We start from the raw sequence: 57,671 nt of genomic DNA, 5'->3' as shown, positions 1-57,671 counted from the left end.
CGCAGTTCGACCGGGAAGTCGTCCACACCGCGATGCGTCTGTGCCGCAAGGCGTCGTCGCCCGAGTCCTACATGGCGTTCCGCAGACTCCTGGTCGAGCGTCCGGTGCTCACCGGGGTGGAACGGTTCGAGACCGACACCGACCTGTTCCTCGCCCCCGTACTAGAACTTCTCGACCAGTGCTACGCGGCGGTCCCGGCCTCCTACGAACGCGAGGGAGCCTACGTGACCTGCGGACGCTGCCTGACCCTGCTGACTCCCGTCGCCGGAGGCGCCTGGTGGTGCGAGCGTGACCGGTGCCGCCGTCGGGGCTCGCCCCCGCACGGTCGGACCCTGGAGGGATCGGACGCGGCCGGACTGCTGCAACTAGTGCGGCCGCTCCGGCAGTTCGTCACAAGCCCGGGCCGTGCCGAGGTTGAACTGGAGGCCCGACTGAGCGCCCTCGGGCTCCAGGTCCAGCTCTGGCCCGGCTTCGACGCCTACGACCTGCGCATCACGTTCCCGGACGAACACGTCTGGGCCGTCGACGTCAAGGACTGGAAGCACCCCGGACTGCTCGGCCGATCCGCCCATCCTGTGCGCCCGGAGCCGCCCTACGACGAGTCGTGCTGGGTGATCCCCCGAGAACAGGCCGGAGCCCACCGCGACTACCTCGGCACGTACCGGCGCAATCGCCCCGCTGCTGCCGGGGGACTGCCCCTGTTCACCGACGACCAGCTCGTCGCGCTCGCCGCCGACCGGCTCGGCGGGGCGGGGGGCCCTCACCTGACGGAATCCACACCGAAGACGCCATCCACACCGCAGAACGGATCAGCCCGTGCGTGACAGCAGCGAGTGGTACCTGCCACTGGTCAAAGCCCTGGAGCCGGTCTGGCCCCAGGAGAACCAGGACGTGAAACCCTCCCTGCTCTGTCAGGTGGAACTCGGCCTCTATCTGATGGAGAGCCTCGATCCGTCCCGTGACGCCCGCGGGGTCTACACGCTGCTGGGGGGCTACCCCTTCGCCGTGGCCGCGGGCCTCGCGGCCTCGTCGGAGCAGCGCGCCCGGCTGGACGTGGCCCGCCACCTGTTGTGGAAGCTGCGTCGCCGCCGCATGTGGCACCAGTGCCTGGACGCGTACGTCCAGCTGCCCGAACGGCTCCGGGGATATCGGTTGCCCGAAGGGGGCGGTCCGGTGCGGCGAGTGGAGGCCACGGTCGCGGGCGACCGTTTCACCAGGTTCGAGCGTGCGCTGTCCCGCCTCCCGGACTTCGACCGGCGTCAGCTGGTGCTCGCCCCGGCAGGCCAGGCACGGTTCAGTGAGCGGCACGTTCCGGCCTCCGTGACCATCCCCGAGCAGTTGTGCTTTCCGCCGTCGACCGGCCACGACCTGAACCTCGTGCCGGGCACAGCCGGCCGTCCCCTGGACGTCCCGCTGGCCGAACTCGCGGACACCGCTCGCTGGATGGAGGAGGCCGAGGCCGCCCGAGGGGCTCCCTCCGGGAACTGGGTTCAGCGCCTGGCCGATCTGCAGCTCGACGTCCTGTCCGCCGACGGGGTGCGGTTCGAGGGGGCGACCGTGCTGCGCCTGGAAGGGCTGCTCCACCTCGTCGGCATGGTGGGGGCGGGGAAGAGCACCCTGATGAACCTCGTCGCAGCCTGGGGTGCGCGTCGGGGGTTGCGTACCACTCTGGTCGTCGGAGACGTCGCCGAACAACTCAACCTGGTCGGCATGTTCCAGGACCTCGGGTTGAAGGCGGCGCCAGTCATCGGCACCACCACCCGCGAGCAGCACGCCTCGCGGCTGCACCGACGGCTCGCCGCTCGCGGCCAGACCTCCCTGCTGCAGCACGACGATCCGGCCTTCGACCTACTGAGCACGGTGTGCGTCCTCGACGCGCAGCGCGGACTGGAAGCCGCCGAACCCCTTCGTTACGTCGACGCCCCGTGTACGGAGCTGCACCCGGTGAAGAAGTCCGGCGCGACGGCCGTCGGCGACATCGCGATGCCCGTGTACCGGCACGACGCGGCCTCGGGGCGGGTGGACGGCGGAACACGAGAAGAGGAGGCGGTGGCCGCCCGGCCCGACCACGGCTGCCCGGTGTGGAGCGCCTGCCCACGGCACGCCACCGACCGCGATCTGGTCGACGCACTGATCTGGGTGGCCAACCCGGCGAGCCTCCTGCAGAGCGCCGTGCCCAAGCACCTCAACGCCGAGCGACTGCGGCATCTCGAACTGGCCTGTCTGCGCAGCGATATCGTCATCATCGACGAGGCGGACCGCGTACAGATGCAGCTGGACACCGCCTTCGCTCCGTCCGCCACGCTGATCGTGCGCGGCCCGGAATCCTGGCTCGACCGGCTCGGCATTCACAAGATCGACGAACTGGCCCGGCAGGGCCGCCTTCCTCTCTCGGCGCGCGACGTCGAACGCTGGTCGGCCTCCTTGGACATCGTCCACATCGCGGCCAATCGCCTCTACCGCAGGCTGATCACCGAGGACGACATCCTCACGTGGGCGGACATTGAGTACTTCAGTGCCTGGACCCTCCAGGAGAAGCTCGTCAACGAGTGGTATCCCCGGCTGCGCGCCGACGGCACCCTTCCGGACGGTGTCTCCTCCGACTCCGAGGTTTATGAGGAAGAGGAGGAGTCTGCCGGTGTCGCCTCCATGCCGCGTACCGCGGGGACGGAGCCGTGGGACGTCCGCCGTAACGAGGTGGTCGAGGTCTTCGACGCCTTCCGCGACGACCCTCTCGGTGATCGCGGCCCGCACAGCGCTCTCACCGACACCCTGATCCACAGGGCTGGGGACCTCCTGCACAACCTCGACCAGACGACCACCAGGCAGCGTGTCCGCTCCGTACTCGACGCCCTGCTCGTCGGTTCTCCCCTCCTCGACGGCTCACTGCGTCAAGAAGACCCTGCCCCGGGAGAGCCCGACCGAGACCCCGTGGACACCTGGGGAAGCGAGTCCTGGCTGGAACGGGAGACACGGCGCCTTGAGTTCACTCTGGTGCTTGCCGCGCTGCACCAGCGCCTCGAACGGGTCACCTTCCTGTGGCCGCAGGCCGAGGCGGCCCTCCACCTGGACACCGCCGACAACGAACTGTCCCGCCGGCCTCCCCTGGACTACGCACCGGTCGTGCCCGAAGCTCCCATGGGCAACGTCCTCGGATTCCAGTACCTGCCCGAGGACCCGGAACGAGGACCGGACGGCGACGATCACCGCAGCGGCACCCTCCGCTTCTTCCGGTGCGCCGGCGTCGGCCGGGAGCTCCTGCTCAACCTCCCCGCGCTCGGAGCCGACCCCGCCGCAGGGCGGCCCGGACCGCACGTGCTGCTCATGTCAGGCACCAGCTGGGCCGGGACATCGACCCGCGCACACGTCATGGCGCCGGTCGGAGCGATCCTCAAACCCCACCGCGCCGCCGTCGACTCCATCCGGCAGACCCGCTTCAGCACCCTGTTCCTCTACGACGGCGAAGGAGCACCACTCACCCTGTCCGGAGCCAGACTCGACACGCGTGGACGGGTCCTGGCCCAGTTGGTCACCCAGCTCGGGAAGTCGTCACCCGGCTCCACCTCACTCCTCGACCGGGAACTGCGAAGGATCGAGGACGGCGAACGACGCCGGGCACTCCTCCTGGTCGGCAGCTACCACGACGCCAGAATCGCTGCCGACCTCCTGGAACGCATGCCGCGTTGGCGCGGAAAGGTCCGTGTCCTGGCCTCCGACAAGGCGGAGCTGGACCACACCGGTCCCGGTGACACCGCCACGGCCGATGGCACCAGCGCTTCTGCCGTACGCCGCGGCGATCTGGCCGCCTTCGCCAAGGACGAGGACGCCGAAGTCCTGGTCGCCCCGCTGATGGCCATCGAGCGGGGACACAACATCCTCAACCAGAGCCACAAGGCCGCCTTCGGGACCGTGCTCTTCCTCGCCCGGCCCCACCCGCGCCCCGATGATCTCTCGCTGGCCGTCTTCGCTGTCAACGACTGGGTCACCCGGTTCGTCCGCGACCAGCCTGGCCCCGAAGCGAGCACCTTCGGCAAACTGGTGGCCGACGCGACGGATCTGGACGCCGCCGGACTCGCCTTCCGCCTCGCGGCCCGCAAGGAATGGCGCCGGCTTCTGTCCCGGCGCTACATCTACTCCCGGCTCAGCGACGCGGAGAAGACCTCCTTCGCCTGGGACCAGCTCGTCACGATCTGGCAGGTCATCGGCCGTCTCGTGCGAGGCGGAGTACCCGCGCGCGTGGTGTTCGTCGACGCGGCCTTTGCCCCGGCGCTCGCCGAGGCCGGGGCCCCGCCCGCCGCGGCGACCAGAAGCGGTCGCCGACGCAACGACGACGGTCTGCTCATCAAGCTCCGTGACGTACTCGCCCCCTATTTCGACGACATGTCCGCCCCCGAATCGTTCGCCGGCCTCGCCGACCCCGCCCTGGTGCGCACGCTCTACCACCCGCTCTACGACGCTCTGTGCGGGCTGAGCGCCGAAAACTGATTCTCGATCAACAGAAGGAGACCGCGAACTCCCATGGCCACCAAGTACCGTGACACCAGCCGGGCCGCCTACCTGCTCAAGCCCGACGCCACCCCCTGGACCGCCCGATACCGGGCGCTGCCGGCTCCCGAGCAGTGGCACGCGAGCATCCTGGACCTCTGCAACATCGGCCGCGGCCCCGAGAGCGAGCCGTATCGCACAGCTCCCGTCGCCGGCTTCAACGGGGTCCTGCAGAGCCTCGCCCCAGATCTCGTCGTACGGGGACGCCCCCGCGACGCGCTCCAGCAGGCCGAGGACTTCTGGCTCTACGCCCCGCACGACCTCCCCCACCCCCTGCCCGACGACACCCTGGACCGGCTCACCGGCCCCTGGCTCCAGGATCTCCGCCCCGGGCCCGAACACCACCGTGCCGTCCTGGACACCCACAAGGCACTGCGTGCCTGCCCGCCGCAGTGGCGGGACGTCACCGTCGACCTGCTCGGCTGCCCCACGAGCGACGGCGGGACCGCCACCCCGCTCGACCGGCAGTACCAACTCGCGACCGATGCGATGGCCCGGCGCATCCTCGCCCTCGAACCCTACGAACACAGCGCCGGCAGCCTGCGCTTCCGCGCCGTCCCGCGCGGCCCACGCCAGCAGGGGGCGGAGCTGCTCTCTCAGCCACTCTCGCATCCGGTCAAGGGACGCGAATGGTGGTTCTCCATCGTGATCAACATCTCGCTGCACACCGTCCCCTTCGACCCCAGGCCACGTCTCCACCTCCACACCGGGGTACGTCGCTGGGCGACCCGCCTCGACGCGAAGCAGCGGCGCCTGCGGCTGCCCTACGGCCGCGACACCTCCGTCTGCCTGCTGCCCGGCATCCCCTGGCTTCCCGGCACGCCCACCAGCGACCGGTACGCGGTGGCGCGTCTGACCTGGGACCGCGAAACCCGAAGCCATGCCTGGAAGAACAACGGCCCCGCGCAGATCCTCGGCAGACTGGCTCTGGCCCGCCCCTTCCCCGACCCGGACGCCCTGCTCACCGCACCCGAGGAATGGATCGGCGACGGTCCCGGCACCAGAGCCTCGGTCGTTCACAGCACCCACATGGGTGCTCACGGCATCGGTACAGGCCTCATGTCGCACCAGCGCTCGCAGATCGTCGAGTGGGCCGAGCAGGCGCTACCCGAGTCGCTGCGCCGGGTTCCCTCCCTCAGCCGGACGAGCGCCGGAAGTACCGCCCCCGCCAATGCCCGGCCCAAGCCCAAAGCGTCGGAGAAGGCACTCGAAGCGGAACGCGAGGCCCTTGCCCGTCGGACGGCGCTCGCGGTATCGGCCCGGATCAATGAAGGGCAGGACCCTGCTGACGCGGTCGCGGGGGACACCATGCTCGTTGAGGCCCGACTGCTGTGGCAGTCCCCTTCCTTCCGGGAGGCGGCCGTCGACGCCCTCATTGAAGTCCTCGGGCTTGAGGGGGACGGCAGCCGACCGGACCCTGCCACCGCCGAGGAGCTGTACGAACTGGCCGCGCCCGGGAGCCCGGTCGTCCTCGAATGGAAGTCTCCGGAACTCATTCTCCGTCTCCGCTGCCTGCGCACCACCGGGGGCATCGCCGAAACCCTGGGTATCGATCCCGGGGCCCGGCCGAAGGGCAAGGCGCTCGAAGCAGGGATCAGCGGACGGCGGACGGCGGTCGAAGCGTTCCTCACCGACGACGGATCCGACGCGCTCCACCCCGGCTTCGCGCTCGTGGAGATCGACCGCCGACAGGACTTCGCCCACCGCCTGGACGACCCCAAGTACGCGCTCCGCCTCGGCTGCGCGGACGCGGGGGTGCTCACACAGTTCGCCCTCGTCCCCAAGAAGGCCAAGGGCCACAACTCCGAGAAGAACCTCGCCCACCGGGTCCGTTCGGGCTGGGAGGACGCACTGCGCCAGTTCGGCGTCCGCGTGCTGCCCGAACACACACTCGGCGACGCTCTTCCCGAGAACCTGCGCTACGTCGCCACGTACATGGTCAAACGACGCAAGGACGGTCCCACAGGGCTGCCCCGTCATACGCCGGTGTCCGTCATGGTCACGCCGCTCGCTCCCGGCAGTGGCCTGGCAGCCGTCACGGGCTGGGACGAGCAGACGGGACAGTGGATCCCCTACCCCCGGTTCCTGCTCGGTCTGGTCAAAACCGCCGAGATTCCGGAGGTGACCGAGTCCGTCGAAAGCGGCATGATCACGGGGACCGAACCCGTCGCCTTCCCCCGGCAGCGCTCGAAGTACCGCGTCTGGCACCAAAACATGGACGAGCAGCGCAAGGCCACGGCCCGCTATCTCCAGAAGATGGTCCGCTCCCTCAGGGGCCGGCCGACTGTCCTGCTGACCCATTCCCAGAACAGCCGGTTGCACTGGCCCTGGCTCCAGGACGGCCGGACCGAACAGGACCTGATCAAGCCAGGGCACGCGCAACCGGTGGGACTCGATCCGGACCTCCGGTTGATCCGCGTGCGTACCGCGGCGGGCCGGGAGACTCCCCAGTGGTGGGGCAACGCCGCTCCCGGCGAGGTCAACGGCCTGCCCCAAGGGCTCTGGGTGGAGAACGAGGACGCGGCCCGGTCCTCGGGCCGCGTCTTCTACAGCACCACACCCAAGGCAAGCACCTTCCGGGACTCCGCCGTCGAGGCCGACAAGATCGCTCCCCGCCCCCTGCGACAGGGACCGAACAAGGGCAAACCGACGATCGACACGCATATCCCCGCCTGGAACCCGGGCATGGTGGAGATCGCGGTCCTGGGCTGCCACCCGGACGACGGCGACTCACCCGAAGCCCTCGCCCTCGCGGTGCACCAGCTCCGCCAAGCCCCCGACTACCTGGACGCGCTCTCACTGCCTCTCCCACTGCATCTGGCCGGCCTCGCGCAGCACTACGTTCTGCCGACGGTCGGCGATAGCGAGGCCGAGAGCTCCTCCCTGGTCGAGACGGCCGACGTCGGAGCCAAGAGCAGCGCAGAGGGGCAACGTGTGGCGGCAGCGCTGGGCGTGATCGCGGAAACCACGGACACCGAACCGGCTGATGTGGACCCGGAGAGCGCGGAGGAGCCCGGCCTAAGTCAGGCACCGGAGGACGAGCAGCTTGCGCTGTTCCTCTGAGGGAACGGAAGAAAAGAGCAAAGGACGACCATATCCGCTCGACCTACCCAGGAGAGTCACTGAGAGTTGCTGCTTCCGCGGGGTGGGCCGAGGACCCCACAGAGTGCATAACTGGTCTTGGCAGGCATTAGCGGCCCTTCCGTCGGAGGTTCATCGGCTGAGTGCCAGGGGCCCGGTAGATCAGGAATTGCTTGGCCCCGCCGATCGGGCCCACAGACTTCACCGAACGGGTCTTCCAGCCGGTCCGGCAGAAGTCGCGGCTCCCGGTCTACGCAGAGCATGGAGAATTGCTTGGTGGCCAAACGGCACTACCCCGCGGCCTGCGCTGATGAGCTCCCTTGTGCGTGAGCGTTCCCGGCCCGAACAAGATCACTTCCCTGGCGCCTGCTGATGCCAGAAGGCGTGTACGACGATTCGGCCCGAAGACGTCCTGGGCCTGCTTGGCGACACCGAATGCCGAGGATGCTGACTGCCGCCTCCCGGCGGAGCGCACGACCGCCGGGGAACTGAACTGACCAAGGGCGTCGGCTCACCCATCGCCCGCTGACGACACGGACCCCGTAGCGCCGCCCTGGTCGGGGGCGGCCCAGTCAGGGGACGGCCTTCGGGTGAACATGAAGGTTTCCAGGCGGTCGACGAGCTCGGGGCGGCTTCGTGTGGTCCAGGTGCCGATGAACTCGCGGACGAATCGCCGCAGCCGCTGCGGGAGTGGACGGACAGCGGGCTGCTCCGCCGCACCTTCTGCCTCCGTACGGGAGAGACCGCGGCCTACTCCCCCGCCAAGGCCATCGACGGCTATGCCCGCCCGTACGCGGGACCGCACATGTGGGTCTCCGCACCACTGGCGGACGACCCGGCCCCCTGGCTGGAGCTGGCCTGGCCCGAACCGGTCACTGTGGGCCGGATCGAGGTCATCGCCGACGACGACGTCAACGAGGACCTGATCAACCTGCACCACCACCGCACGCCCTTCGACACGCTCCCCACCCTCCCTCGCGACTACCGCGTCGAGGCGCGGGAGCCCGACGGCACCTGGCGTGTCATCGCCCGTGCGACGGGGAACCGGCGGCGTCGCGAAACGCACACGCCGGCCGGGCCGGTCACCACAGCGGCGATCCGGCTCGTCGTCGAAGCCACCAACGGGGCGGCGGCGGCGCATGTCGTCGCCGTGCGCGCCCACCCGTAGAAGCACCGAATCAGGCAGTAGAAGCACCGACTCAGGAGAGTGACCGAATGGTCGCAAGAGCGATGGTCACCGGGGCCGCCGGGCGGATCGGGCGAGCGGTCCTCGCGCTGCTCGCCGAGCGCGGGATCGAGGCGAACGCCCTGGTCCTCGACGATCCCTGTGATCTCGCGGCACGCCTCGTCGTGACCGGTGACGCGACGGACGCGACGACGGTGCGGGCGGCTCTGGAGGGCGCCGACGCGGTCATCCACCTGGCGGCGATCCCGACCCCCGAGCGCAACACCGCGTACGAGGTCTTCGCGGGCAACAGCCTCGCCACCTTCACCGTCCTGGAGGAGGCCGGCCGGGCCGGGATCCGGCATGCGGCGGTGGCGAGCTCCTGGGGCGTCACGGGCCTGCCCTGGACGGATGCCGATGATCCGCACCCGCCGTACGCACCGGTCGACGAGGCGATGACCTCCCAGGTCGCCGACCCCTACGGCCTCTCCAAACAGGTCGACGAGCTGACCGCGCGGATGATGGCGCGGCGGTACGGGATGAGCGTGGTGTGCCTGCGCTATCCGTACGTGGGCGGCTTCGAGGAACGGCTGCGCGCGCACGCCGCCCGGCTCACGGCCGACCCGGCGGCGGGGGCGAGGGACCTGTGGACGTATCTGGAGGTCCGTGACGCGGCGAGGGCCGCGCTGCTGGCCCTGGACGTACCCGGCCGCTCGGCGCACGCGGTCCACCTCTGCGCCCCCGAGATCATCGTGCCGTACCCGACCGAGGAGCTGCTGCACCGCTACCACCCCACCACCGTGCTGCGGAGCCCGCTGCCGGGCCGAGCGGCGCCCGTCGACACCTCCGCCGCGCGCAGGCTGCTGGGGTTCGCGGCGGAGAACCTCCTCGATCATGAGGAGGTTCCGCCGAACTGAGACACAAAGAAGCCGGTCCCAGCGACAAGTGTCGCTGGGACCGGCTTCATTCGGTCGGTTGACCGTTGGTTTGGTGTCCGAGGGGGGACTTGAACCCCCACGCCCGATAAAGGGCACTAGCACCTCAAGCTAGCGCGTCTGCCATTCCGCCACCCGGACAAGGTGTCTGTCGTTCGCGGTGTGTTCCCCGCGGCGACATGGAAAACAATACCAGGGGTTCGGCGCGCCCTTCACCCGCATATCCGGTGGTCAGTGCGGTGCGGCGTGCCGGTGGGACCTCGGCCTCCCCGGTCCTCGGAGGTCCCGGGGCTACCTTCGCGTCCATGAGTGATCGCGGCTACCGCCGGCCCCGTCCGCTGTCCCCTCTGCGCGAGCATCTGCGCGACACGTTCTGGTCCGCCCCGATCATGGGGTTCGTCTGCGTGTTCGTGCTGTGGTTGATCGCCACCGAACTGGACGACGCGATCGTCACGCTGCTCCAGCGGGAGGAGGCGTACGACGAGCTGGGCGACCTGATGGCGTTCTCCCAGGACGCGAAGACGATCGTCACCACGATCAGCTCGGCGATGATGACCTTCATCGGCGTCGTGTTCAGCATCTCGCTGGTCGCGGTGCAGATGGCGAGCGGCCAGCTGACGCCCCGGGTGGTGCGGATCTTCGTCAGGAGCCGGATCAGCAAGCTCACGCTGACGGTGTTCCTGGCGACGTTCCTCTTCTCGCTGCTGGTGCTCTCCTCGTACGAGAGCGAGAGCGATCCGCGTCGGGCGGTCTCGGTCCCGTTGGTGCAGAGCCTCCTCGTCCTGGTGATGCTCGGGCTGAGCCTGCTGCTCTTCGTCGTCTACGTGAGCGCGACGCTGCGGCTGATGCAGGTGGGGCCGGTCGTGGACAGGATCGCGCGCGACTCGTTCCGGGTGCTGGGCCGGATGCCGAGGGGGCCGCGGGGCGAGGGCGAGCCGGGGCCGGAGACCGCGCGGGTGCTGCACGAGGGGCGGGCTGGGGTGCTGCGGGACGTGAACACGGCGCGGCTGGTCCGGGCCGCGCGGCGGCAGGACGTCGTGCTGCGGCTCATCCCGCGCATCGGGGACTTCGTGGTGCCGGGGACGCCGGTGCTCGCCGTCCACGGCGGGTCCGTGCCGCCGCCGCGCCGGCTGCGGTACGCGGTCTCCGTCTCGGTGGAGCGGACCCTGCACCAGGATCTGGCGTTCGGGCTGCGTCAGCTCGCGGACATCGCGCTGCGGGCCCTGTCGACGTCCGTGAACGATCCGACCACCGCCGTGCAGTGCCTGGACCGGATCGTGCAGTTCCTCGCGGCCGTGGCGCACCTGCCGCTCGGCGCCGTCCACCACCGGGACCGGGACGGGCGGGTACGCCTGGTGCAGGACGGTCCGGAGTGGGACGACCTGGTCGACCTCGCCTTCGAGGAGATCCGGTGGTGTGTCGCCGGCAGTCCCCAGGTGACGCGCCGGCTCATGGCGGGGCTGGACGACCTGCTGCTGCTCGTCCCGGAGGACCGGAAGAAGTCGCTGGTCAGGCATCGTGCGCTGCTCGTCCAGACCGTGGAGCGCACGGTGGCGGTGGCCGCCGACCGGGAGTTCGCCCTGCGGCCCGACCGGCAGGGCATCGGGTAGGGGCCGGATCGTGGTGAGCGGTGCGCCCTGCCCGCCGGAGGGACTCCGGCGGGCAGGGCTTCACTCGTCAGTCGCCGCAGCGGCCCTCGCGCAGGGAGTGCAGGTGCTCGCTCGACTTGCGGGCGAACGCGAGCGACGCGACCGGGTTGTCGTGCTCCGCCTGCCAGTGGTGGTAGCTCCGGCCGTGGTGGGTGCGCTTGGTGACCTTGGACAGGAACGTCTTGTAGTCGATGTCCCCGTCGCCCACGTCCGACATCCGGTAGCCGTCGCGGGTCGTCTCGTCGCGGACCCCGTCCTTGACATGGAAGAGCGGGTAGCGGTTCGGGTGCTTCAGGACGTACTTCAGCGGGTCGAGCGGGGCCGGGCTGCCGTCCACGCGCTTGCTGAACCGGAACTGGGCGCAGTAGGCCCAGTAGATGTCCAGCTCCAGGTAGACGAGGTCCGGGTCGGTCTCGGCGAGCAGGACGTCGTAGAGCCGGACGTTCGGCTTGTCGGTCGCGAAGGAGAACTCCTCGGCGTGGTTGTGCTGGTAGAACTTCATGCCGCGCTTGCGGGCGGCCGCCCCGTAGATGTTGAACTCCTCCGCGGCCCGCTTCCAGCCGTCGACCGTGGAGCCGTAGCGGAACGGGCCCGAGGCCGTGCCGATGTGCTTGAGGCCGAGCGCCTGGGCGTCGTCGAGGACCTTCTCCAGGTTCTGGGCGAAGGTGTACGCGCCGGGGTTGTTGTCGTCGTAGTAGCCGACGTGGCTGCCGATCGGGTTGAGTCCGTGGTCCCGGGCCAGGCGCTTGAGCTGGGCCAGGGTGATGGGACCGGCCGAGCCCTGGGTGTAGCCCGCGAGTTCGATCTCGTCGTAGCCGTACTTCTCCAGTTCGGCGAAGACCGGCGCGAAGCCCAGCGTGGAGATCTGGTCGCGGAGGCTGTAGAGCTGGATGCCGAGACGGCCGGGCGGCAGGACGGGCTTGCCCTTGCCGTGACCGTGGCCGTGCCCGTGGTCATGGCCGTGCCCGTGGCCGTTGCCGTTTCCCTGGCCTCGGTCGCGGCTGTCGGCCTGGGCGCTCGCCGTGCCGATGATGGTGGCGGCGGTGGCTCCGGCGGCGACACCGAGGATGTTGCGGCGGCTCAGTCTGCGGGCGAGTTCGGTGTCCTTGGAGGTGCGGCTCATGTTCGGGTGTCTCCCTTGCTGACCTGACGGGGTGAGTGGTGCGGTGCCGGGCGCGTGACGGGGAATGTCAGTGCAGTCCGGCAAGCTGGAGGAGCAGGGACTTCACTTCGGTGGCCCTGACCCGGTCGGTGAACGCGTGGGGGGTGGAGCAGAGGATGAGCGGACCTTCGTCGTCGCTCTCGGGGAGGCGGCCGTGGCTGCCGCGAATAGGTGAGGGGTCCAGCGGGACGACCGCCATGCGGTAGCGCATGCCGAGCTTCTTACGGGCGACCGCCGAGACGGCCTTGACCCGGACGTAGGGGTCCTGGGGGTCCATGAAGAGCTCGACGGGGTCGTAGCCGGGCTTGCGGTGGATCTCGACGAGCTGGGCGAAGTCGGGGGCCCGGGCGTCGTCGAGCCAGTAGTAGTACGTGAACCAGGCGTCCTTCTCCGCGACGGCGACCAGTTCGCCGGAGCGGGGGTGGTCCAGGTGGTGCGCCTTCTTGCCCTCGTCGTCGAGGAGCTGCTCGATGCCGGGCAGGTCCGCGAGGGCCGCCCGGGTCGCCTCCAGGTCCTCGGGGCGGCGTACGTAGATGTGGGCGAGCTGGTGGTCGGCGACGGCGAAGGCCCGGGAGGTCATCGGGTCCAGGTATTCCATGCCGTCCTGGGTGTGGACCTCCAGGAGGCCCGCCCGTCGCAGGGCGCGGTTGATGTCGACGGGGCGGTCGACGCGGGTGATGCCGTATTCGGAGAGGGCGACGACGGTGCGTCCCTCGGCGCGGGCGTCGGCCAGGAGCGGAGCGATGGCCCGGTCCAGGTCGGTGGCGGCCCGGTGGGAGCGGGGGTCGTCGGGGCCGTAGCGCTGGAGGTCGTAGTCGAGGTGGGGCAGGTAGCAGAGGGCGAGGTCGGGAGTGCGGGTGGCGATGATGTGCCGGGTGGCGTCGATGATCCACTGGGAGGAGACGAGGTCGGCTCCGGGGCCCCAGAAGTGGAAGAGGGGGAAGGTGCCGAGTCTGTCGGTGAGTTCGTCGTGCAGGGCGGGGGGCCGGGTGTAGCAGTCGGGTTCCTTGCGGCCGTCGGCGTAGTAGACGGGGCGCGGGGTGACCGTCCAGTCGGTGTCGGCGCCCATCGCGTACCACCAGCAGATGTTGGCGACGGTGTAGCCGGGGTGGGCGCGGCGGGCCGCGTCCCACAGTTTGTCGCCCTCGACGAGCCCGTTGTGCTGGCGCCAGAGCAGGACGTCGCCGAGCTCGCGGAAGTACCAGCCGTTGGCGACGATGCCGTGCTCGGCAGGCATCGTGCCGGTGAGGAAGGTCGACTGGGCGGCGCAGGTGACGGCCGGCAGCACGGTGGAGAGCGGTGCCTTCGCGCCCTGCTCCCCCAGGGCCCGGAGGTTCGGCATGTGGGCCAGGAGCTGCGGGGTGAGGCCGACGACGTCGAGGACCAGGAGAGGGGTGGGGCCGCCGGTCTCCTGTGCGGTTTCCGTGCCGGGTTCGGGAGCGCTCATGGCAGTTCCTTGAGGCCGAGGTCGACCAGGAGGTCGCGGGCGAGGGTGAGTTCGGCGGCGATGCCGTCGGCGAGCTGGGTGCGGGTACGGGGGCGCAGTTCGGCGGGCAGCGCCTGCCAGGTGTACGTCTCCACCTCCAGGTGCCGGGTCAGGGGCACGGGTCCGCCGACGAGCCGGGCGAGCGTGTCGCGGAGCACGGGCAGCGTCGAGGTCAGCGGGGGCGCCGGGGGTGCGTGGAGCGGTACGTGGAAGTGGGCGCGCCAGGGGGTGCTGTCCGGGAGCGCCCGGCCGGTGACGGCTTCGTCCAGGTCGTCGGTGCCGCGCAGTCCTGCGGCGGTGCGGGTGCGGGTCTGGTGCAGGAAGCGGGGTTCGGCGAACGCGGCGAGCGCGGTGCGGACCTCGGGCAGGTGGGGGTGCTCGGCGTGCAGGGCGGCGGAGAGCTGGGACTTGACGACGCGGATGCCGGCGGCGGCCAGGGCGTCGAGTGCGGTGCCGGGGTCCTCGAAGGAGGTGGCGAGGTGGCAGGTGTCGACGCAGATCCCGATCCGGTCGTGGGCCACGTCGTTGAGCGGGGCGATGGCGTCGGCGGTCGTCTCGACCGTGCAGCCCGGTTCCGGTTCGAGACCGACACGGATGGACTTGCCGGTCATCTCCGCCAGGGCGTCGAGGCGCTGGGCGAGGGTGGTGAGGGCGGCGCGTGCGGTGCGGGCCGCCTCGGGGTCGCCGTCGTAGGGGGTGCGCCAGGCGAGCGGCAGGGTGGAGATGGTGCCTTCGGTGGCGTCGTCCGGGAGGAGGGCGGCCAGGAGGCGGGCGAGGTCGGTGGTGTGGGCCAGGCGGTCGGGTTCGGTCCAGTCGGGCCGGTAGACCCGGTACTTGACCTCGTCGGAGCCGAACCCTTCGTAGGGGAAGCCGTTGAGGGTGACCACTTCGAGGCCGCGGCTGTCGAGTTCGGCGCGCAGTGCGCGGAGTTCGGCGGGGTCGTTGATCAGGGCGCGGGCCGCGTCCCGGGCGAGCCAGAGGCCGATGCCGAGCCGGTCCCGGCCGAGTCGGCGGCGGACGGGTTCGCAGTGGTCCCGGAGCTGGGCGCGGACGCCGTCCAGAGTTTCGGCGGGGTGGACGTTGGTGCAGTAGGCGAGGTGGACCGTCGAGCCGTCCGGGTGGCGGAAGCGCATGGCCGCCTCACTCCCCGCCGCGCAGGATGGAGTTGCCCTCGTGGAGTGGATCGGGGGCCGGGACGTCGAGGTGGAGGCGGCCGCTCTGGCCGTAGAAGGCGACCGGGTTACGCCACAGGACCTGGTCGACGTCGTCCTCGGTGAAGCCGGCCTTCAGCATGGCGTCGGCGACCTTGCGGGTCTTGAGGGGGTCGCTCTTTCCCCAGTCGGCGGCCGAGTTGACGATCATCTTCTCGGTGCCGTGGTTCTGGAGGATGGTGACCATCCGGTCCTCGTCCATCTTGGTGTCCGGGTAGATCGAGAATCCGGCCCAGCAGCCGCTGTCGGTGGCGGCCTTTACCGTTGTCTCATTGAGGTGATCGAGCAGGACGTGCTCCGGGGGGAGGTTCGATTCGCGGATGACGTCGATGGTGCGGTGCAGACCGGCGAGCTTGTCGCGGTGCGGGGTGTGGACCAGGGCGGGCAGCCCGTGGTCGGCGGCGAGTTGGAGCTGGGCGGCGAGGGCGTGGTCCTCGGCCGGGGTCATGGAGTCGTAGCCGATCTCGCCGACGGCGACGACCCCGTCCTTCACGAGGTAGCGGGGCAGCGCGTCCAGGACGGGGGTGCAGCGGGGGTCGTTCGCCTCCTTGGGATTGAGGGCGAGCGTGCAGTGGTGCGCGATGCCGTACTGGGAGGCGCGGAAGGGCTCCCAGCCGAGGAGCGCGTCGAAGTAGTCGAAGAAGCTGGCGGGCGAGGTGCGGGGCTGACCGAGCCAGAAGGACGGTTCGACGAGCGCGCGGACCCCCGCGTCGTACATCGCCCGGTAGTCGTCGGTGGTGCGGGAGGTCATGTGGATGTGGGGGTCGAAGATGCGCATCAGGACTCCTCCGTGGGGGCGGGGGCTGCGGGAGCCGCGGTCGGCTGGGCCCGGTGGGCGCCCTCGTCGGCCGGGGCGGTGAGGGATAGGGCGTGTCCGGCGGATCAGGGCCGGATAGGCCGCGGCGTCTGGTGCGGTGCATCGCAAGGCGCTGGAACGTCCTCATCGCGGAGCGATTCGGGCGTTTCGGCAACGCCGCGAGGTGCCGTGCCAGGCGTCGTGGACCCGGTCCTGATCCGCCGGACATGCCCTAGGACCGTGCGCAGGTCTTCGGGGACGGTGCGGCCGGCGGCGGTGCGTTCGGCGGCGAAGTCGCCGAGCATGCGGGCGAGTTCGGCGTCTCCCCGGGCCCGGTCGCCGAGCCGGGCGACGGCCGCGACCGGCACCTCGGTGAACAGGCACTTCAGTACGGCGTGCCGCCAGGCGTGCGTGTCCAGGTGGTCGGCGGCGTAGGGGCCGACGGCCGCGGCGACCAGCCGGGTGTCGTTGGCGCGCAGGGCGTCCTCGACGAGCGGGAGCGCGGTGTCGCCGAGGTCGAGGCGGTGCAGGGTGAGCAGGACGGCGCGGCGTTCGGCGGCGGTGCCCTGCTCGTAGAGCCGGGTAACGGAGGGCAGCGTGGCGCGTGCCTCGACGAGCAGGAGGGAGCGTACGGAGTCGGCGTGCTCCAGTCCGCAGTGCCGGCCGGCGGCGGCGTAGCGCAGTTCCCACGGCGGGGAGGTGTACGGGCCGGTCGCCTCCCGGCCGGGGGCGTCGGGCGTGGCCGCGTCGTGGGCGGCCTCGGCCAGGGCCTCGTCGAGCCAGGCCCGGGCGGCTCCGCCGAGTTCGGCGTCGAGTTCCTCGCGGGACTTCAGCACGGGGCGGCTCCCTGGGGCGCGGTACCGCGCGTCATGGCGTCGCGCAGGAAGTCGATCGAGGTGCGGGCCAGCTCGGGGCCCGCGTGGGAGTGGCGGGGCAGTTCGACGACGGTGAGGCCCCGGTAGTCCGATGCGGCCAGGGCGGCGAGCACGGGTGGGAAGTCGATCTCCCCCTCGCCGAACGGGAGGTGTTCGTGGACTCCGCGCCGCATGTCCTCGATCTGGACGTGCCGGAGCCAGGGGGCGGACTGCTTGACGCACTCCAGGGGTGTCGCCTCCTCCAGACACTGGCAGTGGCCGATGTCGAGGGTGAGGCCGAGCGGGCCCGGGTCGCCGAGCAGGGCGCGCAGGTGGTGGAAGTCGGCGAGGGTGGAGAGGAGGTGACCGGGTTCGGGCTCGATGGCGAGGGGAATGCCGGACCGGTCGGCGGCTTCGAGTACGGGGGCGAGCGCTTCGGTGAGCCGTTTCCACGCGGTGTCCGGCGAGGCGCCGGGCGGGGTGATGCCGCTGAAGCAGTGGACGGCGTGTGCGCCGAGTTCGGCGGCCACGTCGACGGCGCGGACCAGCAGCGCGGTTCGGGCGGCCCGGGCGTCGGGGTCCGGGTCGAGGAGGGAGGGGCCGTGCTTGCGGCGCGGGTCGAGGACATAGCGGGCGCCGGTCTCCACGGTGACCCGGAGCCCGAGGGAGGTGAGCCGGCGCCGGACCTGGCGGGTGCGCTCGGAGAGGTCCGGGGCCATGGGGTCCAGGTGCATGTGGTCGAGGGTCAGGCCGACGCCTTCGTAGCCGAGGTCGGCGAGCAGTCCGAGGGCGTCGTCGAGGCGGAGGTCGGTGAGCCCGTTGGTGCCGTATCCGAGGTGGAGGGTCATGTGAGGCTCACCTTCCGGGAGAGGCTGCGGGCGAGGGGGACGAGGCCCATGACGGCGAGCCCGGTGACGCGAGCCCCGGCGCGGGCGGCGAGCGCGGCCTGGAGCGGGATCATGGCCCGGATGCCTCCGCCGACCGCGCGCTGGGTCAGGGGCGGGGACGGGTTGAGCGCGGCGTGCAGGAGGGGTGGCCCAGCGGTACGGAGGTAGGCGCCGGTGAGCGCGATGACCAGGAGCCGGACGGGGTCGGTGACCTTTCCGAGCGGACCTGCGTCGAGACGCCGCGCGAAGGCGACGGCGTTGGCGTCGGCGTTGACGTGGGCGTTGGCGTCGGCGTCGGCGTGGGCGTTGGTGTCGGACCTCGTCGCACCGGGCCGGTCCGGGGCCTGTCCCCGGGACTCCCGCAGCACCGCTGCCGCGAGTGCCGTCGTCGTGGCCAGCACCGCGAGCGGGGTGCCGGTGGAACCGCCCTGCGCCTCGTGGCGCGATACGGCGGTGACGCCGTAGGTGTGGGCCCCGAGCACCAGGGCGGCGGGCAGGGCGGGCAGGCATGCGGCCAGGCCGCCGTGCGGCCCTGCCGGGGCCGTCGCTCCGGCAACGTTGTCGGACCGGCCTCCCCCACCCGGCGCACGGGGCCCCGTCGCCGGCGACTTGGCCGTGGCCGTGGCCGTCGCGCCCAGCAGCAGGTCCAGTGAGCGGGCCGCTGCCATGGCCGCCGGGCCCGCCTTCGTGTGCTTCAGGTACAGGTCGTAGGCCCAGACCGTGGCGGCCAGGCCCGTGGCGACGGTCAGCGCGGGGCGGCCGGCCCGGGCCGCCAGGGCGAGGCCGGCCGCGGTCAACGCCCCGGCCGCGCCCAGGGCCGCCGCGGGGCTGATCCGGCCCGAGGGGATCGGACGGTGCGGGCGGTCCACGGCGTCCTCGTCGCGGTCGGCCCAGTCGTTGAGGGCCATCCCGGCCTCGTACAGGCACAGGGACGCGCCCATCGCCAGGGCGGTGCCCCGGCCGGGCCGGCGGCCCACCGCCGCCGCGCCGGCCAGTGCGTCCCCGGGCACGGAGAACAGGGCGGAGACCCGCAGCAGTTCCGCCCAGGCCCGCAGTCGCTCCCGGGGCGCGCCCCGGTCGGCTGTCCGGTCGGGCCGGCCCGGTCCGGCGTCCGCGACCCGTTCCCCGGTCCGGCCCGTGGTGGGAGGTTCGGGCCTGTCCGGTGCGGGCGCAGTCCCGCCGGCACCGGACAGACGATCATCGGTCACGGCGGTCGTTCCCACGCCGTGTGCGACACCGTTCCGCCGCCCGGCCGGGAGGACCGACAGGGCCGGGGCGAGAGCGGCCGGGAGGGCGTTCCGTCGCCACCTCACGCCTGGTCCCGCAGCCGCTCGGCGAAGGCGAGCAACGTGGCGTACTGCTCGGCGAGTGCCGCCGACGTACCGCCGTCCGGGTCCTTGAAGTAGAAGCCGAGCTCCGGCAGGGGGCCGCTGATCCCCTTCTCGTGGGCGCGGGCGAGCAGCCGTGCCAGGTCCAGGACCAGCGGGGCCGCGAGCGCCGAGTCGCAGCCCTGCCAGATGGTCTGGAGGATCATGCGGGAGCCGAGGAAGCCGTCGAAGGCGATGTGGTCCCAGGCGGTCTTCCAGTCCCCCATCGCGGGCACGTCGTCGATGTGCACCTCGCCCTCGGGGGCGGCGCCGAAGGTGTCGGCGAGGACGCGTTCCTTGCCGGCGTTCTTGGCCGCGGCGGCCGCCGGATCGGCCAGCGCCGCTCCGTCCCCGCCGCCCAGGAGGTTCGATCCGGACCACGCCCGTACGGCGAGGGCGCGCTGGAGGAACATCGGGGCGAGTACGGAACGGAGCAGCGTCTGGCCGGTCTTGCCGTCGCGTCCGGCGTGGGGAAGTCCGCTGGAGGCGACGGTGTCGGTGAGCGCGGGGGTGCGCAGGCCGGTGGACGGGGTGAAGTTGGCGTAGGAGCAGCCGGCCCGCAGGGCGGCGGCGGCGTAGAGCGAGCTGGCGGGCAGCCGGGTGTCGTCGGGTCCTGGCGCGGGTTCGGTGGAGGCGACGTTGACGACGACGGTGCGGGCCAGTCCGTGGCGGTGCGCGAAGTCGGTGAGGTCGGCGGCGAACGCGGCGATGAGCTCCTGGTCGGTGCGGGTGTCGCCGGGGAGCGGTCCGCCGGGGCGGATCTCCGCGTCGGCGGCGCCGAGTTCGGCGCGTACGGCGGAGGGCAGTCCGTGCGGCAGTACGCCGCCGTCGGCGAGGGCCTCGGCCCGCTTGGCGAGCGGGCAGTCGAGGGTGTCGTGGCCGCCGAAGACCAGGCTGGTCAGGGCGGGCAGGCCGCTGTCGGCGAAGGAGGGCGTCTCGGTGACCATGCCGGTCGGCGGGTGCAGGCCCGCGGCGATGGCGGCGCAGCCCGCGGTGGCGGTGGTCGCCACGGAGCCGCGTGCTCCGATGAACCAGACACCGGTGCGGCCCGCGACTCCGTCGGGGCCGGTGGCCTCCGAGGGGCTCGGGGCGTCGATGCGGCCTGGGGCGTCGGTTCGGCCTTGACGATCGGCGCGTGCGGTCACGGGCTGCCTCCCTGGGGGGATGTCGGGGGTGGAGGACGACGGGCGGGGGAAGGTGTGCGCTTCCCCCGCCCGTCGTCGGCAGAGGCGGGCCGCCCTACTGCGAGGGCAGCTCCTTCAGTTGGATGTTGCGGAAGGACACCTGGTCGTCGGCTCCGTGGTTCTGGAGGCCGATGTAGCCGTCCTTCAGACTGCGGGCCGGGTCGGTGTTGGTGAAGTCGTTGATCTTCGCTCCGTTGAGGAAGATCTGGAGACGTTCGCCCTGGACCTTGATCTCGTAGCTGTTCCACTGTCCCGGCGGCCGCAGGACGCGGTCACGGGCCTTGATGTTGGCGGATTTGAAGGTGTAGACGGCGCCGGTGGTGCGGTCGGCGGCATCGGTGGCGTCGATCTGGATCTCATACCCGTTGTTGACCGCCGACCACGGGTCTTCGGACTCCGGGAAGCCCACGAAGATTCCGGAGTTGTCGTCGCCGGTCATCTTCCAGTCGAGCTTCAGCGAGTACGACTTCAGCTCCTTGGCCTGGTAGGTGAGCAGGCCCATGCCGCCCTCGGAGTGCAGGGCGCCGTCGCTGACGGAGAACTTCCCCGGGCCCGCCTGCTTCCAGCCTTCCAGCGTCTTGCCGTTGAAGATGGGCCGGTAGTCCTTGTCCGGCTTGCAGTCGGCCTTGACCTGGCCGGTGGCGTAGCGCAGGCCGCCCAGCACGTGGCTGCGGAAGGCCGGCTCGGCGTAGGACTCCTTGGTGTGGCCGAGGCCGGTGTAGAAGGAGCGGCCGCCCTCGTAGGTCTGGCACCAGGAGATCGGGTGATCGCCCTTCATGTTCCCGCCGGTGTAGGTGGTCTCGTCGAGTGTGGCGAGAACCTTGGCCTTGTCCCGGGGGTTGGTGCCGTAGTTGTACCACTCGTCGGTGCGCTCCCACTCCTCGTCCAGGTGGGCGGTCGCGGGGTGGTCGTGGTCCTCGACGCGGACGGTGGCGGGCTGGATCTGCGGGTGGGAGTCGAAGTAGGCGCCGACGAGGCCGCCGTAGAACTCCCAGTCGTACTCGGTGTCGGCGGCCGCGTGGATGCCGACGTAACCGCCGCCGGTGGCGACGTAGTTCTCGAACGCCTTCTGCTGCTCGGCGTTGAGGACGTCACCGGTGGTGGAGAGGAACGCGACGGCGTCGTAGCGGGCCAGGTTACTGGTGGTGAACTGGGCGGCGGACTCGGTGGAGTCGACCGTGATGTTGGTGTCCTTGCCGATCTCCTTCAGTGCCGCGATGCCCGTGGGGATCGAGTCGTGGCGGAAGCCGGCGGTCTTGGAGAAGACCAGGACACGCTTGGCGGTCTTGTCGACGGGGGTGTTGGACAGTTCGAAGTCGTCGACGTCGTACAGCGCTCCGTCGCCGCCCTTGAAGACCAGGAAGAGTTCGGTCTGCTTCTTGGGCGCACCGCGCAGCGGGATGTCGATGTCCTGGAAGGTGTCCCAGCTGCCGGTCACCGGGACGGGTCCCGAGCCGAGGATCTTGCCGGTGGGCGATCCGGTGCGCACTTCCAGGAAGCCGCCCGAACCGGCCGACGAGACACGGGCGGTGAGCTTGGTGGTGCCGCCCAGGACGTACGTCTTGAAGGAGATCCAGTCGTCGTTGTGGATGTCGCCGACGGTCTTCCCGCCGTGCGCGCTCGACTTGCCCGGTGTGGTGACGCCGGAGGAGGCGTCGAAGTGCTCGGCCTGGCGGTGCTTGGGCTGGAGCCGGGAGGCGTCCTTGCCGGTCAGCTTGGCCTGGCCGCCACCGCCGTTGTCGGTGTAGGAGGCCGAAATGCCGCCGTAGATGTTGGCGTTGGGGTCGTGGCCGCCTTCCATGGCGGTCTTGATGGTGCCCTCGCAGCCGTGCTCGGTGGTGATGTCGTGGCCGTGGCTGTCGTGGCCCAGGGTGAACTTGACCTCGACCTTGGTGCAGTCGATGGTCCCGTCCTCCGGGTCGCTGACGTTCACCTTGAACGGCACGGAGTCACCGAACTCGAAGAGCTGCCCGTCCTCGGGGAGCACCAGCTCCACGGTCGGGGCGGTGTTGCCGACGGTCACGTGGACGCTGGCGGAGCCGGTGCGGCCGGTGGGGTCCTCGGCGGTGAGGGTGGCGGTGTAGGTGCCGTTCTTCTTGTACGTGTACGTCGGGTTGGCGGCGGTGGACGTTCCGCCGTCACCGAAGTCCCAGGCGTAGGTGAGCGGGTCGTCGTCGCCGTCGGCCGTACCGGCCGAGGAGAACTTCACCTTCAGGGGTGCGGTGCCCGAGGTCTTGTCGGCCGCGGCCTCGGCGATGGGCGAGCGGCCTCCGGTGGCGTTCTCGATGCGGTAGAGCGCGGAGTTCTCGTCGCCGCCGAACCAGGCGAGGCCGTAGTCCAGGACGTACAGGGCCCCGTCCGGGCCGAAGGCCATGTCCATGATCTGCGTGCCGGACCACGGGACGTCGTTGATGGACTGGACGCCGCCGTCGGCGTCCTGCTCGATGCGCTTGATCCACTGGCGGCCGAACTCACCGGCGAAGAAGTCGCCGTCATAGGCCTCGGGGAACTTCACCGGGGAGTCCAGGTCCGCGTCGTAGCGGTAGACGGGCCCGCCCATCGGGGACTCGGAGCCGGTACCGAACTCGGGCACGGAGCCACCGTCGTACGGGATCCACGCGGCCTCGGCCGGCGGCAGGTCGACGAGTCCGGTGTTGTGCGGCGACTCGTTCTTCGGGGCGGCGCAGTCGAAGGCCGCGCCCGATGCCTTGGTGCCGAAGTCGTAGTCGATGTAGGGCTCGTTGTCGCCGACGCAGAAGGGCCAGCCGAAGTTGGCGGCCTTCGTCACCCGGGCGAACTCGACCTTCCCGGCGGGTCCGCGCTTGGGGTCGGCCGCACCGGCGTCGGGGCCGTAGTCGCCGACGTACACGGTGCCGGTGGCCTGGTCGACGGAGAAGCGGAAGGGGTTGCGGAAGCCCATCGCGTAGATCTCGGGGCGCGTCTTGTCCGTCCCGGGTGCGAAGAGGTTCCCCTCCGGAATGGTGTACGAGCCGTCCTCGGCGACCTTGATGCGCAGGATCTTGCCACGCAGGTCGTTGGTGTTGCCCGAGGTGCGGCGGGCGTCGAACGCCGGGTTGCGGTCGGGGCGTTCGTCGATCGGGGTGAAGCCGTCGGAGGCGAAGGGGTTGGTGTCGTCGCCGGTGGAGAGGTAGAGGTTGCCCTCGGCGTCGAAGTCGATGTCGCCGCCGACATGGCAGCAGGTGCCGCGCGAGGTGGCGACGTCCAGGACCTTCTTCTCGCTGGCGGTGTCGAGGGTGCCGTCCTCGTTGAGGACGAAGCGGGAGAGCCGGTTGACGCCCTCGAACTTCGCGAAGTCGGCTGCGGTGCCGGTCTCCGGCGCGTCGCCCGCGGGGGTGTCCATCGGCGGTGCGTAGAAGAGGTAGATCGCGCGGTTCTCGGCGAAGTCGGGGTCGACACCGACGCCTTGGAGGCCTTCTTCGTCGTGCGTGTACACGGGGAGGGTTCCGGAGATCTTGGTGTTGCCGGCGCTGTCGGTGATCCGCAGCTCGCCGCTGCGCGAGGTGTGCAGCACGCTGCGGTCCGGGAGGACGGCGAGCGACATGGGCTCGCCGGTCTCCTCGGCGCCCTTGGCCAGGGTGACTTGCTGGAAGTCCTCCGCCACGGGCGCGTCGTGCCCGGGGTGCCCCGGATGGGCGGTGGCGCCGGGGGCGGAACCGAGGGTCAGGGTGGCGGCGGCGAGCAGGCCGCCGGTGAACAGCGCGAGCGATTTACGGACGCGGGTCCGGGCGAGGAGCCGCTTTGTGGTTCTGTGCACGTAGGTCCTCCGGAGAGTGCCGGTTGTACGGGCGGGTGTAGCTGCCGTGCCGCGCGGGGACTGCCGCGCATGCGTCACCGGGGACGGGAGCGACCCCGGTGACGCGAGTCATGTCGTGTACACGAAATGGACGGTAGACCTGTTCGTCCTCGACGGAAAGCCCTTGTGCAAGAGGTAAGTCGAACTTCTGCCTCCGCCAGGACAAAGAGGTTTTCGGGCAGGGCGAGGCGGCCCCGGGGGCTGGGGCAGTGAACCGGATCGTGCCCCCGGGGCTGGTGTGCCGGTGCTACTCGCCGCCGCCGAAGGCCGCGTCGAAGGAGGCCGACGGCGGGTCGAAGTCGAACCGCTTGAGGCTGGCGAGCGCTTCGGGCGCGCCGTGCAGCCGGTCCATGCCGGCGTCCTCCCACTCGACCGAGACCGGTCCCTCGTAGCCGATGGACCGGAGCATCCGGAAGACGTCCTCCCAGGGCACGTCACCGTGACCGGCGGAGACGAAGTCCCAGCCGCGTCGGGGGTCGCCCCACGGCAGATGCGAACCGAGGCGGCCGTTGCGGCCGTCGAGGCGCTTGCGGGCCTCCTTGCAGTCCACGTGGTAGATCCGGTCGCGGAAGTCGTAGAGGAAGTTGACCGGGTCCAGGTCCTGCCAGACGAAGTGGCTCGGGTCGAAGTTCAGCCCGAACGCGGGCCGGTGGTCCACCGCTTCGAGGGCGCGCTTGGTGGTCCAGTAGTCGTACGCGATCTCGCTCGGGTGCACCTCGTGGGCGAAGCGCACCCCTTCGGCGTCGAAGACGTCCAGGATCGGGTTCCAGCGCTCGGCGAAGTCCTCGTAGCCCCGCTCGATCATGTGCGGCGGGACGGGCGGGAACATCGCGACGAGGTGCCAGATCGAGGAGCCGGTGAACCCGATGACCGTGTCCACCCCGAAGGCGGCGGCCGCCCGGGCGGTGTCCGCGATCTCGCCCGCGGCCCGCTGCCGTACGCCTTCGGGCTCGCCGTCGCCCCAGATGCGGGCGGGCAGGATGCCCTGGTGGCGTTCGTCGATCGGGTTGTCGCAGACGGCCTGGCCGACCAGGTGGTTGGAGATCGCGAAGCACTTCAGCCCGTACTTGTCGAGCAGTTGGTGCCTGGTGTCCAGGTATCCGGGATCGGACAGCGCCTTGTCGACCTCGAAGTGGTCTCCCCAGCAGGCGAGTTCGAGACCGTCGTAGCCGAAGTCCCGGGCGTGCTTGCAGACCTCCTCCAGCGGGAGGTCGGCCCACTGGCCGGTGAACAGGGTGAAGGGGCGGGGCATGGGCGGCTACCTCCTAGGAAGAGGACGGGACCGGGGTGTGTACGGAGTTCTTGGCGGCGCTCTCCTCCACGGCGGCGAGCACCCGCTGCACCTGGAGCCCGTCCGCGAACGACGGTACGGGAGGGACGCCTTCGGCGATCGTGTGCATCACGTCGCGGGCCTGGTGGACGAAGGTGTGCTCGTAGCCGAGGGTGTGGCCCGGGGGCCACCAGGCCTCCAGGTAGGGGTGCTCGGGCTCGGTGACGAGGATGCGGCGGAAGCCCGCGGTGGCAGCGGGTTCGGTGTGGTCGTGGAAGGACAGTTCGTTGAGCCGTTCCAGGTCGAAGGCGAGGGAGCCCAGCTCCCCGTTGATCTCCAGCCGCAGGGCGTTCTTGCGTCCCGCCGCCATCCGGGTCGCCTCGAAGGAGGCCAGCGCGCCGGAGGCGAGGCGGCCGGTGAAGATCGCCGCGTCGTCGACGGTCACCTCGCCCCGCTCCACCGTGTCGGCGCTGCCGGAGAGCCCGGCCGACGCCCCGGCGAGCAGGGGCCTCTCCCGTACGAAGGTCTCGGCCACGGCGGACACCCCGGTGAGCAGTTCGCCCGAAAGATACTGGGCGAGGTCGACGATGTGGGCGCCGAGGTCCCCGAGCGCGCCGGACCCGGCGTGCTCGCGCTTGAGCCGCCAGGTGAGCGGTGAGGCCGGGTCCACCAGCCAGTCCTGGAGGTAGGTGGCGCGCACATGGCGCAGGGGGCCGAGCCGGCCATCGGCGATGAGCTGCCGGGCGAAGGAGATCGCGGGCACCTTGCGGTAGTTGAAGCCCACCATCGCCACCTGCCCGCGGGCGGAGGCCGCCTCGGCGGCGCGGACCATCGCCTCCGCCTCGGCGACGGTGTTGGCGAGCGGCTTCTCGCACAGGACGTGCTTGCCCGCCTCCAGGGCGGCGATGGCGATCTCCGCATGGCTGTCGCCGGGGGTGCAGATGTCGATCAGCTGGACATCGTCCCGGGCGATCAGTGCCCGCCAGTCGGTCTCCGCGGCCGCCCAGCCGTGCCGGGCCGCTGCGGCGTCGACCGCCGCACGGTCGCGTCCGCAGATGGCGGCGAGAGCGGGCCGCAGAGGCAGGTCGAAGACGTGTCCGGCGGTGCGCCAGCCCTGCGAGTGGGCGGCGCCCATGAACGCGTATCCGACCATGCCGACCCCGAGCGTTCCCGGCGCCTCCCGCGGCGAAGGTGCTGGGGCTTGCGTTTCCGTCTCTTGACTACGGGCCATGCGGACTTCCTCCTCGTCGGTGTGCGGTAACGGACCGGGGGATGCGCTCTGAGCACCCCCCGGAGTCCCGGTCAGTTGAAGCCCGTCGGCAGGTACTGGTCGATGTTGTCCTTCGTCACGACCGCGGAGTAGAGGGTCAGGGAGGTCGGGATCTCCATCTCGGAGAGGCCGCTGACGCCCTTGCTCTGGCCCAGTGCCCGTGCCAGGTCGATCGCGGACGCGGCCATCGTCGGCGGGTAGAGGACGGTGGCCTTGATCACCGAGTCGTCGGCCTTGATGGCGTCCATCGCGGACTTGGCGCCGGCGCCGCCGACCATGATGAACTCGTCGCGGCCCGCCTGCTGGATGGCGCGGAGCGCGCCGACACCCTGGTCGTCGTCGTGGTTCCACAGGGCGTCGAACTGCTTCTGCGCCTGGAGGAGTTGCGCCATCTTGGCCTGGCCGGACTCGACGGTGAAGTCGGCCGCCTGACGGGCCACCAGCTTGATGTTGGAGTAGTTCTTCAGGGCGTCGGCGAAGCCCTGGCTGCGCTGCTTGGTCAGCTCCAGGTTGTCGATCCCGGCGAGCTCGACGACCTTGGCGTTCGGCTTGTCCTTGAGCTGCTCGCCGATGTAGTGCCCGGCGTTGAGACCCATGCCGTAGTTGTCGCCGCCGACCCAGCAGCGGTACGCCTGCGGGGAGGCGAAGATGCGGTCCAGGTTGACGACGGGGATGCCCGCCTTCATGGCCTCCAGGCCGACCTGGGTGAGGGCCTTGCCGTCGGCGGGGAGGACGACGAGGACGTCGACCTTCTTGTTGATGAGGGTCTTGACCTGGCCGATCTGGGCGGCCGTGTCGTTGGAGCCCTCGGTGATCTCCAGGGTGACGTCGGAGTACGTCTCCGCCCGGGACTTGGCGTTCACGTTGATCGCGTTGAGCCAGCCGTGGTCGGCCTGCGGTCCGGCGAAGCCGATGGTGACGGCCTTGCCCGGCTTGTCGTCGGCGGGGGCGCTCTTGGCGGCGGACTCGGTCTTCTTGGGCTCGTTGCTGGTACAGGCGGTGAGGAGCGCGCCCGCGGAGACGGCGGCGGTTCCGAACAGCAGCCCTCTGCGGCTGGTTTCTGGCATGACGGTCTGACCCTTCATCCGGTGGGTGCTACGAGGTGCAGGTGCGGGGGGTTCGTATCGGTGCCGGGGTTGTTCGGGGTGGGCCGGGGCCTCAGGTCTCCCTGCCGCGCATGGTGCGGCGCTGGACGAGGACGGCGGCGACGATGATGGCGCCCTTGGCGATCTGCTGGACGTCGCTCTGGAGGTTGTTAAGAGCGAAGATGTTGGTGATCGTGGTGAAGATCAGGACGCCGAGGACGGAGCCGACGATCGTGCCCCGGCCGCCGCTGAGCAGGGTCCCGCCGATGATCGCGGCGGCGATGGCGTCGAGCTCGTACAGGTTGCCGTTGGTGTTCTGGCCGGAGCCGGCGAGCACGATCAGCATGAAGGCGGCGATGCCGCAGCACAGCCCGGACAGCAGGTAGAGGTAGAGGCGCTGGCGGCGGACGTCGATCCCGGCGAGCCGGGCGGCCTCCGCGTTGCCGCCGACGGCGACGGTGCGGCGGCCGAAGGTGGTCCGGTTCAGGATCAGCCAGCCGACGACGGTGACCACGGCGAACATGATGACCAGCGGCGGGATGCCCAGGATGTAGGAGTCGGGCAGGCCGAGGTCCAGGACCGAGTCCACGGTGACGATCTGGGTCTTGCCGTCGGTGATCTGGAGGGCGAGCCCGCGGGCCGAGGCGAGCATGGCCAGCGTCGCGATGAACGGGACCATCCCCCCGTACGCGATGAGGACGCCGTTCACGAGTCCGGCGGCGAGGCCGACGATGACCGCGGTGAACGCGATGCCGGCGAAGCCGTACTCCTGGGTGGCCAGGGTCGTCGCCCACACCGAGGCGAGGGCGACCATGGCGCCGACGGAGAGGTCGATTCCCCCGCTGATGATGACGAAGGTCATGCCGACGGTGACGACGCCGATGACGGACGCCTGGGTCAGGATCAGCTGGAGGTTCCCGGTGTCCAGGAAGGCGTCCGGTTCGGTGATGCCGCCGACCAGGATCAGGGCGGCGAGGACGCCGAGCAGGGACAGGATCCGGACGTCGAGCCGCAGACCGAGGGCCGGCATGCCACCGCCCGACTTCTGGGGCGGCGCGTCGGCGGGGCCGGTGAGGGCCCCCTTGTCCGGCCCGTTGTGCTGCGCCGACGGGGCGGGCTGTGTCATGGCGTCGGGCTCCCTTCCATCACGAGGTCGAGTACGCGGTGCTCGTCGAGCTCCTGGGCGGGGGCCGTGTGGACCACTTGGCCCTCGCGGAGCACCAGCACCCGGTCGGCGAGGCCCAGGACTTCGGGCACTTCGCTGGAGACGAGCAGTACGGCGAGGCCTTCGTCGGCCAGCCGGCGGATCACGGCGTAGAGCTCGGCGCGCGCGCCGACGTCGACGCCACGGGTGGGTTCGTCCAGCAGCAGGACCCGGCAGCCGCGCAGCAGCCAGCGGGCGAGGACGGCTTTCTGCTGGTTGCCGCCGGAGAGGGTGCGGACGGCGGCGTCCGGATTGTCGGGCCGCATCTGCAGCTCACGGGTGGCGCTCTGCGCGGCCTTCCGTTCCCCGCCCCGGTCGATCCAGCCGATCCGGGCGAAGCGGGAGAGGGAGGAGACCGAGACGTTACGGGTGACCGACTCGGTCATCAGCAGGGCCTGCGCCTTGCGTTCCTCGGGCGCGAGGCCGATACCCGCGGCGACGGCGGCGCGGACGCTGCCGGAGCGGAGCTGCTTCCCGGCGACCGTGACGGTCCCGGTGCTCGCCCTGCGGGCTCCGTAGATGGTCTCCAGGATCTCCGAGCGTCCCGAGCCGACGAGTCCGGCGAGGCCGACGATCTCGCCGGGCCGCAGCTCCAGGTCGACGGGGGCGAACTCGCCCTTGCGGGAGAGGCCTTGGACCCGGAGTACGGGTTCGGCTGTGGCGGCGGCAGGCTCCTCCGGGCGCGGCGGGAAGACATAGGCGACGTCCCGGCCGGTCATCATGGCAACGATGTCGCGGGTGGGTGTGCCGGCGGCGGGCAGCCCCACGGCGACGGTCCTGCCGTCCTTGATGACGGTGACCCGGTCGCCGATGCGGCGGATCTCCTCCAGCCGGTGCGAGATGTAGACGACGGCCACCCCGTCGGCGGTGAGGCCGTCGACGATCCGGAAGAGGTTGTCGACCTCGTCGGGGTCGAGGGCGGCGGACGGCTCGTCCATCACGATGAGCCGGACGTCGTGGGAGAGCGCCCTGGCCATGGAGACGATCTGCTGTTGGGCGGCGGAGAGGTCCCCGACCTGCCGGGCGGGGTCGATCTCCGGGTGCCCGAGACGCGCCAGGAGCGCTTTCGCGGCGGAACGCCCTTCCCCCGTACGGACGATGAAGCCGGCGCTGGTCGGCTCGTGGCCGAGGAAGACGTTCTCGGCGACCGACAGGCCCTCGACCAGGTCGAGTTCCTGGTAGATGGTCGCGATTCCCAGGCGCATGGCCGCGATCGGCGACTTGAGCTGGACGGTTTCGCCGCGCCAGGTGATCTCGCCGTCGTTGGGCTGGTGGGCTCCGGCGAGCACCTTGATGAGGGTGGACTTGCCCGCACCGTTCTGGCCGAGGAGGCAGTGGACCTCGCCGGCCTGGACCTCCAGGTCGACGCCGTCCAGGGCGCGGACGCCCGGGAAGAGCTTGGTGATGCCGGACATGGTGAGCAGGGGTGGTTCTGGTGCCATGACGAATCCCCTCGGCGAATGGGGTCTCCCCTGCTCGGGCGGTGCCGAGGGGCCGGGGAGGGCCGGTGAGCGGACAGGGCGCAGGGCTGGAGGTGCCGTGGAGCCGGCGGCACCGCGAACGGCTGCTGACTGGTACCTGACGTGCGAGTGCTGACGAGTACCTGACTAGTACCTGGCTGATGCCGGGTACCTGACCAATGCGGTGGTGCGTACGGCCCTGTGGTCAGGCCGGTGAGAAGAGGTGGTCGCTGATGAGCCGGGCCGCGCCGATCACTCCGGCGGTGGGCCCCAACTCGCCCAGCACGATGGGGAGGTTGCCGGTGGCCAGGGGCAGGGACTGCTTGTAGACCTGGGTGCGGACACTGGCGAGGAGGTTGTGACCGAGGCCGGTGACCCCGCCGCCGATCACCACCAGACCGGGATTGAAGAAGCTGACCAGGCTCGCGATCACCTGGCCGAGTCGATTGCCGCCTTCGCGGATCAGGTCGAGCGCGGCGGCGTCCCCGGCGGCGGCGGCCGCCGCCACGTCGGCGGCAGTGAGACGGCCCGCCGCCTCCAGCCGGGCGGCGAGCTCGGGCGAGCGGCCCTCCCGGGCCGCGTCCTCCGCGTCCCGGGCGAGGGCGGCGCCGCTGAAGTGGGCTTCCAGGCAGCCCTTGTTGCCGCAGGCGCAGGCGCGGCCGTCCGGGTCCACCTGGATGTGCCCGATGTCCCCGGCGCTGCCGGTCGTACCGCGGTAGACCTCACCGCCGACGACGATGCCGCAGCCGATGCCCGTACCGATCTTGACGCAGAGGAAGTCGCCCACGGAGCGGGCGACGCCCGCGTGCTGCTCCCCCATCGCCATGAGGTTCACGTCGTTGTCGACCATGACGGGGCAGCCCAGCTCCTGGCTGAGCGCCTCGCGGACCGGGAAACCGTCCCAGCCCGGCATGATCGGCGGCGCGACCGGCACGCCCTCGGGGAAGCGGACGGGGCCGGGGACCCCGATGCCCGCGCCGTCGAAGCCCTCGGCGAGCCCGGAGGCCCGCAGCTTGGCGGCCAGCGACAGCACCTGTTCGAAGACGGCGACGGGGCCCTCGCGCACGTCCATCGGGTGGTTGAGGTGTCCCAGGACCTCCAGCTCCGCGTTGGTGACGGCCACGTCGATCGAGGTGGCGCCGATGTCGACCCCGAGGAACCGCAGTTCGGGAGCGAGCCGGATGTTGTGCGAGCGGCGCCCGCCGCGCGATGCGGCGAGTCCGTCGGCCACCACCAGGCCGGTCTCCAGGAGCCGGTCCACCTCGACGGCGAGCTTCGAGCGCGACAGCTCGACCTGATCACCCAGTTGCGCACGGGAGTTGGGGCCCCCGTCGCGCAGCAGTCGGAGCAGCCGCGCCTGATGCGCGTTCGCGGGTCGTGCCGTCATGCGTCTCACGCGTCCCTCCCCGCCACATCGGCCAGTCCGTCGGGCTTTCGAGGGGAACGTAGCAGCGCTTTCCCGGAGTGGGAAGAAGTTGCGCAGGAATCCGCTCCAACTTTCTCCACACTCAGGACAAAGGTTCTCGGTCGGAGCTCACACAGGCGCTGTGGAAGAGGTCAGGGGCAGTGGATGGTCAGGGGCAGCGGATGGTCAGGGGCAGCGGATGACCTGGCCCGCGTAGGAGAGGTTTCCGCCGAATCCGAAGAGGAGAACGGGCGCGCCGGAGGCGACCTCGCCGCGCTCGACCAGTTTGGACAGCGCCATCGGGATGGAGGCGGCCGAGGTGTTGCCGGAGTCCACCACGTCCCGGGCGATGACGGCGTTGACCGCGCCGATCTTGCGGGCGACCGGCTCGATGATCCGCAGATTGGCCTGGTGCAGGACGACGGCCGCCAGGTCCTCCGGGGCGATGCCGGCCTTCTCGCAGACCCGGCGGGCGATCGGGGGGAGCTGGGTGGTGGCCCAGCGGTAGACGGACTGGCCCTCCTGCGCGAAGCGCGGCGGCGTCCCCTCGATCCGGACCGCGTTGCCCATCTCCGGCACGGAGCCCCACAGCACCGGTCCGATGCCGGGCCCCTCCGGGGTGTCGGGGGCCGTCGGGTCGGCGGTGACGACCGCCGCGCCCGCGCCGTCGCCGAGCAGGACGCAGGTGGAGCGGTCGGTCCAGTCCGCGATGTCGGCCATCTTGTCGGCGCCGATGACCAGCGCCCGGGTCGCCGCACCGGCCCGGATCGCGTGGTCGGCGGTGGCCAGCGCGTGCGTGAAGCCGGAGCACACCACGTTGATGTCCATCACGGCGGGCGAGCCCATGCCCAGCCGTGCCGCGACCCGCGCCGCCATGCTCGGGGACCGGTCGATCGCGGTGGAGGTGGCGACGAGGACCAGATCGATGTCCGAGGGCACCAGCCCGGCCGTGGCCAGCGCCTTGGCTCCCGCGTGCGCGGCCATCTCGTCCACCGGCTCGTCGGGGCCACCCACATGGCGGGTCTTGATACCGACCCGGCTGGTGATCCACTCGTCGCTCGTGTCGACCATGGCCGCCAGATCGTCGTTGGTGAGCACCTTGGCGGGCTGGTAGTGGCCGAGCGCCACGACACGTGAGCCGGTCATACGGGTTCCCATCGTCGGGTAGGGCAGGAAACATCCAGTCTTGGTCGCTACCGCCGGGTACGGGGGCACGTGATCCCACAGGAATCCGGCCCACACGTTGGAGCGTTGACAACAGCCTGGTCAGCGTGCTTGGGCCGGGACTGCGACACGGCGGTGCTGGTGCCGGACAATGACGGGGTCAGGTTCCGGCTTCCACCCGTACGGACAGAAGCCATCGCATCACGGACAGAATCGGGGTTCACATCCATGGGACGGGCCACCGAACGCCGCCGCACCCTCCGCATCCGGGACGGTGCCGTCTCCTCCCGCGCGGACACCCTGGTGGCGGAGGAACCTCTGGAGATCCGCCTGAACGGCCGGCCGCTGGCCATCACCATGCGTACGCCGGGCGACGATTTCGCGCTGGCGGCGGGTTTCCTCGTCAGCGAGGGGGTGATCGCCGAGGGGGACGAGGTGCAGTCGATCGTCTACTGCGCCGGGGCGACGGCGGACGGGGTGAACAGCTACAACGTGGTGGACGTGAAGCTCGCGCCCGGGGTCCGGGTCCCCGACATCACGCTGGAGCGGAACGTCTACACCACCTCCTCGTGCGGCCTGTGCGGCAAGGCCAGCCTGGACGCGGTACGCACCACGACCCGGCACCCCGTGGCCGACGCTCCCCCGGTGCGGGTCACCCCGGAGCTGCTGTCCGCCCTCCCGGACCGGTTGCGGGCCGCGCAGCGGGTGTTCGACCGGACGGGTGGCCTGCATGGCGCCGCGCTGTTCTCCGAGGAGGGCGAACTGCTGGACGTCCGCGAGGACGTCGGCCGGCACAACGCGGTCGACAAGCTGGTGGGCCGGGCGCTCACGGACCACCGGCTGCCCCTGTCCCGGGCCGTTCTGCTGGTGTCGGGGCGGGCCTCGTTCGAGCTGGCGCAGAAGGCCGTGATGGCGGGGATCCCGGTGCTCGCGGCGGTTTCGGCGCCGTCGTCACTGGCCGTGGACCTGGCGGCGGAGAGCGGACTGACGCTGGTCGGCTTCCTGCGCGGCCCATCGATGAACGTGTACGCCGGTGAGCACCGGATCGCGTTGGAGGCGGCGGTCCGCCAGGGCTGAGGCGCGGAGGGGCTACCGGCTACCGGCTACCGGCTCACCGTAACCGGCGGGTCCGACAACGCCTCGGAAGCGGAATCCGAATCCGCCGGGTCCCCGGGCGGCTCGGGATCGCGGGAGCGGCGCTTGGCGACCACCGCGCAGACCATCAGCTGCATCTGGTGGAAGAGCATCAGCGGCAGTACCGCGAGGCTCGCGTGCGCCCCGAAGATCACGGTCGCCATCGGCAGCCCGGCCGCCAGGCTCTTCTTCGACCCGGCGAACTGGATGGCGATCCGGTCCGCCCGGCCGAACCCGAGCCGCCGCGCCCCGTACCAGCTCAGGGTGAGCATCAGTGCCAGCAGGACCGCCTCGGCGGCGAGCAGCGCGCCGAGCCGGGCCGGGGTGACCTGGCGCCAGACGCCGGCGACCATCCCCTCGCTGAACGCGGTGTGGACGACGAGCAGGATCGACCCCCGGTCGACCAGGCCGAGAACCTTCTTGTGCCGGGTGAGGAAACCGCCGACCCAGCGGCGCAGCAGCTGTCCGGCGAGGAACGGGACGAGCAGCTGGAGCACGATCTTCAGCAGGGAGTCCGCCGAGAACCCGCCCCCGGTCGAACCGAGGAGCAGGGCGGCGAGCAGCGGGGTCACGAGGATCCCTGCGAGGCTGGAGAAGGACCCGGCGCAGATCGCGGCGGGCACATTGCCCCGGGCGATCGAGGTGAAGGCGATGGACGACTGGATCGTCGAGGGGACCAGGCACAGGAAGAGGAGGCCCGCCTGGAGCTCGGGCGTCAGCACGTACGGCACCAGTCCGCCGCTCGCCAGCCCCAGCAGCGGGAAGACGACGAAGGTGCAGGCCAGGACGGTGAGGTGGAGGCGCCAGTGCTTGAGCCCGTCGAGTGCCTCGGCCGTGGAGAGCCGCGCCCCGTAGAGGAAGAACAACAGCGAGACCGCGCCGGTGGAGACCCCGCCCGCCACGTCGGCGGCGGTACCCCGGGCGGGCAGCAGCGCCGCGAGGGCCACGGTCGCGGCCAGCGCCAGGATGTAGGCGTCGACCGGCAGCCGGGACGGCGGTCTCGGGATGCGGCGGGTCATCTGCTCGGGGTCTCCAGGGGTCGGTCCTCCGTGCCGGGCGGCCCTGCGTGCGGGCCGTGTCGGCGTCCATCCTGCTCCCGCTCCTCCTCATCGGGAATCACGCATACCGCTCTGACTGTCATCACGGATCCCGATAACGTGGGCCCATGGACGCCACGTACGACCCCGCCCAACTGCGTACCTTCCTCGCCGTGGCCCAGACCCTGAGCTTCACCCAGGCCGCGCGCAGGCTCGGGATCCGCCAGTCCACGGTCAGCCAGCATGTGCGGCGGCTGGAGGGGGCGGCAGGGCGGCAGCTGTTCACCCGGGACACCCATCGCGTCGACCTCACCGAGGACGGCGAGGCGATGCTCGGCTTCGCCCGGACGATCCTGTCGGCGCACGAGCGGGCCGCCGCGTTCTTCGCGGGCACCCGGCTGCGCGGCCGGCTGCGGTTCGGGGCCTCCGAGGACTTCGTGCTGACCCGGCTCCCCGAGATCCTGGAGTCCTTCCGCCGTGACCATCCGGAGGTCGAGCTCCAGCTCACCGTGGAGCTGTCCGGGACGCTGCACCGGCAGCTCGCGGCGGGCCGGCTGGATCTGGTGCTGGCCAAGCGGCGGACCGGTGACACCCATGGCGAGCTGATGTGGCAGGACGCGCTGGACTGGATCGGCGCGCCGCAGCTGCGGGTCGATCCGGACCGTCCCGTGCCGCTGGTCGTCTTCCCGCCGCCGGCCATCACTCGTGCCCGTGCCCTGGAGGTGCTGGAGGAGCACGGGCGGGCCTGGCGGATCGCCTGTACGAGTACGAGCCTGAGCGGTCTGGTCGCGGCGGCGCGGGCGGGCCTGGGGGTGATGGCGCACTCCCGGGGGATGATCCCGCCGGGGCTGGCGCCGGTTCCGGCCAGGGCAGGGCTGCCGGAGCTCGGCGGCGTCGACTTCGTCCTGCTGCACGGGAACCGCCGGGGCGCGGCCCAGGAGGCGGCCGACGCGCTGGCCTCCGCGATCCTGGCGGGCGGCGACCGGCTGCACCGCGGGACCGGCGGCGGGGAAGGACCGTAGCCGCCCCCGCGGGCCCGCAGTGGTCGCGGTGATCGCAGTGATCGCAGTCTTCGCGGTAATCGCGGTGATCGCAGTGATCGCAGTGATCGCAGTCTTCGCGGTAATCGCGGTGATCGCAGTGTTCGAGGTGGTCACGGTGGTCGCAGCGGTCGGATTCGGTGGAGATTCCGGCGCGAGCCGCTTACCCCTCCGTCAGAACTGGACCGATCGGACGCCCGAGCCTTGCCCATCTGGCCGGATTTCGACGGTTGACCTGGGCGGACGAGACGGGGTCCGAAGGGTCCGGGCCCCTCCCGCCGGGCCCCCGCTTGGGGTAGCGTCGCGGCGCTGTGCGGAGCGCCACGAGGAGCATGTCATTGCGCGATTTCACTGTCCCACCCATGCCGGCGGCGCCTCAAGTCGGCGGTCTGGCCGATGTGGTCTTCGACTACGCGGAGGACGATCCGCACCGCGTCGCGCTCGGCCGCAAGGACGCCGGGGGCCAGTGGCGTGATGTGACCTCTGCGGACTTCCGCGATCAGGTGCTGGCCCTGGCCAAGGGACTGATCGCGCACGGGGTGCGGTTCGGCGACCGGGTCGCGCTGATGTCCCGTACGCGCTACGAGTGGACGCTCTTCGACTTCGCGCTCTGGACCGTCGGGGCCCAGTCGGTGCCGATCTACCCGACCTCCTCCGCCGAGCAGGTCCTGTGGATGCTGCACGACGCCGAGGTGGTGGCGGTGATGGTCGAGCACGAGGACCATGCGATGACCGTCGGCTCGGTGATCGACCGGCTGCCGCATCTGAAGCGGCTGTGGCAGCTGGACGCCGGAGCGGTGGACGAGCTGTTCGGGGCGGGCGCGGACATCGACGACGAGGTGGTGCAGCGGCACCGGCGCGCGGTGACGCCCGACTCCGTGGCGACCGTCATCTACACCTCGGGGACGACGGGCCGCCCCAAGGGGTGTGTGATCACCCACGCGAGCTTCATGTTCGAGAGCGACACGATGGTCACGCGCTGGGAGCCGGTGTTCCACTCCAAGCCCGGCGACGAGGCGGCCACCCTCCTCTTCCTGCCGCTGGCCCATGTCTTCGGGCGGATGGTCGAGATCGCCGCGGTCCGCGGCCGGGTCAAGCTCGGCCACCAGCCGGAGCTGTCCGCGAACGCGCTGATGCCGGACCTGGTGACGTTCCGGCCGACGTTCATCCTGGCGGTGCCGTACATCTTCGAGAAGGTGTTCAACGGGGCCCGGCGCAAGGCCGAGGCGGAGGGCAGGGCCGGGCCGTTCGACAAGGCCGTCGACATCGCGGTGAAGTACGCCGAGGCCATGGAGCAGAAGGCGTTCGGGGACGGTCCCGGCCCCTCGGCCGGGCTGCGGATGCAGCACCAGTTCTTCGACAAGGTCGTCTACAAGAAGGTCCGGGACGCGATGGGCGGCCGGGTGCGGCACGCGATGTCGGGCGGCTCGGGCATGGACCGCCGGCTCGGGCTGTTCTTCGCGGGCGCCGGGGTGAGCGTCTTCGAGGGGTACGGGCTGACCGAGTCGACCGCCGCGGCGACGGCGAACCCTCCCGAGCGCACCCGGTACGGCACGGTCGGTCAGCCCATCCCCGGCACATCGGTGCATATCGCGGACGACGGCGAGGTGTGGGTGCACGGGCCGAACGTGTTCTCCGGCTATCTGGGCAACCCCGGGGCCACCCGGACGGTGCTGCAGGACGGCTGGCTCGCCACCGGGGATCTCGGTGCACTGGACGAGGACGGCTATCTGACGATCACCGGGCGGAAGAAGGAGATCCTGGTGACGTCCGGCGGCAAGAGCGTCTCCCCGGCCGGTCTGGAGGAACGCGTACGGGCGCATCCGCTGGTGGCGCAGTGCATCGTCGTCGGCAACGACCGCCCGTACATCGCGGCGCTCGTCACCGTCGACCAGGAGTCCGTGGACCACTGGCTGTCGATGCAGGGCCGCACCCCGCTCGGCCCGGCCGACCTGGTGCGGGACCCGGACCTGGAGATGGAGGTCCGCCGGGCGGTGGTGGCCGCCAACACGGCGGTGTCCCAGGCCGAGTCGATCCGTACGTTCCGGATCCTGGCCCATCCGTTCACCGAGGAGACGGGGCTGCTGACGCCCTCGCTGAAGCTGAAGCGGAAGGCGATCGAGACGGCGTACGCGGTCGAGGTCGACGCGCTGTACCACTGACCCGGCGGCGGCGCGGCGGCGCGATCGAGGCTGTCGGAAGGGGGCGGGAATGCTGGGACCTGCCCGCTCGTTGTCGTGGGGAGTTATCAACCGACGACGTTAGGATCGATCGCTCGTGAGCCAGGTCCCCTCCATCACCCTCAACAACGGCCTCGACATGCCGCAGCTCGGTTTCGGTGTCTGGCAGGTGCCGGACGACGAGGCGGAGAAGGCGGTCGCCACGGCCATCGAGACCGGGTACCGGAGCATCGACACCGCCGCGATCTACGAGAACGAGACCGGCACCGGCAAGGCCATCGCCGCCGCCGGCGTCTCCCGTGACGAGCTCTTCGTCACCACCAAACTGTGGAACAGCGAGCAGGGCCACGACCGCGCCCTGCGCGCCTTCGACGCCTCGCTGGACAAGCTCGGCCTGGACTACGTCGACCTGTACCTGATCCACTGGCCGGTCCCGGCGAAGGACGCGTACACCGAGACGTACAAGGTGCTTGAGAAGATCCTTGCCGACGGCCGCGCGAAGGCCATCGGCGTGTCGAACTTCCATCCCGAGCACCTGAAGCGGCTGCTCGCCGAGACCTCCGTGGTGCCGGCCGTCAACCAGGTCGAGCTGCACCCGCAGCTCCAGCAGGGCGAGCTCCGCGCCTTCCACGCCGAGCACGGCATCGCCACCGAGGCCTGGTCGCCGCTGGGCCAGGGCAAGGGCCTGCTGGAGGTGCCGACGGTCGTCGCCATCGCCCAGAAGCATGGCCGTACGCCCGCCCAGGCGGTGCTGCGCTGGCATCTGCAGACCGGCAACATCGCGATCCCGAAGTCCGTGACCCCCTCGCGGATCAAGGAGAACCTCGACGTGTTCGGCTTCGAGCTGGACGCCGACGACCTCGCCGCCTTCGCCGCCCTGGACGAGGGCAAGCGGCTCGGCTCGGACCCGGCGGAGTTCAACGTCGGCGCCTGAGCGTCCGGCCGACGGCGCCCCCACCAGCCACGGTGGGGGCGCCGTCGTCAGCCGGTGCGCCGGCGGCAGTACGGCAACACGGCAGTACACAGGTCGAACCGGGGAGACAGGGAACATGAGCGGCGAACTCGCGCCCGTCGTCGAGGCGGGTCCGTACCGCCTGCGCAACGTCGGCAGCAAGCTGGTGCTGGAGGTGTACGGCGCGGCCAAGGGCAGTGGGGCCCGGGTCCAGCAGGGCGAGGACGACGGGACGGCCGCGCAGGTGTGGCGGCTGGCCCCGGTGCACGAGGGTGCGGCCCTCTTCCACCTGGTCAACGAGCACAGCGGGAAGCGGCTGGACGTGGCCAATGCCGATACGTCGAACGGCACCCGCGTCCAGCAGTGGAAGGCCAACAACTTCGGCGCCCAGGAGTGGCTGATCGAGCAGCACGCGGAGGCGCCCGGAACGGTGACGCTGGTGAGTTTCATCAGCGGGCTCGTCATGGAGGTCGCGGACCGTTCCACCGAGGACGGCGGCACGATTCAGCAGTGGGAGGACACCGACTCCCCCTTCCAGTGGTGGCAGTTGGAGCCGGTGACGTAGGGCAGCGGAGGAGCCCGGGACGGCGTCGCCGGTTCAGTCGCGGCGGCCCAGGTGGACCGTGCGGGCGGTGAGCAGGTGGACATCGGGGCGGTGGTGCAGGCCTTCGGGGTCCTCGGGGTCCAGGAGCCGTCCCAGTACCGCGCTGTCCTCGGCCGACAGCAGCTCGCCCAGCACCTCCCGCTCGCGGGTGATGCTCGCGACGACATGGTCGCGGGCGGGGCCCGAGAGCGGGGCGGGCAGGTCGAGGAGGAAGCTCCGGGTGCCCTGCGGGACGAGGCCGACCGCGGTGAAGAGCGCGCTCCAGTCCTCGGTCTCCCGCTTCGCTCCCGGGAGTTCGGACCGCATGTGCTCGAAGCGCGTGGCGGCGGCCGCGCCCATACGGGCTTCCAGGCCGGGCTGTCCGATGCCGATGTCGCGGGGCAGCCGCCGGGTGGGCAGTCCGCCCTCGACGAGCGCGACCGTGCCGCCGGGCCGCAGGAGCCCGGCGAACCCTGCCAGAGCGGCGCGCTGGTCGCCCAGGTGGTGCAGGGAGTTGCCCGCCCAGATCAGATCGGCCTCGCCCAACCGGTCGAAGTCGGCAGGGAGTTCGGCCTCCAGGGTCTGGAAGCGGTCGATCACGCCGAGGCGCCTCGCGCGGTTCTTCGCGCGTTCCAGGAGAGCGGGCGTCGCGTCCACCGCCACCACTTCGGCCTCCGGGAAGACCCCGGCCAGCAGGCAGGAGACGACGCCGGGGCCGCTGCCGATGTCCAGGACCCGGCGGACCTTCGGCGCGGTGGGCAGGGCGGCGATCCAGCGGGCCGCCTCCTCGTACTGACCACCGCCCAGTTCGGCCTCCTGCTCCAGCAGGGGTCCGAGGACGTCCCAGTCGATGTCCGTCGCCGGGTCGCCGCCCGATCCGTGCACATGGGCATGGGCGTGGGCGTGGGCAGGGGCGTGGGCGTGTACGGGCGTGGCGGATGCGTGCGCGTCGTGGTGGCCGTGACCGGCGTGGCTGCTCATGGGATCAGCCTCTCCAAAGGACGGTCGCCCGGCAATCTTCTTTGCCGGTCCGGCAAATCGAGGTGGTCCCCCGGCGGGCTGCCGCGGTACTCCTGCGGGCTGACGCCCCTGACCCTCTTGAACGCCGCGCTGAAGGCGAAGGGGGTGCTGTAGCCGACCTTCCGGGCCACGGCCTCCACCGTGGCGTCGCTCTCGCGCAGCAGGTCGGCCGCGACGGCGAGCCGCCGGCCGGTCAGGTACGCCATCGGCGGCTCCCCGACCAGCTCGGTGAACCGCCGGGCGAGACCGGCCCGGGACACCCCGGCGCGGGCAGCGAGCGAGGCGACGGTCCAGGGGTGCGCCGGGTCGTTCCGGAGCAGCCGCAGCGCCGTGCCCACGACCGGGTCGCCCATCGCGCGGTACCAGGCGGGGGCGTCGGCCCCGGGTCGGGCGAACCAGGCGCGGAGCACGGCGATGAGCAGCAGGTCCAGCAGACGGTCCAGGACCACGCGCTGGCCCGGCTCGTCCTGGGCGATCTCCGCGTCGAGCAGGTCCAGCAGCGGCTGGGTCCGCGCGTCCGCGGGGACCGTGAGCAGCGGGGGCACGGCGTCCAGCAGACGGCGGCTGATCTCGCCGTCCAGCAGATAGGTGCCGACGAGGACCGTCGTGGCGCCGTCGACCGCGTTTCCCCAGGTCCGTACGGACAGCACCATGTCCTGGGAGAGCGGCCGGCCGTGCAGCGTGGTGCAGACGCCGCCGGGACCGACGAGCGCGTGGGGTGTCGTCCCGGGTGCGTCGGCGACGGTGTACGGATCGGGGCCGCGGACCACCGCGATGTCCCCGGGGCCGAGCCGGACCGCTTCGCCCCCGCCGGGCGGGACGACGAACGCCGTGCCGCGCCGGACCGACATGAGGCAGATCGGGGCCCGGTCCTCGACCCGTACCGCCCAGGGCGGGTCCATCACCATGCGGAGCAGAAACGCGCCCCGGGCCCGTGGCCCGTCGAGAAGTCCGGCGAGAGCGTCCATGGCCGCCAGCCTAGACGCGTGGACGGAGAAGTAGGCGCCTGAGTCTTTGGAGCATGTCCGGGCGGTCTCGGGCCCGGGAGCCTGGAGCCATGACGGAGAACGCGTTCACTCGACGAGACAACGACAACAGCGACAGCCACGGCAACGGCAACGGCGACAGCCACGGCGAGAACGGCGGACGGGGCGTGGGACGGATGGCGGAGCAGGGCGCGGGAGTGGCCGCGGGAACGGTTCTGGTGACGAGCGGCACGGGCAAGACCGGCCGTCGGGTGGTGGAGCGGCTGACGGCACCCTGGGGGTGCCGGTCCGCTCGGGTTCCCGCACGGGCGAGGTGCCGTTCGACTGGCAGGACGAGTCGGGTTGGGCGCCGGCGCTGCGCGGCGCCCGGGCCGCCTATGTGGCGTACCACCCGGACCTGGCGGTGCCCGGAGCGGCGGAGGCCATGGCCACCTTCGGGCGGACCGCCGCCGCGTGCGGGGTGCGCAGGGTGGTGCTGCTGTCGGGTCGCGGCGAGCCGCGGGCGGCCGTCGCCGAGGAAGCGCTGCGCGGGGCCGCCGGGGCGGCGGAGGTCACGGTCGTCCGATCGGCCTTCTTCGCGCAGAACTTCAGCGAGAGCGCGCTGCTGGAAGGCGTGCTCGGCGGCGAGGTGGTGTTCCCCGCGGGAACGACGGCGGAACCGTTCCTGGACCTCGGCGACCTGGCCGACGTGGTGGTGGCCGCGCTGACCGGGGACGGGCACGCGGGGGCGGTGTACGAGCTGACGGGCCCCCGGAGCCTGACGTTCGCGGAGGCCGCCGAGGAGCTGGGCCGGGCGGCGGGCCGGCCCGTGCGGTACGTGCCGGTGACGGGACCCGCGTACGCGTCGCTGCTGGCGGAGTTCGAGGGGTTCGGTCCGGAGGCGGAGTTCCTGGCCGAACTGTTCGCGACGCTGCTGGACGGCCACAACGCGGCGACGACGGACGACGTGAAGCGGGTCCTGGGACGGGAGCCGAAGGACTTCTCCGACTTCGTCTCCGAGACCGCCGGGGACGGTGCCTGGCAGGGCTGAACCGGAACGCCGCGTCCCGCCGCCCGGGCCGGCGGGGTACACCCCGTATACACCGACCGAACGGTAGGCGGAGCGCACATATTGCCGGGGTGCTCCTGGGCCCATAACTTGCCCTTATGGAGCTCGAGTTGCGCCATCTGCGAACGGTACGTGCCATTGCCGACACGGGCAGCCTCACCAAGGCCGCCGCCACACTGGGGCTTGCCCAGCCTGCCCTCAGCGCTCAGCTGCGGCGGATCGAGAAGGCCCTGGGCGGCGCTCTGTTCGACCGCGACCACACCGGGGCGCGGGCCACCCCGCTCGGCGAACTCGTGCTGGAGCGGGCCCGGGTGGTGCTGCCCGCGGTCAGTGAACTCCAGGCGGAGGCTGTGCGGTTCGCCAATGCCACGGGGTCGCTGGACCGGTTCCGGCTGGGCGGCACGCACGGTCCGCTGCTCGGCGGCCTGGTGGACCGGATGGCCGCCGCGCACCCGTCGGTGCCGGTGTCGACGTACACCTCGTGGTCGGTCGCCGAGATCGCCTCGCTGGTGATCGACGGCCGGCTGGACTTCGCGCTGATCGGAACGTGCGGCGAGAGCCCGCCGCCGCTGGCGGACCGGTTGGTCTGGGAGGTCGTCGGGGTGGACCCGGTCTTCGTGATGCTGCCGGAGGATCACGCCCTGGCCGGTGAGACGGAACTGGAGCTGGCGGCCCTCGCGGACGAGTGCTGGGCGGACGTGCCCGGCGACGGCTGCTTCGCCGACTGCTTCACCGCGGCCTGCGCGCGGTCGGGCTTCACCCCGGTGTCGGTGTACGAGACGGACACCTCGTCCGTCGTCCATCTGGTGCAGGTGGGGCGGGCGATAGGGCTGTGCCGGGCGACGTTCCCGCCGGCGCCCGGCCTGGTGACCAGACCGCTGGCCGGCGCGCCGCTCAGCTGGCGTCATCTGGTGGGCTGGCACCCGCACTCCCCCGCCGCGGACGCCGCGGCGGGGACGGTGGCCGGAGCGACCCGCGCGGCCTACGCCGAGGCGGTGTCGCGCAGCCCGAGCTACGCGCAGTGGCTCGGCGCGCACCCGAGGTTCGGCACGGTGGCCTGAGTCCCGGGCCGGGGCGGGGTGCCGAACATCCCAACGCGGCGCGGCCGGTGGGCTGTTCGGCCCCGTCGGGCTATTCGGCTCCGTGGGCCGGGGCGGCGCTCGCCACCCGGGCGGCGAGCGCGAGGTCCTTCTCGGTGACCGCGCCTCCCGCGTCGTGCGTGTGGACGGAGAGGGCCACCGTGTTGTATCCGAGCGTCAGGTCCGAATGATGGTTCAGCTCGTCCTGGATCCGCGCGATGTGGACCGTCAGCGCGGCGGCGGCGAAGTGCGAGGGCAGGCGAAAGGTCCGGGTGATCCGGTCACCTTCCAGCGCCCAGCCGGGCAGGCTCTCCAGCCGGCGGTCGATCTCGGTCGGCGACAGCGGCTCTGCGCTCATGGAACGGCTCCCGTGGGTCTCGGTGGATCGGCGCATGCGTCACAGCGGGCCGGGGCGGCCCGTACCGGCCCCGGCCCGCCGGTGACGTTCCCGCCGGTGACGTTACGGTCTTGGCATGACGACTGTCTTGCCCGACACGGGAGTAGGGCCGCTGCTGCGGGACTGGCGGGAACAGCGGCGCATCAGCCAGCTGGAGCTGGCCCTTCGCGCCGACTCCTCGGCCCGCCACATCTCCTTCATCGAGACGGGCCGCTCCCGGCCCAGCGAGGACATGGTCCTGCGGCTGGCCGAGGAGCTGAACGTCCCGGTCCGCGAACGCAACGCCCTTCTGGTGGTCGCCGGTTACGCGCCCCGCTACGCGCAGACGCCACTCGACGACCCCGCGATGGCTTCCCTCCGCGAGAGCCTCGACCGGCTGCTCGCGGCGTACGAGCCGTATCCGGCGCTCGTGGTGGACGGCATCTACGGGGTGGTGGCGGCCAATCGGGGGATCGCCCTGCTGCTCGAAGGGGTGCCGGAGAAGCTGCTGGCCCCGCCGGTGAACGCCATGCGGCTCACCCTGCACCCGGAGGGGCTCGCCCCGCGCATCGTGAACCTCCCGGAGTGGCGGGCGGACCTGCTGGCGCAGATGGACCGGCAGATCGCCCTCGTACGCTCGCCGGAGCTGCGTGCGCTGTACGACGAGGTGGCCGCCTATCCGGTCCCCGCACGGCCGGCCGGCGCGGGCCGCCGCACCGACGGTGCGGGCGGTGCGGGGCGGGAGCGCTCCGCCGCGTTCGCGCTGCCGATGCTGCTCGAACACGGGGGCCGGGTCCTGTCGTTCGTGTCGTCGATCGCGACGTTCAACACGCCGATGGACGTGACGGTGGCCGAGCTGGCCATCGAGACGTTCCTCCCCGCCGACCGGGAGACGGCCGCCTATCTGCACGCCCACGTCCCGTCCTGACCCTGCCCGCCTGGCCCCTGGCGCCACGACCTGCCGGGGCGGCCGGTCGTGGCGCCGGAGCGCGCGGGATCTCTCAGACGCGCGCTCCGTTGTCGAGCGGATCGCGCCGGGACGCGCCCGCGCGCCCGCGTGCCGAGCCCTTCCCCTTCCGCTTTCCGGCGGCGGGCGGCGGGGTCCTGGTGTTCCGCTCCAGGACGAGGGCTCCGGGTACGGCGGTGAACACCGAGGACCAGGTGCCGACGCAGATGCCGATGAGCAGGGCGAGCGCGAAGTCGGCGAGCGAGTCGCCGCCCAGCACCGCGAGGGCGGCCAGGATGAACAGGGCGCCCATCCCGGTGTTCACGGTGCGCGGGACGGTCTGGAGGACGGCCCGGCGGGCGATGGTGTCCAGCGGTGTCCGCCGGTTCGCCCCCCACATCTCCCGTACCCGGTCGAAGACCACCACCGAGTCGTTGACCGAGTAGCCGATGACGGTGAGCAGCGCGGCCAGGAAGATGCCGTCCACCGGCCGTCCCAGCCAGGCGAAGGCCCCCACCACGAGGATCACGTCGTGCACCATGGCCCCGACGGAGGCCACGGCGAACGTCCAGCGGAACCGGACCGCCAGGTAGGCCAGCTGAACGGCGACGGCGACCCCCAGGGCGATCAGGGCGTTGCGCCGCAGTTCGTCGCCGAGGCTCGGGCCGATCAGCTCGTCCCGTACCTTCGTCGTCTCGCCGCCCTCCTCGGCGAGGGCGGTCCGCAGGGCGTGTTCGCCGTCGTTGTCGAGCTTCCCGGTGCGTACGGACAGGTCGCCGTCCCCGGCCGTGGTGACCTCGGCGTCCCCGAACCCGGCGGCGGCGAGCGTGTCCCGGGCCGTCTCGACGTCGACCGGCCGGCTGGTGGAGTACTCGACCAGCCGGCCCCCGGTGAACTCCACGCCCAGATCGACTCCGCGCACCACGATCCCGGCCACCGCGACGGCGACCAGGGCCGCCGAGACGACGAGCCAGCGGACCGGCTTCCGGAAGAGCTCCGGGTCCTTGCGGACCAGCCAGGTCCGCACGGCGCCTGGGCGCGCGATGCCGTTGACGCTCCGGTAGTCGCTGACGAAGCGGGAGTTGGCGGCGATCTCGGTGAGCGCGCGGGCGATGACCAGCGCGGAGAACATCGAGGCGATGACCCCGATGGCGAGGGTGACCCCGAAGCCCTTGACGGGACCCGAGCCCAGGAAGAAGAGCAGTCCGGCCGCGATCAGCGTGGTCGCGTTGGAGTCGGCGACCGCGCTCCACGCCTTCGTGAATCCGGTGGTCAGCGCGGAGCGCAGGGAGCGTTTCGGCCGTTCGGCGCACTCCTCCCTGGCCCGTTCGAAGACCAGGACGTTCGCGTCGACCGCCATCCCGATCGCGAGGACGAAACCGGCGAGCCCGGGGAGCGTCAGCGTGACACCGAGGGCGACGAGCGCGGCGTAGGAGATCACCCCGTACGCGGCCAGCGCCACGGCGGCCAGCGCGCCGAAGAGTCGGTAGACGAGCGTGATGAAGAGCGCGGTGGCGGCTGCGCCGATGAGGGCCGCCCGGGCGCTCGCGTCGATGGCCGCCGCGCCGAGCGTCGGGCCGACGGTCCGCTGCTCGACGATCTCGACGGGCACGGGCAGGGCCCCGCCCTTGATGAGCAGCGCCAGGTCGCGCGCCTCGTCCGCGCTGAACGAGCCGGTGATCTGGGTGGCCCCGGACGGCAGTCCGGCCCGGCAGCCGACCGAGGGGTCGACCTGCGGCGAGGAGATGACCTTCTCGTCGAGGACGATGGCGACCCTCCGGCGGTCGTCCCCGGCGGGATGACAGGCGGCCTCGCCGGTCAGCCGCTTCCAGTCCTGACCGGCGTCCTTGCGGAATTCGAGCGAGACGCTCCAGCCGGCACCGCCCTGCGCGTCGAAGCCCGCGGTGGCGTCCTCGACGCCCGCGCCGGAGAGCCGGGCGGGGCCGAGGGCGAGGGCGCGGCCCTGCTCGTCGGGGAGGGTCAGCCGGTCGGGGTCGGCGGTGGGACCGGGGTCGGCGGTGGAGCCCGGGTCGGCGGTGGGGTCGGAGCCCGGGGGTTTCTCGTCCGGCTCCTCGGCCGCCGGGCCGTCGACCGCGTGGAAGGTGAGCTGGGCCGTCCGGCCGATCACTTCGGCGGCCTGGCGCGGATCCTGGACATCGGGCAGTTCGACGATGATCCGGTCCTCGCCGGACCGTGTCAGGGTCGGCTCGGAGACGCCCAGCGAGTCGATGCGCTGCCGCAGCACCTCCAGGGTGCGGTCGGTGGTCTCCCGGTCCGCCTCGACGGTGGCGGTGTCCCGGGCCTGGAGCACGATACGGGTGCCGCCCTGGAGATCGAGGCCGAGTCTGGGCGACATGGTCAGGCTGATGTAGACGGAGACGAGCAGGACGGCGACAGCCAGAACCGCTCGCACCGTGGTGGCGCGAGTCATGGAAATCCTCCGGTGGGGCGCCGGGCGCCCTCACCTCAGTGAGGACGCGGCGCCGGATCGGCAGAACAGGACGGATGACCGGTCGTGGGACCGGTGGTCCTGCCCGGAGGCCCCCGTACTCCGGGGAGCGCGCCCCTGCGGCCGCCGGGTACGTCGGAGGGATCCGCGACGACGTGCTGCACGCCGGCGCGCGGCTCGGCCGGCCCCGGTGGAGCGGGCGTCAGCGCGTCGTGCGGCGGCGGTGGCGCGTGAAGAAGCAGGTACGCCCGGCCGGTGCCCGCCCGGGGAGCCTGCGCCGGATCGGCCGCCGCCCTGGGCTGCTCGTGCCCGGCCTGCGCCACCGCACCCGACTCGGCCACGCCCCCGCTCGCGCGGTCCGGCCCCCCGCGGTCGGATCCGCCGAGGTGCCCGGCGCGATGCCGGGAGTCGTGCCCGATGACGTGCCCGGCGCGATGCCGGGAGTCGTGCCCGATGACGTGCCCGGCGCGGTGCCGGGAGTCGTGCCCGGCGTGGTGGAGCTGCGGTGTGGTGGGTGCCGAGGCGGCGATGACGGCGGTGACGACGGGCGCGAGGCTCCGGGAGGTTGGCGGGGCGAGCGCGGCACCGGTGGCCGGGGCGGCGCCGCCGACCAGGGTGAGGACGGTGAGGACCAGCATGGCCAGCAGACACCGCACCCGCGACGCGTTCGGCCGGGACGGTCCCGGGTACGGCGTCACCTCGGTCGGCCGAATTGCTCGGGCGACACCGTCGGATGGCGGAGCACGGAGCTGAGGATCTGTCCGGCGCCGCGAACCACCGTGGTCGACGGGTCGTCGGCCAGGCGCACCCGGGTGCCGAGGCAGCGGGCGATGCGATCGGTGACGTCGGCTCGCAGCGCGCCGCCGCCCGCGAGCACGGGGCCCTTGCGCAGGGCTCCGCGGACTGCGCCGTGCCGGTCGTGTCGCCACATGGACGTGATCATGTCGAGCACCGTGCGGACGAGGACGGCCGGCAGCTGCGCCGGATCGAGACGGTCGAGGTCGTCGAGTCCGCTCTCGGCCTGCCGGGCGTCGGCCACCAGGCCGTTGACGAGGAGCGTGACCTCGGTCAGCTCGGCTCCCATGTCGACGACGAGAAGGGGCCCCGGCGTCCTCGGTCCGACGTACGCGGCGGCGGCCCGGGCGCTGCTGAGGACCAGGACGCGCGACGTCCCGAGCCCGGCGAGCAGGGCGCGCGCCGCGGTACGGTGTTCGGCCCCGGCGAGCACGGGGTGGCTGAGAACGATCACGCTGTCGCTGCGGTCGGGGCCCAGGGCCGCGTCGGCGATGCGGCCGAGCAGCCGGCCGCAGGACTCGGGGTCGACGATGCGCCCGCGCCGGACCGGCCGCTCGTCGCTCCCGTGGGAACCGGAGCCGGGGAACGGGTCGAGAACCAGTCCCCGGCCGGGCACCCAGGCCCGGGTGCGGGAGCTGCCCAGGTCCAGGGCCAGCCCCCGGGCGGCCGGGGGCTGGCCCTGTGCGCCCTGGGTGCCCGGAGCGCGCAGCTGCTGGTGGCGTGTCCGGAGCCCCCGGTGGGAACGCCCCGCCCCGAATGCCCCGGCACCGCTCCCGTCACGAAGCGGTCCGGGGCCTTTCCCCCATGGGCCCGCACCCGGGCGGAGCGGCCCTCGCCACTCGCCGGGCGCGGAAGTGAGCGGGCCGCGAACGGCCAGGACCGGAGTGGTCGGGAGAGCAACGGCCGGGACCGGAGTGGTCGGGAGAGCAGCGGTCGGGGAGGGGCCGGTCGAGGCGGGGACGGTCGGGGCGGGAACGGTCCGGGCAGGTTCCACTCGGTCAGGTGCGTAGAGCCCGTGAAGTCCGTGAGGCCCGCGAAGTCCGTGAAGCCCGTCGGGTGCTCCGGCTTCGCCGGTGACGGGAGACCTCCGGCACGTACCGGCGTCCTCGGACGACGGCGGGACGGCGCGACCCGGTCGCTGTCCGTCGTGCACAGAACGCATCGTCCCTCACCCCCGGCCGCCCATCGCAGCCGCCCACGCACCCGTCGGCCCCACTGATAGCGAGGCACGACCGAGCCCTCACTATGCAATACGGGGTGGTGGAACGCCACTTCCTCACTGATTCACAGGCGCACCATCGCGGCGCGCACGGCAGCCGACCGGCTCAGGCCTCCTCCCCCGCCGCCAGGAAGGCGCCGACCAGCTCCGCGAACTCCTCCGGCACCGCGATCCGGACCCCCAGGTCCTCCGCCTTGGTCCGCTTGGATCCGGCCTTCTCCCCGGCCACCAGCAGACTCGTGCGCTTGGAGACGCTGGAGGACGACTTGCCGCCCGCCCGCTCGATCAGCTCGTTCATCTGGTTGCGCGACAGCTTCTCCAGCGCTCCGGACATCGCGCCCGTGACCACCACGGTCATCCCCGTGAGCGGCAGCGCGGAGCCGGTTCCGGCGTCGCCACCGCCCTCCGCGTCCGCGCCTGCCGCCGCGGCCGACTCCTCCTCCGTCCCCGGCTCCGGAGGCGGGGTGGCCCCGGGCTCCGTCATGGACACCCCGGCCGCGACGAGCTTGTCGATCAGCGGCGCCAGCTCCTCCAGTTCGGCGACCACCGCGGCCGCCTTCTCCTTGCCGATGCCGTCGACCCGCTGGAGCGTCTCCGCGTCGGCGGCGACGATCCGGTCCATCGTGGCGAAATAGCGTGCGATGCGACGCGACATGGAACGCCCCGTGCCCCGGACGCCCAGGGCGCAGAAGACCCGGGACAGCGGCCTGGTCCGGGCGGTTTCGATGGCCGCCAGGAGGTTGTCCGTGGAGGTCTCGCCCATCCGGTCGAGGGCGAGCAACTGCTCCCGCTCCAGGGTGAACAGGTCCGCGAAGTCCGCGACGAGGCCCGCGTCGACGAGTTGGACGACCCGTGTGGAGCCGAGGCCCTCGATGTCGAGCTGATCGCGCCCCGCCGCATACGAGACGGAGGCGACCAGACGGCAGTTACGGCCCCGGGTGCAGCGCCAGCGCTGCTCGCTCGTGTCGATGGCGGAGCCGCACTGCGGGCAGCTCTCGGGGAAGGCGATGGGCGTCTCGTCGCCGGTGCGCAGGTGCACCACGGGGGCCTCGATGCGCGGGATGATGTCGCCGGCCTTGTAGACCATGACCTGGTCCCCCACCCGCAGGTCGCGGCGGGTGATGTCGGCCGGGTTGTGCAGGGTGGCGTAACCGACGGTGGAGCCGTCGATCTCCACGGGTTCCAGGACGGCGCGCGGCGCGATGATGCCCGTGCGCCCGACGTTCCACTCGACGGCCAGCAGGCGGGTGATCTTCTCCACGGCGGGCAGCTTGTAGGCGATGGCCCAGCGGGGCGCGCGGGTGCCGGAGCCTGCCTCGCGCTGGTCGGCCGCCAGGTCGGCCTTGATCACGATCCCGTCGATGCCGAACGGCAGCGAGGCGCGCAGGGCACCTATCCCGTCCACCCGCGCCTGGACCTCCTCGACCGTGGTGGCCCGGAGCGGCGCGACGTCGGTGCCCGCGGCCGTGTGCACGCCGAGATCGGCGACGTACGCCAGGACCTCGCTGTGGGGCAGTTCGGCGAGGGTTCCGGCGAGCTCCCCGGAATCGGGCAACGGCAGCGCGCCGTAGGCGAAGAAGGTCGTCTCCACCCGGTAGGCGCGGTCCTTGGCGCGCAGGGTGCCCGCGGCCCCGTTGCGCGGGTTGGCGAAGGGGGCGCCGCCGTGTTCCGTACGGATCGCGTTGCCCTGTTCGAACTGCTCGTTCGTCATGAGGATCTCGCCGCGCACCTCGATGGTGACCGGGGCGGCCAGCCGCTCCGGCAGGCCGACGACGGCGCCGGCCGCGTGCGAGACGTCCTCGCCGGCCGTGCCGTCGCCCCGGGTGATGAGGCGTTCGAACCGGCCGTCCCGGTAGCGCGCGGCGACCGCCAGGCCGTCGAGCTTCGGCTCCACACTCCACGCGGTCACCGGCCTGCCGATCCGCCGCTCCAGCGACGCGGTCCAGGTCGCGAACTGCTCCGCCGAGAACACGTTGTCCAGCGAGAGCATGGGCACCGTGTGCGGCACATCGCCGACGGCGGCCCCGCCCGCGACCTTGCCCGTCGGCGAGTCGGCGAGCTTCTCCTCCGGGTGGTCCGCCTCGTACGCGGCTATTCCGCGCGCCAGCCGGTCGTAGGCGTCGTCGTCCAGCGCGCTCTCGCCCGTGGCGTAGTACGCGGCGGCGGCGAGGGAGGCCTCTTCCACCGCGGCGGCATAGGCGGCGGCATCGGCGAGCACGGCAGCTGAGTTCGTCATGACCACCATTCTTCCGCCCACCACTGACAACGCTCCCGGTCCGCCTCCCGCCCCGATTCAGGGAGAGCGCTCTCCCGCTCACGGGCTCCCAACTTGCCGTTGATCAGGCTTGTTTGTTGCGGCTGCGCATTCCCTTGACATGCACACGCAGCAATCCTACGTTCCTCCGAGAGAGCGCTCTCTCGCCAAATCAAGGAATCCCCCACTTCCCCGGACAGGAGTGCCGTGCTCTTCCGTCATCAACGCAACCCCGACCACCGCCGCCAACGATCCCTGCCGCCCTGGCGGTACAGAATCGCCGGACTCGCCGCGGCCGCCCTCGCCCTCTCCTTCCTCCAGGCCAACGTGGGCAACGCGGCGGCCGAGCGGGCCGCCGCCGAAGCCGCGCCGAGGGCCGCCGCCGACGTGGTGCGGGTGGCCGAGTTCCTCGCGGAATGCCCGTACACCCACCGGGCCCCCGACGACCCGATCGTCTTCCCCGGGCTGCCGGGCGCCTCCCACATGCACAGCTTCTTCGGCAACGACACCACGCACGCCGGTTCCGATCTGGCCTCCCTGGAGCGGGGCCGTACGTCGTGCGCCCCCGAGACCGACCTGTCGTCGTACTGGGTGCCCACGCTCTACGACGGCGACAAGGAGGTGGAGCCCACCGGGACCACCTTCTACTACCTGGGCGAAGGCGTGAGCGACGACGTCATCCGCCGGATCGAGCCCTTCCCCAAGGGCCTGCGCATCGTGGCGGGCAATGCGAAGGCGACCGGCCCGCAGGACAACACGATCGCCCGCTGGTCGTGCCTGCACGCCGGTGAGGTGAACCCCTCGCAGAACTTCGTGAACTGTCCGCCCGGCACGATGATGGAGTCCTACCTGGACTTCCCGCAGTGCTGGAACGGCACGGACCTCGACTCGGCCGACCACAAGAGCCACATGGCCTACCCGGTGGCCGGGAACTGCCCGTCCACCCACCCGGTGCCGGTGCCCAAGCTCCGGCAGGTGCTGCGCTATCCGGTGAACGGCGACCCGGCCCGCTTCCGGCTGGCGTCCGGCCCCGGCTACACGATGCACGGCGACTTCTTCAACGTATGGCCGGAGGAGGAGATGGCGCAGCGCGTCCGCGACTGCATCAACGCGATCGTCAAGTGCGGCTTCGACGGCAAGCCCTGACCCGCCGCCACCACGGCCCGTCGCACCACGTCCGTCCCGGGGCCCGGCTCCGGGGCGGACACCCTTCCCTCCCGCACGAGGACAGCTCATGAACCCCTTGGACCTGCCGCCGCTCCACCGGGCCGCCGTCCTCGCCTTGTTGCTCGCGGTGGGGCTCGGCGGTGCGGCCGGCTGCTCGTCGGCGGCGGGTTCCGCGCCCCGCACCGCGGAGGCGCGGGAGTCCGCTCCGGGCGTCTCCCCCGCGCCGGCCGGCGCCGCGTCCGCCACCCCCACCGACGTCGGCTGGGTCCAGTTGATGACCCCCATGAACCAGCAGGCGGTGAAGCTCCTGACACTCGCCGCCGAGCGGGCCGCCGAACCGCGGGTGCGCGCGTTCGCGGTGCGGCTGCGCACCGGACACGAGGCCGAACTCGGCCACCTGCGCCCCCTGTTGACGCGCATGGGGCTGCCCCTCACCGATGTGCACGCGGGGCACGACATGCCCGGCATGGTGACCGGACAGGACCTGGAGGCCGCCCACGCCGCCGAGGGGCCCGCGTTCGACCGGTTCGTCCTCGAGCGGATCCGGGACCACCTGCGCCACTCCGCACAGGTGTCGCGCTCCGAGATCACCGCGGGCGGCCGGGCGGACGCCCGCGAAGTGGCCCGCGCCCTCGTGACGGCGCGCGAGACCTTCCTCGCCGAGCTGGAACGGCTGCCGGGCGCGGTGCGGCCCCTCGGCTGAACGGGGCGGCCGGCCTGCGGGTATAAAGGGCTGCATGACAGCCGAAGTGCCGCAGCCCGTACGCCCCGCGACCTTGGAGGACGTGGCGGCCGTGGCCGGTGTGTCACGGGCGACGGTGTCCCGGGTGATCAACGGGGCGACCACGGTGGACCCCGCCCTGCGTACCGTGGTCGAGGAGGCGGTGGCGACCACCGGTTACGTGCCCAACCGGGCCGCCCGCTCGCTGGTGACGCGGCGCACCGACTCGGTGGCCCTGGTGGTCTCGGAGCGGGAACGGCGGCCGATGTCCGAGCCGTTCGTCGGCCGGATGTTCTCGGACCCGTACTTCGGGCGGGTCGTCAGCGGGCTGCTGGAGGTGCTGCGCCCCGCGGGCATCCAGATGGTCGTGATGCTGGCCGACGACGAGGCGTCCCGGGGCCAGTTGCTCTCCTATCTGCGCCATGGCCATGTCGACGGGGTCGTGCTGATCACCACGCACGCGGACGACCCGCTTCCCGGGCTGCTCCAGGACACCAGGATGCCCGCCGTCCTCGCGGGCCGCCCCCACCGTCCGTCCCCGCTGGCCTATGTGGAGGTGGACCAGCACGCCGGGGCGCGGCTGGCGGCCGACCACCTGGCCGCGCTGGGGCGACGCCGCATCGGCACCGTCTCGGGCCCCCAGGACATGCCCGCGGGGCAGGTGCGGCTGACCGGTTTCCTGGAGGCCGTCGCCGCCCACGGCATCGACGACGTGGCCTGCGCCGAGGGGGACTTCACACATCTGGGCGGGGCCGCGGCGATGCGGCGGCTGCTGGCGGACCGCCCCGACCTCGACGGGGTGTTCATCGCCTCCGACCTGATGGCCCTGGGCGCGCTCCCGGTCCTGCTCCGGGCCGGGCGCGATGTGCCGTCCGACGTGGCGGTGGTCGGCTTCGACGACAGCAGCGCGGCGGCCGCCTGCGACCCGCCCCTGACCACGGTGCGGCAGCCGGTGGAGGAGATGGCCGCGGAGATGGCCCGGCTGCTGCTGAAGCAGATCGGCGAACCGCGCGGCCCCTCGCCCTCCGTGCTCTTCCCGCCGACGCTGGTACGACGGCAGTCGGCCTGATCGGGTGGCCGGCCACCTGGTCGCAGTCGGCCGGCCACCTGATCCGGCGGCGGACGGCCTGCCGGCGGCAGGCGACCTGAGCCGGCGGCGGACGGCTTGTCGGAGGGCGAAACCCCGGAGAGCGACGCCCCTGCCGGAGAAGCGGCCTGTCGGGGGACGGTCCGCCGGTCAGGCCGTCGTGCCCGGCGCTTCCGGCACCGGGGCATCGCCCGGGAACGGCTCGTCCGCCAGGCCGGCCCCGCCGAAGCCCTCAGCCCGCACCGGTACCTGGGGACCGGAGGACTCCTGGAGCCAGCGGGTCAGCACCCGGTGCACGGCCTCGGCGCCCACCAGCCCGCCGCCCGGCGGCGCGGGGGCGCCCTCCGCGGTCTCGGCGGCCACGATGTCGAGCGGGTCCGTCAGCGCGCGCGGCCAGAGCAGGAACGGCCGGGACTGTTCGCCGCCGAGGCCGCCGTGCGAACCGATCTGCTCCTCGAAGGCGTGCACGGTCCCGGTGGCGGGGTCGTACATGGAGTTGACCATCACGTCGGCGACGTGCGGGAAGGTGTCGGTGCGCCGTACGGCGGCGGCCGCCCCGACGCCGAAGACCGCGAGCGGACCCTCACCGTCGGTCAGTTCGGCGACGGGTACTTCGGCCCCGCCGGGCCCGAGCACCACGGAGCCGTGCTCGCCGCAGCGGACGAGGAGGAAGCCGATCCCCGGATGGTTGGCGAGCGTGGACAGCAGCGCCGGGTGGCGGCGCTCGATCTGTTCGCGGGAGGCGCGCCCCTCGATGTCGGGGAAGGAGATCAGCCCGAGGTTGCCGGAGGCCAGCACGATCGGGTCGGAGAGCTTGGCCGGGTGCTCGGCCTCCTGCCCCTCGACGGGGCGGTGCAGGGCGATCCGCACCGCGTCGCGGGCCTCGGAGGCGCTGCGGGTGCGCTGGGCCCGGCGGGGCACGGGCAGCCCGCAGCCCGCCCGGACGAGGTCCTTGAGCGTGAGCCCGTACATTCCCGCGAACGTCTCGCCGGGGCTCTGGCCGTGGTCGGAGAGAAGCACGATCCGGTAGGCGCGCGGGGTGTGGTCGGCGATCTTGGCGATCAGGGCGAGGGAGCGGTCGAGGCGTACGAGGACCTTCTCGGCGTCGCGGCTGTGGGGTCCCGAGTGGTGGGCGACTTCGTCGTAGGCGACGAGGTCGGCGTAGACGGCGGTGCGTCCGGCGAACATGTCGCCGAGGACGGCGGTGGCGACCACGTCGCGCTCCACGACGGTGGCGAAGGCGCGGATGAACGGGTAGAGCCCGCCGCGCTTGATCCGCGGGGTGACCTTCCGGGCGCGGGCCCGGGTCGACTGGCCGATCTCACGGAGGACCTCGGCGACGAAGGAGAGGGCCGTCCGGGTGGCGTTGGCCGGGTCGGCGAAGTAGGCGAAGTATCCGGCGCGGGAGCGGCGGCCCTTGCCGCGCCGGGCGGCCATGGAGAGCACCAGGGCGAGCTGTCCGGCTCCGCCGCTGAAGAGGTTGCCCCGGCTCGCGCCGTCGACGGTGAGCAGACCGCCGTCGCGGGTGCGCTCGATGGCCCGGCGCTGCATTTCGAGGGCGCTCGCGGGACGGCTGGAGACCATGACGGTGCGGGTCTCCTTCTCGTACCAGCGGAACGCGGGGACGTCGTGGTTGCTGCCGTGCAGGATGGCGAGCTGGCTGGCGCCGGTCTGGCTGGACCAGTCGGTGCGCCAGGGGGTGAGCCGGTGCCCGGAGGAGTCGGCGAGCCAGCCGGCGACGGTCGGCATGAGCCCGTCGGCCGCGGCCTTCACCAGGACGTCGTGGCCGACCCCGTCGAGCTGGAGGAAGACGGTGCCGGGTGGTCCGTCGCGGCCCGGTTCCGGCGGGCCCGGGGAACGGCCGCGTCGGCGGCGCCGGTCGGCGAGCCGGGAGAGCCGCCGGCGGTAGGCCTCGTCGTCGCGGACGGCGAGGGCGGTGGAGGTGGCGGAGGCGACGGCGGACATCACGGCGGCGACGACGACGGCCGTCTCCGGGTTGGCGTCGCCGCGCCCGTCCGGGATGAGGCGCAGCGCTATCAGCAGCAGCGAGCCGTTGAGGAAGAAGACGAGGGCGCCCAGGACGAGCGCGGGCACGATGAGCAGGGCCCGCACGAGGACGGGCCAGACCAGGGCCGACAGGAGGCCGAAGGCGCCCGCGCCCCAGGCGGCGGTGAAGGCCGTCCTGGTGATGGTGTCGCCGTCGTCGGCCTGGAGCTGGAAGTCGGGCAGGGCTCCGGCCAGCACGAGCATGGTGAGGGTGGACACCGCCCAGACCGCGATCACCCGCATCAGGGCTCTGCCCGCCGTACGCCACTTCCCGTCGCCCACGCCGGTCCACCTCATGCTCTTCCGCTCCGGGCCCGGTCGTCCGAAGCCTGACCTTCAGCTTTTCACAGCGCCGGCGCCGGTCAGCGGCTTCGCTGGGAGCCGCCGAGGCTCGGCGGGACGGTACGGGGGGCGCATAGGCTCGTACCGGCGCGGGGGGGGGGGCGCCCCCCCCCCCCCCCCGGCCCCCGCCCGGGGGGGCGGGGGGGGGGCTCCCAAAAAAAAAACAAAAAGAAAAAGTTAAAATTAAAATTTAAATTGTTTAAGATTATAGAGAGG

The 57,671-nt window shown here is 71.9% G+C and carries 41 protein-coding genes, 1 tRNA gene and 1 pseudogene (1 of these 43 cut by a window edge); 17 read left to right on the top strand and 26 right to left on the bottom strand.

What is annotated here, in order from left to right; all coding sequences use genetic code 11:
* The 5 genes from ACIQRW_RS00310 to ACIQRW_RS00290 all read left to right on the top strand — a co-directional run.
* Positions 1–824, top strand: the 3' portion of a protein-coding gene (locus ACIQRW_RS00310) for a hypothetical protein (protein ID WP_403752151.1). Its footprint begins 385 nt before the window's first position; 824 of the gene's 1,209 nt are visible here — the last part of the coding sequence; its start codon lies beyond the left edge, outside the window; its stop codon occupies positions 822–824.
* Positions 817–4,485 (top strand): hypothetical protein, encoded by a 3,669-nt coding sequence (locus ACIQRW_RS00305; protein WP_403752149.1) that lies wholly within the window; start codon positions 817–819, stop codon positions 4,483–4,485. The genes ACIQRW_RS00310 and ACIQRW_RS00305 overlap by 8 nt, the downstream gene beginning before the upstream one ends.
* A gap of 33 nt (positions 4,486–4,518) precedes the next feature.
* The gene (locus tag ACIQRW_RS00300) at positions 4,519–7,608 is read left to right on the top strand and encodes a pPIWI_RE module domain-containing protein (RefSeq protein WP_403752146.1); all 3,090 of its coding nucleotides are present in this window, start codon (positions 4,519–4,521) and stop codon (positions 7,606–7,608) included.
* 823 nt (positions 7,609–8,431) lie between these two features.
* Positions 8,432–8,794 carry a hypothetical protein gene (locus tag ACIQRW_RS00295; RefSeq protein WP_403752144.1) on the top strand — a complete coding sequence of 121 codons (363 nt, stop codon included), beginning with the start codon at positions 8,432–8,434 and terminating at the stop codon, positions 8,792–8,794.
* A 47-nt stretch (positions 8,795–8,841) separates the two neighbouring features.
* Positions 8,842–9,708 (top strand): NAD-dependent epimerase/dehydratase family protein, encoded by an 867-nt coding sequence (locus tag ACIQRW_RS00290; protein ID WP_403752141.1) that lies wholly within the window; start codon positions 8,842–8,844, stop codon positions 9,706–9,708.
* 71 nt (positions 9,709–9,779) lie between these two features.
* On the opposite strand, the gene ACIQRW_RS00285 is transcribed toward ACIQRW_RS00290, so the two are convergent.
* Positions 9,780–9,867, bottom strand: a tRNA-Leu gene (locus ACIQRW_RS00285).
* A gap of 164 nt (positions 9,868–10,031) precedes the next feature.
* On the opposite strand from ACIQRW_RS00285, the gene ACIQRW_RS00280 reads away from it, so the two are divergent.
* Positions 10,032–11,336, top strand: a complete 1,305-nt coding sequence (locus tag ACIQRW_RS00280) for a DUF2254 domain-containing protein (protein ID WP_403752138.1) — start codon at positions 10,032–10,034, stop codon at positions 11,334–11,336.
* Between the two features lie 67 nt (positions 11,337–11,403).
* Here ACIQRW_RS00280 and ACIQRW_RS00275 read toward each other — a convergent pair whose 3' ends face one another.
* The 16 genes from ACIQRW_RS00275 to ACIQRW_RS00200 form a co-directional block, all read right to left on the bottom strand.
* Positions 11,404–12,498: a sugar phosphate isomerase/epimerase family protein gene (locus ACIQRW_RS00275; RefSeq protein ID WP_403752136.1), complete on the bottom strand. Its 1,095-nt coding sequence runs from the start codon at positions 12,496–12,498 to the stop codon at positions 11,404–11,406.
* Positions 12,499–12,565: 67 nt separating this feature from the next.
* Positions 12,566–13,984, bottom strand: coding sequence for a nucleotide pyrophosphatase/phosphodiesterase family protein (locus ACIQRW_RS00270; RefSeq protein WP_403752133.1), 1,419 nt, complete (start codon positions 13,982–13,984; stop codon positions 12,566–12,568).
* A complete protein-coding gene (gene eboE, locus ACIQRW_RS00265; protein ID WP_403752130.1) occupies positions 13,981–15,156 on the bottom strand; it encodes a metabolite traffic protein EboE in 1,176 nt (391 codons plus the stop codon). Before eboE ends, ACIQRW_RS00270 begins: the two co-directional genes overlap by 4 nt.
* 7 nt (positions 15,157–15,163) lie before the next feature.
* Positions 15,164–16,012 carry a TatD family hydrolase gene (locus ACIQRW_RS00260; RefSeq protein ID WP_403752127.1) on the bottom strand — a complete coding sequence of 283 codons (849 nt, stop codon included), beginning with the start codon at positions 16,010–16,012 and terminating at the stop codon, positions 15,164–15,166.
* A 104-nt stretch (positions 16,013–16,116) separates the two neighbouring features.
* Positions 16,117–16,866, bottom strand: coding sequence for an EboA domain-containing protein (locus tag ACIQRW_RS00255; RefSeq protein WP_403752124.1), 750 nt, complete (start codon positions 16,864–16,866; stop codon positions 16,117–16,119).
* Complete coding sequence (locus tag ACIQRW_RS00250) at positions 16,860–17,732, bottom strand: sugar phosphate isomerase/epimerase family protein (protein ID WP_403752121.1); 873 nt, start codon at positions 17,730–17,732, stop codon at positions 16,860–16,862. The genes ACIQRW_RS00255 and ACIQRW_RS00250 overlap by 7 nt, the downstream gene beginning before the upstream one ends.
* The gene (locus tag ACIQRW_RS00245; protein WP_403752117.1) at positions 17,729–19,084 is read right to left on the bottom strand and encodes an SCO3242 family prenyltransferase; all 1,356 of its coding nucleotides are present in this window, start codon (positions 19,082–19,084) and stop codon (positions 17,729–17,731) included. Before ACIQRW_RS00245 ends, ACIQRW_RS00250 begins: the two co-directional genes overlap by 4 nt.
* On the bottom strand, positions 19,081–20,283 hold the full coding sequence (locus ACIQRW_RS00240; RefSeq protein ID WP_403752114.1) for an inositol-3-phosphate synthase: 1,203 nt from the start codon (positions 20,281–20,283) through the stop codon (positions 19,081–19,083). Before ACIQRW_RS00240 ends, ACIQRW_RS00245 begins: the two co-directional genes overlap by 4 nt.
* Before the next feature lie 94 nt (positions 20,284–20,377).
* Positions 20,378–24,097: a ThuA domain-containing protein gene (locus tag ACIQRW_RS00235; RefSeq protein ID WP_403752111.1), complete on the bottom strand. Its 3,720-nt coding sequence runs from the start codon at positions 24,095–24,097 to the stop codon at positions 20,378–20,380.
* 286 nt (positions 24,098–24,383) lie between these two features.
* Positions 24,384–25,388: a sugar phosphate isomerase/epimerase family protein gene (locus tag ACIQRW_RS00230; RefSeq protein WP_403752108.1), complete on the bottom strand. Its 1,005-nt coding sequence runs from the start codon at positions 25,386–25,388 to the stop codon at positions 24,384–24,386.
* Between the two features lie 13 nt (positions 25,389–25,401).
* A complete protein-coding gene (locus ACIQRW_RS00225; protein ID WP_403752105.1) occupies positions 25,402–26,637 on the bottom strand; it encodes a Gfo/Idh/MocA family protein in 1,236 nt (411 codons plus the stop codon).
* A 71-nt stretch (positions 26,638–26,708) separates the two neighbouring features.
* Positions 26,709–27,743 (bottom strand): substrate-binding domain-containing protein, encoded by a 1,035-nt coding sequence (locus tag ACIQRW_RS00220; protein WP_403752102.1) that lies wholly within the window; start codon positions 27,741–27,743, stop codon positions 26,709–26,711.
* 91 nt (positions 27,744–27,834) lie between these two features.
* Positions 27,835–28,887, bottom strand: coding sequence for an ABC transporter permease (locus ACIQRW_RS00215; protein ID WP_403752099.1), 1,053 nt, complete (start codon positions 28,885–28,887; stop codon positions 27,835–27,837).
* Positions 28,884–30,407 carry a sugar ABC transporter ATP-binding protein gene (locus ACIQRW_RS00210; protein WP_403752096.1) on the bottom strand — a complete coding sequence of 508 codons (1,524 nt, stop codon included), beginning with the start codon at positions 30,405–30,407 and terminating at the stop codon, positions 28,884–28,886. The genes ACIQRW_RS00215 and ACIQRW_RS00210 overlap by 4 nt, the downstream gene beginning before the upstream one ends.
* A 223-nt stretch (positions 30,408–30,630) precedes the next feature.
* Positions 30,631–31,812, bottom strand: a complete 1,182-nt coding sequence (locus ACIQRW_RS00205; RefSeq protein WP_018955243.1) for an ROK family transcriptional regulator — start codon at positions 31,810–31,812, stop codon at positions 30,631–30,633.
* Positions 31,813–32,016: 204 nt separating this feature from the next.
* Positions 32,017–32,976, bottom strand: a complete 960-nt coding sequence (locus tag ACIQRW_RS00200) for a beta-ketoacyl-ACP synthase III (RefSeq protein ID WP_398613602.1) — start codon at positions 32,974–32,976, stop codon at positions 32,017–32,019.
* A 246-nt stretch (positions 32,977–33,222) separates the two neighbouring features.
* Here ACIQRW_RS00200 and fdhD point away from each other — a divergent pair, with 246 nt between their 5' ends.
* Positions 33,223–34,071: a formate dehydrogenase accessory sulfurtransferase FdhD gene (gene fdhD / locus ACIQRW_RS00195; RefSeq protein WP_403752092.1), complete on the top strand. Its 849-nt coding sequence runs from the start codon at positions 33,223–33,225 to the stop codon at positions 34,069–34,071.
* A 26-nt stretch (positions 34,072–34,097) separates the two neighbouring features.
* Here fdhD and ACIQRW_RS00190 read toward each other — a convergent pair whose 3' ends face one another.
* Positions 34,098–35,147, bottom strand: a complete 1,050-nt coding sequence (locus ACIQRW_RS00190; protein ID WP_403752089.1) for a bile acid:sodium symporter family protein — start codon at positions 35,145–35,147, stop codon at positions 34,098–34,100.
* Positions 35,148–35,293: 146 nt separating this feature from the next.
* Between ACIQRW_RS00190 and ACIQRW_RS00185 the strand changes: the two genes are divergently transcribed.
* From ACIQRW_RS00185 to ACIQRW_RS00170, 4 genes are all read left to right on the top strand, one after another.
* A complete protein-coding gene (locus ACIQRW_RS00185; RefSeq protein ID WP_403752086.1) occupies positions 35,294–36,187 on the top strand; it encodes a LysR family transcriptional regulator in 894 nt (297 codons plus the stop codon).
* 380 nt (positions 36,188–36,567) lie between these two features.
* On the top strand, positions 36,568–38,367 hold the full coding sequence (locus ACIQRW_RS00180) for an AMP-dependent synthetase/ligase (protein ID WP_403752083.1): 1,800 nt from the start codon (positions 36,568–36,570) through the stop codon (positions 38,365–38,367).
* A gap of 115 nt (positions 38,368–38,482) precedes the next feature.
* Complete coding sequence (locus tag ACIQRW_RS00175; protein ID WP_403752080.1) at positions 38,483–39,319, top strand: aldo/keto reductase; 837 nt, start codon at positions 38,483–38,485, stop codon at positions 39,317–39,319.
* Positions 39,320–39,434: 115 nt separating this feature from the next.
* Positions 39,435–39,902: an RICIN domain-containing protein gene (locus ACIQRW_RS00170; protein WP_403752077.1), complete on the top strand. Its 468-nt coding sequence runs from the start codon at positions 39,435–39,437 to the stop codon at positions 39,900–39,902.
* A 33-nt stretch (positions 39,903–39,935) separates the two neighbouring features.
* Here ACIQRW_RS00170 and ACIQRW_RS00165 read toward each other — a convergent pair whose 3' ends face one another.
* Together ACIQRW_RS00165 and ACIQRW_RS00160 are read right to left on the bottom strand one after the other, a co-directional pair.
* A complete protein-coding gene (locus ACIQRW_RS00165; RefSeq protein WP_403752074.1) occupies positions 39,936–40,901 on the bottom strand; it encodes a class I SAM-dependent methyltransferase in 966 nt (321 codons plus the stop codon).
* A complete protein-coding gene (locus ACIQRW_RS00160) occupies positions 40,898–41,908 on the bottom strand; it encodes an AraC family transcriptional regulator (protein WP_403752071.1) in 1,011 nt (336 codons plus the stop codon). Before ACIQRW_RS00160 ends, ACIQRW_RS00165 begins: the two co-directional genes overlap by 4 nt.
* An 89-nt stretch (positions 41,909–41,997) precedes the next feature.
* Here ACIQRW_RS00160 and ACIQRW_RS00155 point away from each other — a divergent pair.
* Positions 41,998–42,956: pseudogene (locus ACIQRW_RS00155) on the top strand (NmrA family transcriptional regulator).
* 116 nt (positions 42,957–43,072) lie between these two features.
* A complete protein-coding gene (locus tag ACIQRW_RS00150; RefSeq protein ID WP_403752068.1) occupies positions 43,073–44,035 on the top strand; it encodes a LysR family transcriptional regulator in 963 nt (320 codons plus the stop codon).
* A gap of 70 nt (positions 44,036–44,105) precedes the next feature.
* On the opposite strand, the gene ACIQRW_RS00145 is transcribed toward ACIQRW_RS00150, so the two are convergent.
* On the bottom strand, positions 44,106–44,411 hold the full coding sequence (locus tag ACIQRW_RS00145; protein ID WP_007459845.1) for a 4a-hydroxytetrahydrobiopterin dehydratase: 306 nt from the start codon (positions 44,409–44,411) through the stop codon (positions 44,106–44,108).
* 115 nt (positions 44,412–44,526) lie between these two features.
* Here ACIQRW_RS00145 and ACIQRW_RS00140 point away from each other — a divergent pair, with 115 nt between their 5' ends.
* Positions 44,527–45,357, top strand: a complete 831-nt coding sequence (locus ACIQRW_RS00140) for a helix-turn-helix domain-containing protein (protein WP_403752065.1) — start codon at positions 44,527–44,529, stop codon at positions 45,355–45,357.
* A gap of 73 nt (positions 45,358–45,430) precedes the next feature.
* On the opposite strand, the gene secD is transcribed toward ACIQRW_RS00140, so the two are convergent.
* From secD to ligA, 4 genes are all read right to left on the bottom strand, one after another.
* Entirely contained in the window at positions 45,431–47,806 is a 2,376-nt protein-coding gene (gene secD, locus ACIQRW_RS00135) for a protein translocase subunit SecD (protein ID WP_403752062.1), read from the bottom strand.
* 35 nt (positions 47,807–47,841) lie between these two features.
* Positions 47,842–48,462, bottom strand: coding sequence for a hypothetical protein (locus ACIQRW_RS00130; RefSeq protein ID WP_403752059.1), 621 nt, complete (start codon positions 48,460–48,462; stop codon positions 47,842–47,844).
* A gap of 56 nt (positions 48,463–48,518) precedes the next feature.
* On the bottom strand, positions 48,519–49,235 hold the full coding sequence (locus ACIQRW_RS00125; RefSeq protein WP_403752057.1) for a rod shape-determining protein MreC: 717 nt from the start codon (positions 49,233–49,235) through the stop codon (positions 48,519–48,521).
* Between the two features lie 709 nt (positions 49,236–49,944).
* A complete protein-coding gene (gene ligA / locus ACIQRW_RS00120) occupies positions 49,945–52,083 on the bottom strand; it encodes an NAD-dependent DNA ligase LigA (protein WP_403752054.1) in 2,139 nt (712 codons plus the stop codon).
* Between the two features lie 216 nt (positions 52,084–52,299).
* Between ligA and ACIQRW_RS00115 the strand changes: the two genes are divergently transcribed.
* From ACIQRW_RS00115 to ACIQRW_RS00105, 3 genes are all read left to right on the top strand, one after another.
* Positions 52,300–53,238, top strand: coding sequence for a DUF1996 domain-containing protein (locus ACIQRW_RS00115; protein WP_403752052.1), 939 nt, complete (start codon positions 52,300–52,302; stop codon positions 53,236–53,238).
* An 88-nt stretch (positions 53,239–53,326) separates the two neighbouring features.
* Positions 53,327–53,962 carry a DUF305 domain-containing protein gene (locus tag ACIQRW_RS00110; protein WP_403752049.1) on the top strand — a complete coding sequence of 212 codons (636 nt, stop codon included), beginning with the start codon at positions 53,327–53,329 and terminating at the stop codon, positions 53,960–53,962.
* 34 nt (positions 53,963–53,996) lie between these two features.
* On the top strand, positions 53,997–55,049 hold the full coding sequence (locus ACIQRW_RS00105; RefSeq protein ID WP_403752046.1) for a LacI family DNA-binding transcriptional regulator: 1,053 nt from the start codon (positions 53,997–53,999) through the stop codon (positions 55,047–55,049).
* Between the two features lie 168 nt (positions 55,050–55,217).
* On the opposite strand, the gene ACIQRW_RS00100 is transcribed toward ACIQRW_RS00105, so the two are convergent.
* Positions 55,218–57,410 (bottom strand): alkaline phosphatase family protein, encoded by a 2,193-nt coding sequence (locus ACIQRW_RS00100; RefSeq protein WP_403752042.1) that lies wholly within the window; start codon positions 57,408–57,410, stop codon positions 55,218–55,220.
* Positions 57,411–57,671: the final 261 nt, after the last annotated feature.

This window comes from Streptomyces sp. NPDC091287 (assembly GCF_044768525.1).
Lineage (GTDB): Bacteria > Actinomycetota > Actinomycetes > Streptomycetales > Streptomycetaceae > Streptomyces.
The sequence above is the reverse complement of the archived record's forward strand: the minus strand, read 5'-3'. Positions and strand labels throughout refer to the sequence as shown.

Bases quoted from the DNA above. Each gene is read 5' to 3' on its own strand.
- ACIQRW_RS00300 (WP_403752146.1), top strand. From the start codon at position 4,519: ATGGCCACCAAGTACCGTGACACCAGCCGGGCCGCCTACCTGCTCAAG.
- ACIQRW_RS00295 (WP_403752144.1), top strand. From the start codon at position 8,432: ATGTGGGTCTCCGCACCACTGGCGGACGACCCGGCCCCCTGGCTGGAG.
- ACIQRW_RS00290 (WP_403752141.1), top strand. From the start codon at position 8,842: ATGGTCGCAAGAGCGATGGTCACCGGGGCCGCCGGGCGGATCGGGCGA.
- ACIQRW_RS00280 (WP_403752138.1), top strand. From the start codon at position 10,032: ATGAGTGATCGCGGCTACCGCCGGCCCCGTCCGCTGTCCCCTCTGCGC.
- ACIQRW_RS00275 (WP_403752136.1), bottom strand. From the start codon at position 12,498: ATGAGCCGCACCTCCAAGGACACCGAACTCGCCCGCAGACTGAGCCGC.
- ACIQRW_RS00270 (WP_403752133.1), bottom strand. From the start codon at position 13,984: ATGAGCGCTCCCGAACCCGGCACGGAAACCGCACAGGAGACCGGCGGC.
- eboE (WP_403752130.1), bottom strand. From the start codon at position 15,156: ATGCGCTTCCGCCACCCGGACGGCTCGACGGTCCACCTCGCCTACTGC.
- ACIQRW_RS00260 (WP_403752127.1), bottom strand. From the start codon at position 16,012: ATGCGCATCTTCGACCCCCACATCCACATGACCTCCCGCACCACCGAC.
- ACIQRW_RS00250 (WP_403752121.1), bottom strand. From the start codon at position 17,732: ATGACCCTCCACCTCGGATACGGCACCAACGGGCTCACCGACCTCCGC.
- ACIQRW_RS00230 (WP_403752108.1), bottom strand. From the start codon at position 25,388: ATGCCCCGCCCCTTCACCCTGTTCACCGGCCAGTGGGCCGACCTCCCG.
- ACIQRW_RS00225 (WP_403752105.1), bottom strand. From the start codon at position 26,637: ATGGCCCGTAGTCAAGAGACGGAAACGCAAGCCCCAGCACCTTCGCCG.
- ACIQRW_RS00220 (WP_403752102.1), bottom strand. From the start codon at position 27,743: ATGCCAGAAACCAGCCGCAGAGGGCTGCTGTTCGGAACCGCCGCCGTC.
- ACIQRW_RS00215 (WP_403752099.1), bottom strand. From the start codon at position 28,887: ATGACACAGCCCGCCCCGTCGGCGCAGCACAACGGGCCGGACAAGGGG.
- ACIQRW_RS00210 (WP_403752096.1), bottom strand. From the start codon at position 30,407: ATGGCACCAGAACCACCCCTGCTCACCATGTCCGGCATCACCAAGCTC.
- ACIQRW_RS00205 (WP_018955243.1), bottom strand. From the start codon at position 31,812: ATGACGGCACGACCCGCGAACGCGCATCAGGCGCGGCTGCTCCGACTG.
- ACIQRW_RS00200 (WP_398613602.1), bottom strand. From the start codon at position 32,976: ATGACCGGCTCACGTGTCGTGGCGCTCGGCCACTACCAGCCCGCCAAG.
- fdhD (WP_403752092.1), top strand. From the start codon at position 33,223: ATGGGACGGGCCACCGAACGCCGCCGCACCCTCCGCATCCGGGACGGT.
- ACIQRW_RS00190 (WP_403752089.1), bottom strand. From the start codon at position 35,147: ATGACCCGCCGCATCCCGAGACCGCCGTCCCGGCTGCCGGTCGACGCC.
- ACIQRW_RS00185 (WP_403752086.1), top strand. From the start codon at position 35,294: ATGGACGCCACGTACGACCCCGCCCAACTGCGTACCTTCCTCGCCGTG.
- ACIQRW_RS00180 (WP_403752083.1), top strand. From the start codon at position 36,568: ATGCCGGCGGCGCCTCAAGTCGGCGGTCTGGCCGATGTGGTCTTCGAC.
- ACIQRW_RS00170 (WP_403752077.1), top strand. From the start codon at position 39,435: ATGAGCGGCGAACTCGCGCCCGTCGTCGAGGCGGGTCCGTACCGCCTG.
- ACIQRW_RS00165 (WP_403752074.1), bottom strand. From the start codon at position 40,901: ATGAGCAGCCACGCCGGTCACGGCCACCACGACGCGCACGCATCCGCC.
- ACIQRW_RS00160 (WP_403752071.1), bottom strand. From the start codon at position 41,908: ATGGACGCTCTCGCCGGACTTCTCGACGGGCCACGGGCCCGGGGCGCG.
- ACIQRW_RS00150 (WP_403752068.1), top strand. From the start codon at position 43,073: ATGGAGCTCGAGTTGCGCCATCTGCGAACGGTACGTGCCATTGCCGAC.
- ACIQRW_RS00145 (WP_007459845.1), bottom strand. From the start codon at position 44,411: ATGAGCGCAGAGCCGCTGTCGCCGACCGAGATCGACCGCCGGCTGGAG.
- ACIQRW_RS00140 (WP_403752065.1), top strand. From the start codon at position 44,527: ATGACGACTGTCTTGCCCGACACGGGAGTAGGGCCGCTGCTGCGGGAC.
- secD (WP_403752062.1), bottom strand. From the start codon at position 47,806: ATGACTCGCGCCACCACGGTGCGAGCGGTTCTGGCTGTCGCCGTCCTG.
- ACIQRW_RS00130 (WP_403752059.1), bottom strand. From the start codon at position 48,462: ATGCTGGTCCTCACCGTCCTCACCCTGGTCGGCGGCGCCGCCCCGGCC.
- ligA (WP_403752054.1), bottom strand. From the start codon at position 52,083: ATGGTGGTCATGACGAACTCAGCTGCCGTGCTCGCCGATGCCGCCGCC.
- ACIQRW_RS00110 (WP_403752049.1), top strand. From the start codon at position 53,327: ATGAACCCCTTGGACCTGCCGCCGCTCCACCGGGCCGCCGTCCTCGCC.
- ACIQRW_RS00105 (WP_403752046.1), top strand. From the start codon at position 53,997: ATGACAGCCGAAGTGCCGCAGCCCGTACGCCCCGCGACCTTGGAGGAC.
- ACIQRW_RS00100 (WP_403752042.1), bottom strand. From the start codon at position 57,410: ATGAGGTGGACCGGCGTGGGCGACGGGAAGTGGCGTACGGCGGGCAGA.